This is a genomic window from Pseudomonas sp. RP-B7, from assembly GCF_059803535.1.
The window spans coordinates 1-56,479 of the sequence record NZ_JAPFHC010000008.1 but is presented as its reverse complement, the minus strand read 5'-3'; the positions used below and the strand labels follow the sequence as shown (position 1 = coordinate 56,479).

At 60.8% G+C, this 56,479-nt stretch carries 51 protein-coding genes and 1 tRNA gene (1 of these 52 cut by a window edge); 24 read left to right on the top strand and 28 right to left on the bottom strand.

The window, feature by feature from the left end; genetic code table 11:
* The 6 genes from OPU96_RS10010 to rpsU all read right to left on the bottom strand — a co-directional run.
* A protein-coding gene (locus tag OPU96_RS10010) for an Lrp/AsnC family transcriptional regulator (protein ID WP_192299815.1) crosses the window boundary here: on the bottom strand, positions 1–270 show its 5' portion. Its footprint begins 177 nt before the window's first position; only the first 270 of its 447 coding nucleotides appear in the window; its start codon is at positions 268–270; the stop codon falls past the left edge of the window.
* Between the two features lie 131 nt (positions 271–401).
* Positions 402–478: transfer RNA gene (locus tag OPU96_RS10005), tRNA-Ile, on the bottom strand.
* A 15-nt stretch (positions 479–493) separates the two neighbouring features.
* The gene (locus OPU96_RS10000; RefSeq protein WP_498559026.1) at positions 494–4,237 is read right to left on the bottom strand and encodes an EAL domain-containing protein; all 3,744 of its coding nucleotides are present in this window, start codon (positions 4,235–4,237) and stop codon (positions 494–496) included.
* A gap of 122 nt (positions 4,238–4,359) precedes the next feature.
* A complete protein-coding gene (gene rpoD, locus OPU96_RS09995; protein WP_226454465.1) occupies positions 4,360–6,210 on the bottom strand; it encodes an RNA polymerase sigma factor RpoD in 1,851 nt (616 codons plus the stop codon).
* Positions 6,211–6,277: 67 nt separating this feature from the next.
* A complete protein-coding gene (gene dnaG, locus OPU96_RS09990) occupies positions 6,278–8,251 on the bottom strand; it encodes a DNA primase (RefSeq protein ID WP_226454464.1) in 1,974 nt (657 codons plus the stop codon).
* A 445-nt stretch (positions 8,252–8,696) separates the two neighbouring features.
* On the bottom strand, positions 8,697–8,912 hold the full coding sequence (gene rpsU, locus OPU96_RS09985) for a 30S ribosomal protein S21 (RefSeq protein WP_002551877.1): 216 nt from the start codon (positions 8,910–8,912) through the stop codon (positions 8,697–8,699).
* A gap of 202 nt (positions 8,913–9,114) precedes the next feature.
* On the opposite strand from rpsU, the gene tsaD reads away from it, so the two are divergent.
* Positions 9,115–10,140 carry a tRNA (adenosine(37)-N6)-threonylcarbamoyltransferase complex transferase subunit TsaD gene (gene tsaD, locus OPU96_RS09980; RefSeq protein WP_192299811.1) on the top strand — a complete coding sequence of 342 codons (1,026 nt, stop codon included), beginning with the start codon at positions 9,115–9,117 and terminating at the stop codon, positions 10,138–10,140.
* A 30-nt stretch (positions 10,141–10,170) separates the two neighbouring features.
* Here the strand turns inward: tsaD and plsY are convergent, their stop codons facing one another.
* Positions 10,171–10,740, bottom strand: coding sequence for a glycerol-3-phosphate 1-O-acyltransferase PlsY (gene plsY / locus OPU96_RS09975; protein WP_105524764.1), 570 nt, complete (start codon positions 10,738–10,740; stop codon positions 10,171–10,173).
* A 74-nt stretch (positions 10,741–10,814) separates the two neighbouring features.
* Here plsY and folB point away from each other — a divergent pair, with 74 nt between their 5' ends.
* Both folB and folK read left to right on the top strand, forming a co-directional pair.
* Positions 10,815–11,168: a dihydroneopterin aldolase gene (gene folB, locus OPU96_RS09970; protein WP_053131128.1), complete on the top strand. Its 354-nt coding sequence runs from the start codon at positions 10,815–10,817 to the stop codon at positions 11,166–11,168.
* Positions 11,159–11,677: a 2-amino-4-hydroxy-6-hydroxymethyldihydropteridine diphosphokinase gene (gene folK / locus OPU96_RS09965; RefSeq protein ID WP_226454463.1), complete on the top strand. Its 519-nt coding sequence runs from the start codon at positions 11,159–11,161 to the stop codon at positions 11,675–11,677. Before folB ends, folK begins: the two co-directional genes overlap by 10 nt.
* Before the next feature lie 54 nt (positions 11,678–11,731).
* On the opposite strand, the gene OPU96_RS09960 is transcribed toward folK, so the two are convergent.
* The 11 genes from OPU96_RS09960 to OPU96_RS09910 form a co-directional block, all read right to left on the bottom strand.
* Positions 11,732–12,961 (bottom strand): multifunctional CCA addition/repair protein, encoded by a 1,230-nt coding sequence (locus OPU96_RS09960; RefSeq protein WP_498559025.1) that lies wholly within the window; start codon positions 12,959–12,961, stop codon positions 11,732–11,734.
* Positions 12,962–13,024: 63 nt separating this feature from the next.
* Positions 13,025–14,590 (bottom strand): SpoVR family protein, encoded by a 1,566-nt coding sequence (locus tag OPU96_RS09955; RefSeq protein WP_192299808.1) that lies wholly within the window; start codon positions 14,588–14,590, stop codon positions 13,025–13,027.
* The gene (locus tag OPU96_RS09950; RefSeq protein WP_016977872.1) at positions 14,587–15,858 is read right to left on the bottom strand and encodes a YeaH/YhbH family protein; all 1,272 of its coding nucleotides are present in this window, start codon (positions 15,856–15,858) and stop codon (positions 14,587–14,589) included. The genes OPU96_RS09955 and OPU96_RS09950 overlap by 4 nt, the downstream gene beginning before the upstream one ends.
* 113 nt (positions 15,859–15,971) lie before the next feature.
* Positions 15,972–17,894, bottom strand: a complete 1,923-nt coding sequence (locus OPU96_RS09945; protein WP_192299807.1) for a PrkA family serine protein kinase — start codon at positions 17,892–17,894, stop codon at positions 15,972–15,974.
* A gap of 285 nt (positions 17,895–18,179) precedes the next feature.
* Positions 18,180–18,509 carry a thiosulfate sulfurtransferase GlpE gene (gene glpE / locus OPU96_RS09940; protein WP_192299806.1) on the bottom strand — a complete coding sequence of 110 codons (330 nt, stop codon included), beginning with the start codon at positions 18,507–18,509 and terminating at the stop codon, positions 18,180–18,182.
* Positions 18,510–18,518: 9 nt separating this feature from the next.
* Complete coding sequence (locus tag OPU96_RS09935) at positions 18,519–19,367, bottom strand: symmetrical bis(5'-nucleosyl)-tetraphosphatase (protein ID WP_498559024.1); 849 nt, start codon at positions 19,365–19,367, stop codon at positions 18,519–18,521.
* On the bottom strand, positions 19,367–19,747 hold the full coding sequence (apaG, locus tag OPU96_RS09930; protein ID WP_192299804.1) for a Co2+/Mg2+ efflux facilitator ApaG/CorD: 381 nt from the start codon (positions 19,745–19,747) through the stop codon (positions 19,367–19,369). Before apaG ends, OPU96_RS09935 begins: the two co-directional genes overlap by 1 nt.
* Positions 19,748–19,853: 106 nt before the next feature.
* Complete coding sequence (rsmA, locus tag OPU96_RS09925; protein WP_226454461.1) at positions 19,854–20,666, bottom strand: 16S rRNA (adenine(1518)-N(6)/adenine(1519)-N(6))-dimethyltransferase RsmA; 813 nt, start codon at positions 20,664–20,666, stop codon at positions 19,854–19,856.
* Entirely contained in the window at positions 20,663–21,652 is a 990-nt protein-coding gene (gene pdxA, locus OPU96_RS09920; RefSeq protein ID WP_192299802.1) for a 4-hydroxythreonine-4-phosphate dehydrogenase PdxA, read from the bottom strand. The genes rsmA and pdxA overlap by 4 nt, the downstream gene beginning before the upstream one ends.
* Entirely contained in the window at positions 21,649–22,989 is a 1,341-nt protein-coding gene (locus tag OPU96_RS09915) for a peptidylprolyl isomerase (protein WP_498559023.1), read from the bottom strand. The genes pdxA and OPU96_RS09915 overlap by 4 nt, the downstream gene beginning before the upstream one ends.
* A complete protein-coding gene (locus OPU96_RS09910; protein ID WP_498559022.1) occupies positions 22,964–25,744 on the bottom strand; it encodes an LPS-assembly protein LptD in 2,781 nt (926 codons plus the stop codon). Before OPU96_RS09910 ends, OPU96_RS09915 begins: the two co-directional genes overlap by 26 nt.
* 130 nt (positions 25,745–25,874) lie before the next feature.
* Between OPU96_RS09910 and OPU96_RS09905 the strand changes: the two genes are divergently transcribed.
* From OPU96_RS09905 to OPU96_RS09895, 3 genes are read left to right on the top strand one after another with little or no spacing between them, the layout of a single operon-like run.
* Entirely contained in the window at positions 25,875–26,900 is a 1,026-nt protein-coding gene (locus OPU96_RS09905) for an aminoglycoside phosphotransferase family protein (protein WP_498559021.1), read from the top strand.
* Positions 26,897–27,571 carry an N-acetylmuramate alpha-1-phosphate uridylyltransferase MurU gene (gene murU / locus OPU96_RS09900; protein ID WP_498559020.1) on the top strand — a complete coding sequence of 225 codons (675 nt, stop codon included), beginning with the start codon at positions 26,897–26,899 and terminating at the stop codon, positions 27,569–27,571. Before OPU96_RS09905 ends, murU begins: the two co-directional genes overlap by 4 nt.
* Before the next feature lies 1 nt (position 27,572).
* The gene (locus OPU96_RS09895) at positions 27,573–28,340 is read left to right on the top strand and encodes a TerB family tellurite resistance protein (RefSeq protein WP_192299797.1); all 768 of its coding nucleotides are present in this window, start codon (positions 27,573–27,575) and stop codon (positions 28,338–28,340) included.
* A 163-nt stretch (positions 28,341–28,503) separates the two neighbouring features.
* On the opposite strand, the gene OPU96_RS09890 is transcribed toward OPU96_RS09895, so the two are convergent.
* Positions 28,504–29,478, bottom strand: coding sequence for an alpha/beta hydrolase family protein (locus tag OPU96_RS09890; protein WP_498559019.1), 975 nt, complete (start codon positions 29,476–29,478; stop codon positions 28,504–28,506).
* 77 nt (positions 29,479–29,555) lie between these two features.
* Between OPU96_RS09890 and OPU96_RS09885 the strand changes: the two genes are divergently transcribed.
* From OPU96_RS09885 to OPU96_RS09820, 14 genes are all read left to right on the top strand, one after another.
* Positions 29,556–31,550 (top strand): sensor histidine kinase, encoded by a 1,995-nt coding sequence (locus OPU96_RS09885; RefSeq protein WP_192299795.1) that lies wholly within the window; start codon positions 29,556–29,558, stop codon positions 31,548–31,550.
* Between the two features lie 18 nt (positions 31,551–31,568).
* A complete protein-coding gene (locus tag OPU96_RS09880; RefSeq protein WP_038842984.1) occupies positions 31,569–32,198 on the top strand; it encodes a response regulator in 630 nt (209 codons plus the stop codon).
* A 225-nt stretch (positions 32,199–32,423) separates the two neighbouring features.
* Positions 32,424–33,536 carry an ABC transporter ATP-binding protein gene (locus OPU96_RS09875; protein ID WP_226454456.1) on the top strand — a complete coding sequence of 371 codons (1,113 nt, stop codon included), beginning with the start codon at positions 32,424–32,426 and terminating at the stop codon, positions 33,534–33,536.
* Positions 33,537–33,580: 44 nt separating this feature from the next.
* Entirely contained in the window at positions 33,581–34,621 is a 1,041-nt protein-coding gene (locus tag OPU96_RS09870; protein ID WP_226454455.1) for an ABC transporter substrate-binding protein, read from the top strand.
* Between the two features lie 214 nt (positions 34,622–34,835).
* Positions 34,836–36,083 carry an ABC transporter permease gene (locus OPU96_RS09865; RefSeq protein WP_226454454.1) on the top strand — a complete coding sequence of 416 codons (1,248 nt, stop codon included), beginning with the start codon at positions 34,836–34,838 and terminating at the stop codon, positions 36,081–36,083.
* A gap of 12 nt (positions 36,084–36,095) precedes the next feature.
* The gene (locus tag OPU96_RS09860; RefSeq protein ID WP_192299791.1) at positions 36,096–36,920 is read left to right on the top strand and encodes an ABC transporter permease; all 825 of its coding nucleotides are present in this window, start codon (positions 36,096–36,098) and stop codon (positions 36,918–36,920) included.
* A 219-nt stretch (positions 36,921–37,139) separates the two neighbouring features.
* Positions 37,140–38,288 (top strand): iron-containing alcohol dehydrogenase, encoded by a 1,149-nt coding sequence (locus tag OPU96_RS09855; protein ID WP_226454453.1) that lies wholly within the window; start codon positions 37,140–37,142, stop codon positions 38,286–38,288.
* A gap of 84 nt (positions 38,289–38,372) precedes the next feature.
* Positions 38,373–39,047, top strand: coding sequence for a ribulose-phosphate 3-epimerase (rpe, locus tag OPU96_RS09850; protein WP_192299789.1), 675 nt, complete (start codon positions 38,373–38,375; stop codon positions 39,045–39,047).
* Entirely contained in the window at positions 39,044–39,862 is an 819-nt protein-coding gene (locus tag OPU96_RS09845; protein ID WP_192299788.1) for a phosphoglycolate phosphatase, read from the top strand. Before rpe ends, OPU96_RS09845 begins: the two co-directional genes overlap by 4 nt.
* A gap of 69 nt (positions 39,863–39,931) precedes the next feature.
* Positions 39,932–41,413 carry an anthranilate synthase component I gene (trpE, locus tag OPU96_RS09840; protein ID WP_498559018.1) on the top strand — a complete coding sequence of 494 codons (1,482 nt, stop codon included), beginning with the start codon at positions 39,932–39,934 and terminating at the stop codon, positions 41,411–41,413.
* Positions 41,414–41,423: 10 nt separating this feature from the next.
* The gene (locus tag OPU96_RS09835) at positions 41,424–42,017 is read left to right on the top strand and encodes an aminodeoxychorismate/anthranilate synthase component II (protein ID WP_192299786.1); all 594 of its coding nucleotides are present in this window, start codon (positions 41,424–41,426) and stop codon (positions 42,015–42,017) included.
* A 9-nt stretch (positions 42,018–42,026) separates the two neighbouring features.
* Positions 42,027–43,076, top strand: a complete 1,050-nt coding sequence (trpD, locus tag OPU96_RS09830; protein WP_192299785.1) for an anthranilate phosphoribosyltransferase — start codon at positions 42,027–42,029, stop codon at positions 43,074–43,076.
* On the top strand, positions 43,073–43,909 hold the full coding sequence (gene trpC, locus OPU96_RS09825) for an indole-3-glycerol phosphate synthase TrpC (protein WP_226454451.1): 837 nt from the start codon (positions 43,073–43,075) through the stop codon (positions 43,907–43,909). Before trpD ends, trpC begins: the two co-directional genes overlap by 4 nt.
* Before the next feature lie 159 nt (positions 43,910–44,068).
* A complete protein-coding gene (locus OPU96_RS09820; protein ID WP_192299783.1) occupies positions 44,069–44,764 on the top strand; it encodes a lipoate--protein ligase family protein in 696 nt (231 codons plus the stop codon).
* Here OPU96_RS09820 and crp read toward each other — a convergent pair.
* On the bottom strand, positions 44,761–45,405 hold the full coding sequence (gene crp / locus OPU96_RS09815) for a cAMP-activated global transcriptional regulator CRP (protein WP_192299782.1): 645 nt from the start codon (positions 45,403–45,405) through the stop codon (positions 44,761–44,763). The two genes, OPU96_RS09820 and crp, sit on opposite strands and share 4 nt — an antisense overlap.
* Positions 45,406–45,652: 247 nt before the next feature.
* Here crp and OPU96_RS09810 point away from each other — a divergent pair, with 247 nt between their 5' ends.
* Positions 45,653–46,075 carry an OsmC family protein gene (locus tag OPU96_RS09810; RefSeq protein WP_005792019.1) on the top strand — a complete coding sequence of 141 codons (423 nt, stop codon included), beginning with the start codon at positions 45,653–45,655 and terminating at the stop codon, positions 46,073–46,075.
* A gap of 72 nt (positions 46,076–46,147) precedes the next feature.
* Here OPU96_RS09810 and coq7 read toward each other — a convergent pair whose 3' ends face one another.
* The 6 genes from coq7 to hemJ form a co-directional block, all read right to left on the bottom strand.
* Positions 46,148–46,795: a 2-polyprenyl-3-methyl-6-methoxy-1,4-benzoquinone monooxygenase gene (gene coq7 / locus OPU96_RS09805; protein ID WP_017739622.1), complete on the bottom strand. Its 648-nt coding sequence runs from the start codon at positions 46,793–46,795 to the stop codon at positions 46,148–46,150.
* A gap of 118 nt (positions 46,796–46,913) precedes the next feature.
* Positions 46,914–47,252 (bottom strand): histidine triad nucleotide-binding protein, encoded by a 339-nt coding sequence (locus tag OPU96_RS09800; protein ID WP_192299781.1) that lies wholly within the window; start codon positions 47,250–47,252, stop codon positions 46,914–46,916.
* Positions 47,253–47,298: 46 nt separating this feature from the next.
* Positions 47,299–48,087: an SDR family NAD(P)-dependent oxidoreductase gene (locus OPU96_RS09795; protein ID WP_192299780.1), complete on the bottom strand. Its 789-nt coding sequence runs from the start codon at positions 48,085–48,087 to the stop codon at positions 47,299–47,301.
* A 63-nt stretch (positions 48,088–48,150) separates the two neighbouring features.
* Complete coding sequence (locus OPU96_RS09790; RefSeq protein ID WP_226454450.1) at positions 48,151–49,101, bottom strand: DUF805 domain-containing protein; 951 nt, start codon at positions 49,099–49,101, stop codon at positions 48,151–48,153.
* Positions 49,102–49,170: 69 nt separating this feature from the next.
* On the bottom strand, positions 49,171–50,133 hold the full coding sequence (locus OPU96_RS09785) for an NAD(P)H-dependent flavin oxidoreductase (RefSeq protein ID WP_226454449.1): 963 nt from the start codon (positions 50,131–50,133) through the stop codon (positions 49,171–49,173).
* 24 nt (positions 50,134–50,157) lie between these two features.
* Complete coding sequence (hemJ, locus tag OPU96_RS09780; RefSeq protein WP_192299777.1) at positions 50,158–50,586, bottom strand: protoporphyrinogen oxidase HemJ; 429 nt, start codon at positions 50,584–50,586, stop codon at positions 50,158–50,160.
* Positions 50,587–50,721: 135 nt separating this feature from the next.
* Between hemJ and argC the strand changes: the two genes are divergently transcribed.
* Together argC and erpA are read left to right on the top strand one after the other, a co-directional pair.
* Positions 50,722–51,756 carry an N-acetyl-gamma-glutamyl-phosphate reductase gene (gene argC / locus OPU96_RS09775; protein ID WP_024077689.1) on the top strand — a complete coding sequence of 345 codons (1,035 nt, stop codon included), beginning with the start codon at positions 50,722–50,724 and terminating at the stop codon, positions 51,754–51,756.
* Positions 51,757–51,921: 165 nt separating this feature from the next.
* Positions 51,922–52,272: an iron-sulfur cluster insertion protein ErpA gene (gene erpA / locus OPU96_RS09770; RefSeq protein WP_003176443.1), complete on the top strand. Its 351-nt coding sequence runs from the start codon at positions 51,922–51,924 to the stop codon at positions 52,270–52,272.
* 65 nt (positions 52,273–52,337) lie between these two features.
* Here the strand turns inward: erpA and OPU96_RS09765 are convergent, their stop codons facing one another.
* Together OPU96_RS09765 and OPU96_RS09760 are read right to left on the bottom strand one after the other, a co-directional pair.
* Positions 52,338–53,429, bottom strand: a complete 1,092-nt coding sequence (locus OPU96_RS09765; RefSeq protein WP_305391616.1) for an anhydro-N-acetylmuramic acid kinase — start codon at positions 53,427–53,429, stop codon at positions 52,338–52,340.
* A 3-nt stretch (positions 53,430–53,432) separates the two neighbouring features.
* Entirely contained in the window at positions 53,433–54,851 is a 1,419-nt protein-coding gene (locus tag OPU96_RS09760) for a peptidoglycan DD-metalloendopeptidase family protein (protein ID WP_226454447.1), read from the bottom strand.
* Positions 54,852–55,060: 209 nt separating this feature from the next.
* Between OPU96_RS09760 and tyrS the strand changes: the two genes are divergently transcribed.
* A complete protein-coding gene (gene tyrS, locus OPU96_RS09755) occupies positions 55,061–56,260 on the top strand; it encodes a tyrosine--tRNA ligase (RefSeq protein WP_226454446.1) in 1,200 nt (399 codons plus the stop codon).
* The last annotated feature ends 219 nt before the right edge of the window (positions 56,261–56,479 follow it).

Below are 56,479 nucleotides of genomic sequence, written 5' to 3'. Positions count from 1 at the left end.
GGCCATCGCACTCAGTCGGCGCAGCACTTCCTTGCCGGAGCGCGGCTGGACGGTGATCCCCACATAAGCCTGCAAACCACCGCCCGCCACCCGTTGGCCGAGGCGTACGCCGTAACCTGTGATCACCTGGGTCTTTTCCAGGCGCGCCAGGCGCGACGTCACCGTGGTGCGCGCGATCCCCAACTGGCGGGCCAGCATGGCCACGCTTTCGCGCGCGTTGATTTGCAGGGCGGCGATCAGTTGGCGGTCGATTTCGTCTAGGGCAGGCAAGGGGAGGCTCCAGTAGGTGAGCGATGGAGTGTGGACGCTTTTTACACACTTTCGTCGATTTATTCGCCTGGGCTGGCTGGCAAACCACTCGGCCAGACACACAAAAGCCGCGCAATGCGCGGCTTTGGAGTTGGTGGGCCCACACGGACTTGAACCGTGGACCAAAGGATTATGAGTCCTCTGCTCTGACCAACTGAGCTATAGGCCCTAAACAGGTCGCGGATTATAACGACGGTTTCTCCACTGTGCTATCCGAAAAATCCTCAGCCCTCATACGAAGGAATGTAGCTGCGAACAGTTCGGGCGGCAGGGGCAGACTGACGATGTAGCCTTGCATCTGTTCGCAGCCCTCGGCGGCAAGGAATGCCTGTTGCGCGGAGTTTTCCACGCCCTCGGCGATGATGGTGAATTGCATGCTGTGGCCCAGGGCGATGATGGCGCGCACGATTGCAGCGTCGTGGGGGTCGTCGGGCAGGCCGCGGACGAAGGATTGGTCGATTTTCAGGAAGTCCAGCGGCAGCCGCTTGAGGTAGCTGAGGGATGAATAACCTGTGCCGAAGTCGTCGATCGCCAGCTGCACGCCCAGGTGCTTGAGTTGGTGCAGGACCTCCAGCGCTTCTTCAGCCTGGCTCATGATGAAGTTTTCGGTGATCTCCAGTTGCAGGCAGCCGGGTGTGAGGTGGTAGTCGTGCAACAGTTGTTCGATGCGTGACAGCAGGTTGGGGTGACGCAGTTGCGCGCCGGCGAGGTTGACCGAGAGTGTGCCGAAGTCATCGAAGGTGCCCTGCCAGGCGTGCATTTGCCGGCAGGCCTGTTCGAGTACCCAGTCACCGATCTGCAGGATCATGCCGTTCTCTTCGGCGAGGGCGATGAAGTGTTCGGGCGGCACTTCGCCGAAGGTCGGGTGACGCCAGCGGATCAGTGCTTCGGCGCCGATCAGTTCTTGTGTCGCCAGGCTGCGCTTGGGTTGGTAGCACAGGCTCAGTTCGTCGCGTTCGATGGCGCGGCGCAGTTCGTGTTCCAGGGCCACGCGCTCGTTGGCCTGTGCGGTGAGGTCGCGGGTGTAGCTCTCTACCCGGTTGCGGCCCTTGGCCTTGGAGCGGTACATCGCGGCGTCGGCGTTCTTGACCAGGGTGGCGACGTCGGTGCCGTCCTGGGGATACAGGCTGGTGCCGATGCTGGCGCTGATGAAGAACTCATGTTCGCCGGCCTGGAACGGTAGGGTGAAGCACGCCAGCAGCTTGTTTGCGAGGTGTTCGGCGTCGCTGGCATGTTGCAGGCCCGGCAGCAGGATGATGAATTCATCACCACCGAGGCGGGCGACGGTGTCGATGTCACGCAGTTGTTCCTTGAGGCGTACGGCAATGTCCTTGAGCAGCAGGTCGCCGACGGGGTGGCCGAGGCTGTCGTTGATGTGCTTGAAACGGTCCAGGTCGAGAAACAGCACGGCGCCCTGTTTGCCGGTTTCCTGATGGCCGTTGAGGGCGGCCTGCAGTCGGTTTTCAAACAGCGTGCGGTTTGGCAGGCCGGTCAGCGGGTCGTGGTGCGCCTGGTAGTCGAGGCGGGCCTGGGCCAGTTTTAGGCTGGAAATGTCGGCAAACACGGCGACGAAGTGCGTGATCAACTGGTCGCGGTTGCGTACGGCGCTGATGGTCAGCCAGCTGGGGTACGGCTCGCCATTCTTGCGGCGGTTGGAGATCTCGCCTTGCCAATGCCCATGGGCGGTCAACTGATGCCACATCGCGGCATAGAAGGCGCTGTCGTGCAGGCCCGAGGCGAGCAGACGTGGTGTCTGGCCCAAGGCTTCGGCTTCGCTGTAACCGGTGATCTCGCTGAAGGCGCGGTTGACGGCGCTGATGTTCTGCTGCGTGTCGGTGATCAGCACGCCCTCGGCGGTGCTTTCGAAGACCGTTGCGGCTTGTTGCAGTTTTTCCTGCATCAGCTGGCGTTCGGTAATGTCGCGGGCGATGGTGAGCATGCAGTCGTCGTCGCCGATTGGCAGTGGGCGGCTGGACAATTCACAGAGGCGGACTTGCCCGTCACTGCGGCGGATATGGCAGATGAAATCGCGGACAAAGCCGTCGCGCTGCATCATCTCCAACATGTTTTTGCGTTCGTTGAGGTCGACCCAGATGCCCAGGTCCAAGGCGGACTTATCGATGGAGGTGGCGCTGGCGAAGCCGGTAATGCGGCTGAAACCATCGTTCACTTCGATCAGCAGGCCATCGCGTTGACGGCTCAGCAGCAAACCGTCGGGGGAGGCATGGAATGCCTTGGCGAACTTCTCTTCCGAGGTTTGCAACTGCTGCTGGGTTTCCTTGAGCTGGGAAATATCGCGCACGACCACGACGATGGCTTCGATGGTGTCGAGCTGGAATGGCTCGGCGGAAATCAGGCCGGTGAAGACTTGGCCGTTGCTGCGCCGAAAGGGCATCTCCAGGTTGCGGATGCTGGAGGTCTGCACCCGTTTCAGCAGATCCGGGCCGGCGCCCTCGTAGCCCCAGATGTTCAACGCCGTGCCGGTTTTACCCACTACTTCCTCGGCGCTCAGGCCGACCTGATCCTCGAAGGCCTTGTTCACCTCCAGCAGGCAGCCGTCGGACAGACGGGCGATCACGAGTATGTCCGGGCATTGCTGGAACACCGAGGCAAACTTTTGTTCGGACAGTTGCAGCGCTTCTTCAGTGCGTTTGGCTTCGCTGATGTCGATCATCAGGCCGCGCAACACGGGCTCGTGGCCATGCTCTATGAGGCTGACGATGTCGCGCACCCACAGGCAGCGGCCGTCGGCGGTGATGACGCGGTAATCGATGCTGTGGTCGCGGTTGGCGCGGGTTTCGCGATGGCAATAGGTTTCGGCGCGTGTCAGGTCGGCAGGGTGGATGATGTTGCGCCAGAAGCCCGGGATCAGCCAATGGGCACGCGGGTACCCCAGCAGTTCTTCGGCGTGGGGGGAGACGTAGCTGTAGGTGAAATCGATGATGCTGGCTTCCCAGGCGATAGCCGACAGGCTCTCTACCAGGCCGCGGTAGTGGTATTCGCTGCTGCGCAGTTCTTGTTCGAGCGCCACGCGGCGGGAAATTTCCGAACTGAGCCGGCGATTGATCCGAATCACGATGGCCAAAACGGTGCTCAGCAGCAGCACTGCGGGCAGGCCGTAGGTCAGCAGGTCAGTCCAGAATGCGCGGTGATCGGTAATGCTGCCGACCCAGTGTTGCTGGATGGCATTGGTTTCGTCCGGGCTGAGGTCGGCCAGGACTTTATCGAGGATGCCGACCAGCATCTTGTTGTCACGCGGCACGCCCATCGCCAGTTGGTAGCGGTAGGGCGTTTCGCCGCTGACGTACAGACCGTCGAGTTTCAGCTGGCGCAGGCTCCAGACGCTGGATGCGAGGTCGCCGACCACGGCATCCACTTCGTCGGTGGCCAGCGCTTGTAGCGTCGAGCTGACGTTGGGCATGGCCACCAGATTCAGGTCGGGGTGGTGGGTGCGGAGCAGTTCGTGGGGGGCGTAATTTTCCACCACGGCAATCTTCAGCCCGTAGAGACCCTTGAGGTTGCGCGGCTGGGCGCCACCCTCATGGGCCAGGATCACGATGGGGAAGTCCAGGTACGGGCGCGTGAAGGCCATGTAGCTCTGGCGTTCAGGCGTGGACATGACACCGGGCAGCAGGTCGAGCTGGTTGTTTCGGGCCTGCTCGAGCACCGCGCTCCAGCTTGCGGGTTCGATCAATTTGATCCTGACGCCCAGGCGGTCCTGGATCAGGCGCACATAGTCGGCGGCCAGGCCCTGGTAGTGGCTATTTTCATCACGGTATTCGAAGGGTGGCCATGACGCATCCACCCCCAGCCGCAGTTCCTGATGGTCCGCTAGCCAGCCACGCTCATCATCGCTAAGAGTCAACGCGCCAGCCGTTGCGGTCCAGGTCAGCAGCGACAGCAGTAACACGGTCGGCAATCTGGGCATAACGGTCTCGTTATGGCACGGGGAATGGTTCGAGTGTAGACGGGCATTGCGGGGGAGGGGTGTTGCGCGGAATTTTTTGCTGTAGAAAACAAAACCCCCGGCCTGGGCCGGGGGTTCTGGTATCACTCGTCGAGGAAGGAGCGCAGGTGCTCGCTTCGCGTCGGGTGGCGCAACTTGCGCAACGCCTTGGCTTCGATCTGACGGATCCGCTCGCGGGTCACGTCAAACTGCTTACCGACTTCCTCAAGGGTGTGGTCGGTATTCATGTCGATGCCGAAACGCATGCGCAGTACCTTGGCTTCACGGGCAGTGAGGCCGGACAGTACGTCGCGAGTCGCTTCCTTGAGGCTCTCAACGGTGGCGACATCGATTGGCGACTGCATGGTCGAGTCTTCGATGAAGTCACCCAGATGGGAGTCTTCGTCATCACCGATCGGGGTTTCCATGGAGATCGGCTCTTTAGCGATCTTCAATACCTTGCGGATTTTATCCTCAGGCATTTCCATGCGTTCGCCCAACTCTTCCGGGGTCGGTTCGCGACCCATTTCCTGCAACATCTGCCGGGAAATGCGGTTGAGCTTGTTGATGGTCTCGATCATGTGCACCGGAATACGGATGGTGCGGGCCTGGTCGGCGATCGAGCGAGTGATCGCCTGACGGATCCACCAGGTGGCATAAGTCGAGAACTTGTAGCCGCGACGGTATTCGAACTTGTCCACAGCCTTCATCAAGCCGATGTTGCCTTCCTGGATCAGGTCGAGGAATTGCAAGCCACGGTTGGTGTACTTCTTGGCGATGGAGATCACCAGACGCAAGTTCGCTTCAACCATCTCTTTCTTCGCGCGGCGGGCCTTGGCCTCACCGATCGACATGCGACGGTTGATGTCCTTGATCTCGGCAATTGTCAGGCCGGTCTCGGTTTCAAGCGCGGTCAGCTTCTGCTGGCAGCGGATGATGTCCGGTTGCAGGCGACCAATGGCTTCAGCGTACTTCGCCTTGCCTTTGGCCAGTGCGTCGGACCAGCTTTCGTCAACTTCGTTGCCCGGGAACTGGCGCAGGAAATCGGTACGCGGCATGCGCGCATCACGGACACAGAGCTGCATGATCGCACGCTCTTGTGCACGCAGACGCTCAAGGGCGCTACGAACGCGTTCAACCAGGCCTTCGAATTGCTTCGGCACCAGCTTGATCGGCATGAACAGCTCGGCCAGGGCCAACAGCTCGGCAATGGCCTGCTTGTTGGAGCGACCGTGCTTCTTCAATGCCTTGCGGGTGATTTCCATTTGATCGGAAACCGCCCCGAAACGCTGGGCAGCGATGATCGGGTCCGGGCCGCTTTCGACTTCTTCTTCGTCGTCGCTGCTGGCTTCAGCATCGTCGTCTTCGGAATCGTCGTCAGCTTTCGCCGCTTTTGCATCGACAGGCGGCGGTATTTCGGCGGCAGGCGGCGCAATGCCGTCGTCCGGGTCGATGTAACCGCTCAAGACGTCGGACAGGCGACCACCTTCGGTGGTGACGCGAGTGTACTCGGAGAGAATGTGGTCAACCGTGCCAGGGAAGTGCGCGATTGCGCCCATCACTTCACGGATACCCTCTTCAATACGCTTGGCGATTTCGATTTCGCCTTCGCGTGTCAGCAACTCGACGGTACCCATTTCACGCATATACATGCGCACAGGGTCAGTCGTGCGACCGATGTCGGTCTCCACCGCAGCCAGCGCGGCAGCGGCTTCTTCAGCGGCTGCCTCGTCGGTATCGGCGTCGGCCAACATAAGGGCGTCCGCATCCGGAGCACTCTCGTGTACGGGGATCCCCATGTCGTTAATCATGCGGATGATGTCTTCCACCTGCTCAGGATCTGAAATATCCTCAGGCAGGTGGTCGTTGACCTCTGCGTAAGTCAGATACTTCTGCTCACGACCAAGGGTGATCAACTCTTTGATACGAGACTGCTGTTGCGCTTTTCCGGACATAACACCCTATCCACTGAAGGTCTTGGCGGGCAAAAAACAAGCCGAGGATTATACCCGAGCTATGACCTCACACGCCAGCTGAGGTCGGGTTTGATGCGGAAACATTCTGTTTTAAGAGGTCGCGCATCTGTTTTGCTATCTGAATTTGCTCTTCAGCCGACAATCCCGGCTGTCTTGCTCTCTTGATCAGTTCATCGAGGGTCTGCGTGTGCTGGCCCGCGGATAACCTAGTAATGGTGTCTAAAAACTGTTGTTCAAGGTTATCGCCGTCAATTAGCCACTCCTTTTCCGCGAGCGCCTTGAGTAATCGGCCTTGTTCGGTGCCATGCCAGCGAGCCATCAGCTGAATAGAGTTTAGCTTAGGATTTTTCTGCACGGCTTCGATCAGGGCAATCAGCACCTGGGCGTAAGTGTTGCTCGCGTTGGCAAAATGATCGGCACTTTCAACCTTGCCCGCCAGTTGCGGGTGGTGGATGAGCGTGCGCAGGGCAATCAGCGTCGGCGCTTCTACGGCAACCGGGGTGCGCGGGGCATAGGCTTCATCGCGGTCACCGCGCTTGCCGTTCTTGCTCCAAGGCTTCTTGTCCCATTTCTTGCCGCCGGCGCCGGGCTTTTTCGGTGTCCACTCCTGCTGGGGCGCGTAGGCCTCCTGCGGCTGGTGGAAGTCGGCGTAATCCGGCATGGCGTCGTAGTCCATGCCAGGGTCGTAGGCCGGTGGCGGTGCATCCTGCGGCGCGCTGTGCGCCAGCTGGCTGACGGCTTCGCCGCTCAGGCCGGTGATCTCTTGCAGGCGTTGGCGCATAAGCGTGCGCAGGTTGGCGCCCGGCACCTTATCGATCAGCGGCGCCGCGAGGGTGGCCATGTGGGCCTTGCCTTCGAGTGAGCGCGGGTCGGCTTCTTCGGTCAGTTGCTGGAAGAAGTAATCTGCCAGCGGTTGCGCGTGTTGGTTGATGCGGGCGCGGAATGCGTCGGTGCCTTCGGAGCGGACCAGGGTGTCTGGGTCTTCGCCTTCAGGCAGGAACAAAAAGCGCGCGCGGCGCCCATCCTGCAGGCTTGATAGCGTGGCTTCGAGGGCGCGCCAGGCGGCATTGCGGCCGGCCTGGTCGCCGTCGAAGCAGAAAAGCACACTGGGCACTACGCGAAACAGGCGCTTCAAATGTTCTTCGCTGGTCGCCGTGCCCAGGGTCGCCACGGCATTGCGCAGGCCTTGCTGGGCGAGGGCGATCACGTCCATATAGCCTTCGACCACGATGATTTCATCGAGGTTGCGGTTGTTCTTGCGCGCTTCAAACAGGCCGTAGAGTTCCTGGCCCTTGTGGAATACCGGGGTTTCCGGGGAGTTCAGGTACTTGGGCTTGTCGTCCCCCAGCACGCGGCCACCGAAGGCGATGATGCGGCCGCGGCTGTCGCGGATCGGAAACATCACGCGGTCGCGGAAGCGGTCGTAACGTTTGCCGGTCTCGGCGTTTTCCACCAGTAGGCCGGCGTCGATCATGGCTTTTTGCTGCAGGGTGTCGCTGCTCAGGTGCTTGTACAGGTTGTCCCAGCCAGGCGGTGCGAAACCCAGGCCGAAGTCACGGGCGATTTCGCCGGTGAGGCCACGACCCTTCAGGTAGTCGACGGCGGCCTTGCGCTGCGGGTGGCTTTTAAGCGCCTGACGATAAAAGTCGGCAGCGGCCGTCAGCAGTGGGTACAGCGGCGAGTCGGTGGGCTGGCGCGGTTTGTGTGGGCGACCACTTTCTTCGCGAGGGACTTCCATGCCGGCGGCTTTCGCCAGGTCCTCGATGGCCTGGGGGAAGTCCAGGTTGTCGTGGTCCATGAGGAAACCGAGGGCATTGCCGCCAGCGCCGCAGCCGAAACAGTAGTAGAACTGCTTGTCGGGGCTGACGCTGAATGACGGGGTTTTCTCTTTGTGGAACGGGCAGCAGGCGGTGTAGTTCTTGCCGGCTTTTTTCAGTTGCACGCGCGAGCTGACGACATCGACGATGTCGGTGCGGTTCAGAAGGTCGTCAATAAAGCTCTGGGGAATTAGCCCGGCCATGGCGTTCTCGTCATCACTGCGTGTAAATGAGGGCCCATGATGTGCTCAAGCGCACGTAAGGCGTGGCTCGTTCATCGATTGTGTGCTGGGGCTGCATGGAAGTGTATCTGCCGAACATTCACTGACGTTAATTTCTGATCAGTCTTTGGCGTGGAAATGTTGCCCGGGCGTCCGGTCTTGGCCGTTAGTGGGCCTCGGAATCGCTTTGTTGGGCACAGCCGACCTGTTGATCGTCTGTTTACAGAATAAGTGTGCTCGTCAGTAGCCTTGTTAGACTCGTCAGAAGAGACGTGCACCGCTGGCAGAAGAGCCAGTCCTGACGTGTGAAGCAGTTGTTTCAGTCGCATGTGCGGCGTCAACAGTGAAGCATCAAGCGTTGTCCGCAAATGCCATTAGCCCGGCTGAGGGCCGGGCTTGGCAGAAGCTTGCTACGAACGTCTGTGTATTAGTACAGACGAACGGCGCGGCGCTGTTCGCGCTGAACTTTCTTGGCGTGACGCTTAACAGCGGCTGCTGCTTTGCGCTTACGCTCAGAAGTTGGCTTCTCGTAAAATTCGCGGCTACGAACTTCAGCCAGTACACCGGCTTTTTCGCAGGAGCGCTTGAAACGACGCAGAGCTACGTCGAAGGGTTCGTTCTCTTTAACTTTGACGGCTGGCATCCAGAGCTACCTTCTTTCATTACCGGGATCAACGTTCTCGTCGCAAACAATTCGCGGCTGAGGTCGTCGGTTTTTAAGGGTTGCGGATGTTAACCCCTCATTGGCCGGAATGCAAAGCCTCTGATCGAAAACCGCTAGTCGGGAGGGGGAGTGGCGACTATTATGCGCGCCTTCGAATTCAGCCTCTACAAGGCGCAAACCCATGCTAGTACTGGGACTTGAAACCTCCTGCGACGAAACCGGTGTCGCACTTTACGACAGTGAACGCGGGCTTTTGGCCGATGCACTGTTCAGTCAGATCGACCTGCACCGCGCCTATGGCGGCGTGGTGCCGGAGCTTGCCAGCCGAGATCACGTCAAACGCATGCTGCCGTTGATTCGCCAGGTGCTGGACGAGGCCGGTTGCGTGCCGACCGAGATCGATGCGATTGCCTACACGGCTGGCCCAGGATTGGTCGGAGCCCTGCTGGTTGGGGCCTCTTGCGCCCAGGCACTGGCCTTCGCCTGGGGCATTCCGGCCCTTGGCGTGCACCATATGGAAGGCCATTTATTGGCTCCAATGCTGGAAAAAACACCGCCAGAGTTCCCGTTCGTCGCTTTGTTGGTTTCCGGCGGCCATACGCAGCTGGTTCAGGTGGATGGCATCGGCCAATACACGCTGCTGGGTGAATCCCTGGACGACGCCGCCGGCGAAGCCTTCGACAAAACCGCGAAGATGATGGGCCTCAACTATCCAGGCGGTCCGGAAATCGCACGGCTTGCCGAAAAAGGCGTCGCCGGTCGCTACACCTTCCCGCGTCCGATGTGCGATCGCCCGGGTTTGATGTTCAGCTTCAGCGGCTTGAAGACCTCCGCGTTGAATACCTGGCAGCACAGCGTCAGCGCCGGAGACGACAGCCAGCAAGCCCGTTGCGACATCGCGCTGGCGTTCCAGCAGGCCGTGGTGGAGACTTTGACCATCAAGTGCAAGCGTGCGCTGAAACAGGCGGGCATGAAGCGCCTGGTGATTGCCGGTGGCGTCAGCGCCAACAAGGCCTTGCGCACGTCGTTGGAAAAAATGCTCGGCGACATGAAGGGCGACGTGTTCTACGCGCGCCCCGAGTTCTGCACCGACAATGGCGCGATGATCGCCTACGCCGGCTGCCAGCGCCTGCAGGCCGGGCAGCATGAGAGTCTGGCGATCAGCGTGCAGGCGCGCTGGCCGATGGAGCAGTTGTCTGCGTTGTAAGCCTTTGCATGGGGCAACGTGAGCGGGTATTTAAAAATGCCGTTCGCGCCCGGCAAACAGGTCGCGTAAATTGCCGCGGTGGCGCCAGACGATCAGCAATGTCAGCACGCTCATCGGCAACAGTGCCGCCGGCTCCTGCCAGGCCAGCAGCGGCAGGGTCAGCGGGGTGGCGATCAGTGCGGCGAGTGAGCTGGTGCGGGTCAGGTAGAACGTCAGCAGCCAGGCGATAACGGCCAGCAACGCTGCTGGCGGGTAGATCCCCAGCAACATGCCGGCCGCCGTGGCGACACCTTTGCCACCGCGAAAGCGGAAGTACAGTGGGAACAGATGGCCGAGGACGGCACACACGCCGACCCAGGCCTGCTGTTGCAGGGTAAGGCCGGCGAGGCTGGCGATCAGCACGGGCAACAGGCCCTTGCACAGATCGCCCAGCAGCGTCAGCACGGCGAGCTTCTTGCCCGCCAGGCGCAACATATTGGTGGCGCCGGCATTGCCTGAACCACTCATTCGCGGATCGGGATTTCCCGTCAGGCGGCTGAGCAAAATGGCGAAGGACAGCGAGCCGAGCAGGTAGGCGAAAATCGCCAGTGACCAAAACATGCTAACTATTCCGGGCGAGGACGCCCTGATTCTAACGGGGCATCGCGCCCTTGTCGTGCTGCGGAGAAGAGTGCTTGGACAGAGTGTTTATCGAAGGCCTGGAAGTCGACACCGTGATCGGGGCCTACGACTGGGAGCGCGGAATCCGCCAATGCCTGCGCCTGGACCTGAGCTTCGCCTGGGACAACCGCCCGGCTGCGGCCGGTGACGACCTGACCCTGGCCCTGGATTACGCCAGCGTTAGCACGCGCATCCAGGCGTTTGCCGAGCAATCCCAATACCAGCTTGTGGAAACCTTCGCCGAGCGTCTGGCCGAAGTGTTGATGAGCGAGTTCCAGATTCCCTGGCTGCACCTCAAGTTGACCAAGCCTGGGGCTGTGCCGGCCGCCAAGGGCGTGGGCGTGGAGATCGAGCGCGGATGTCGCTAACTCAGATTTACCTTGGCCTTGGCAGCAATATTGATCGCGAGACCCACCTGCGCGCCGGTCTTGATGCATTGGCGAGCTTTCTGACGGAAATACGTTGCTCGGCTGTGTTCGAAAGCCAGCCGGTGGGCATCAAGAGCGGTCCGTTCTTTAATCTGGTGGTGTCGGCCTATACCGACCTGTCATTGATGGAGTTGGATCGTCGCTTGAAATCCATCGAGGCCGATAACGGTCGCTATGCGCCGGACCGCAAAGGCTTGCCGCTGGACATCGACGTACTGCTGTATGGTGACCTGGTGGGCGATTTCGATGGTTTGATCCTGCCGCGAGCAGAGATCCTCAAGAACGCCTTCGTGCTGTGGCCGCTGTCACTGATGGCGCCGCAGCGTGTGCATCCTGAGGTGGGCAGGACCCTTGGCGACCTGTGGCGCGATGCACAGATCGACCAGGTGCTGGCGCCTGTCGGGTTTGAATGGCAAGGCCAGCAACTCACGCCCGATGAGCTTCTGTAGGCCTGTGGCGAGCGCTGGGGGGCGCGGCGCCCCCGCGCCACGGTGGATTGGCGTTTACAGGTTGTGTTGCTCTTTGTAGGTTTTCAGCGCCTTGAGCCGTTCGCGTTTGAGCGCCTCGCCCAGTTCCGGGCCTTTGAAGCCCTTCTCCAGCAATGGCGCCACCGCCACCTCCCGCGCGGCCTTGGCAGCGCCGCGTAGATAATCCGCCTGTGGATAACTACGCTGCTCGAAACCCTTGCGGCCCCGGGCATCCATTTCGCAGGCGACCACAAACTCTTCAAAGCGCTGTGGTCGACGGTACACGTCAAAACTCTGCAGTAATTCCAGTAAAGTCGAGGCCTTCAGCTCCAGTGCCCGGTGGCCGTGGGTGTGATATTGGCCCACCAACAGTGCCAGTTCCTGGCAATCTCGCGGCACCTTGAAGCGTTCGTTGACCGCCTTGATCAGTTTGAGGCCGGTGTATTCGTGCGCAATGTGCTGTGGCAACTTATCCACAGGCGTCAGGCCCTTGCCCAGGTCATGCAGCAGGCAGGCCCAGCGCACAGTCAGCGGCTGTGTGTGTAGGGCGGCCTGTTCCAGCACGCTCAAGGTATGCACGCCCGTGTCGATCTCGGGGTGGTGCGCGGCGGGTTGCGGCACGCCGAAGAGGGCATCCACTTCCGGCATCAAGGTTTTCAGGGCGGCGCAGTCGCGCAGCACTTGGATAAATACCTGTGGCTGATCCTCCATCAGTGCGCGGGAGATTTCCTTCCAACTGCGCTCCGGAGTCAGGGCTTCCAGTTCGCCGGATTCACTGAGTCGACGCATCAGCTCCAGGGTTTCTGGTGCGACGCGAAAACCCAAGGGCGCGTAGCGCGCGGCGAAGCGGGCAACACGCAGGACTCGAAGGGGATCTTCGGCAAATGCGGGGGAAACGTGACGTAAAATGCGCGCTTTGAGATCGCGCTGCCCGTTATAAGGATCGGTCAGGTTGCCGTCATCATCCTCTGCCATGGCATTGATGGTCAGGTCGCGGCGGATCAGGTCTTCTTCCAGCGTGACGTCAGGGCTGGCGTGGAACACAAAGCCACCGTAACCCCGGCCGCTCTTGCGCTCGGTGCGGGCGAGGGCGTATTCGTCACCGTTTTTCGGGTCGAGGAACACTGGGAAGTCCGAGCCCACCGGCTTGTAGCCCTTGGCGAGCATCTCTTCTGCCGTGGCACCCACGACAACGCGGTCGATGTCGGTGACCGGGATGCCCAGCAGGCGATCCCGTACCGCACCGCCGACTTTGTAGATTTTCATGAAAAAGCCTCCATTAGCCGCACAGGATACCGCCTGTGCCCTGCCAATGGAGGCTTTGCCGTTTCAGAGGTGGACGACGGCAAGGTCCAGGCGGCCGTAGTCGTTGTCGTTGTGATCGGTGCGCGGGGGCACGTGGTGGGTTTTCATCACCTGATCGCCCTGCAGGGTTTCCAGGTGGATGTCGAAGCCCCAGAGCCGATGCAGGTGCTTGAGCACTTCCTCGGTGGACTCGCCCAGGGGTTTGCGGTCGTGTTGCTGGTGGCGCAGGGTCAGCGAACGGTCACCGCGCACGTCGATGCTGTAGATCTGCACGTTGGGTTCGCGGTTGCCCAGGTTGTACTGCGCCGCCAGGGTTTCACGGATGATGCGGTAGCCGGGTTCGTCGTGGATGGCCGGTACCACCAGGTCGTCCTTGAGATCGTCGTCGAGGATGCTGAATAGCTTGAGGTCGCGAATCACCTGGGGGGACAGGTATTGCAGGATGAAACTCTCATCCTTGAAGCTGCTCATGGCGAACTTGATGGTCGACAACCAATCGCTGCCGGCGATTTCCGGGAACCAGCGGCGGTCCTCCTCGGTGGGGTGTTCGCACATGCGCCGGATGTCGCGGTACATGGCAAAGCCCAGCGCATAGGGGTTGATGCCGCTGTAATACGGGCTGTCGAAGCCGGGCTGGAATACTACGCTGGTGTGGGATGTGAGGAACTCCATCATGAAACCGTCGGTGACCAGGCCTTCGTCGTACAGGTCGTTCATCAGCGTGTAGTGCCAGAACGTCGCCCAGCCTTCGTTCATCACCTGGGTCTGGCGTTGTGGATAAAAGTATTGGGCGATCTTGCGCACGATGCGCACGATTTCCCGTTGCCACGGCTCCAGCAGCGGCGCGTGTTTTTCCAGGAAGTACAGGATGTTTTCCTGGGGTTCGGCGGGGAAGCGCGCATTGTCCTTGTCGCTGTTTTTACCGGTCTTTTTCGGAATGGTGCGCCATAGGTCGTTGATCTGTTTCTGCAGATGCTCCTCGCGCTCCTTTTGGCGCAGGCGTTCTTCCTCGGCGGAAATCGGGTACGGGCGTTTGTAGCGATCGACGCCGTAGTTCATCAGCGCATGGCAGGAGTCGAGCAGATCTTCCACCGCATCGATGCCGTGGCGCTCCTCGCACTGCATGATGTACTGCTTGGCGAATACCAGATAGTCGATGATCGAGCTGGCGTCGGTCCAGGTACGGAACAGGTAATTGCCCTTGAAGAAGCTGTTGTGCCCGTAGCAGGCATGCGCCACTACCAATGCCTGCATGCAGATGGTGTTTTCTTCCATCAAATAGGCGATGCACGGGTCGGAGTTGATCACGATCTCGTAGGCCAGGCCCATCTGGCCGCGGCTGTAGGACTTCTCGGTGCTGAGGAAGTGCTTGCCGTAGGACCAATGGTGATAACCCAAGGGCATGCCCACGGAGGCATAGGCGTCCATCATCTGTTCGGCAGTGATCACTTCGATCTGGTTGGGGTAGGTGTCCAGGGCATAACCCGCCGCAATACGGCTGATTTCCCGGTCATAGGCCTGGATCAGTTCAAAGGTCCACTCGGACCCCGTGGAAATGGGTTGGCGCTTTTGCTCTTTTTTGGCGGTCATGTCACTAACCTGCGCTGGAAGAGTTCACGGAAGACCGGGTAGATGTCGCCGGCCGAGACCAGTTGCTGCTGGGCGAACGTGTCGGCAAAGGCTTCGCCGATGCGCTCGTATTCGAACCACAGGGCCTGGTGCTCACGGGGGGTAATCTCAACATAAGTGTAGTACTGCACGAACGGCATGATCTGGTTGATCAGGATGTCGCGGCAGATGGGCGAATCGTCGTTCCAGTTGTCGCCGTCCGAGGCTTGGGCGGCGTAGATGTTCCATTCGTTGGCCGGGTAACGTTCGGCCATGATCTCCTGCATCAGCTTCAGTGCGCTGGAGACGATGGTGCCGCCGGTTTCCCGTGAGTAGAAGAACTCTTCTTCGTCCACTTCCCGGGCGCTGGTGTGATGGCGGATAAACACCACGTCGATCTTGTCGTAGTTCCGTTTCAGGAACAGGTACAGCAGGATGAAGAAGCGCTTGGCGATGTCCTTGGTGGCTTGGGTCATGGAGCCGGACACGTCCATCAGGCAGAACATCACGGCCTTCGAACTGGGGTTGGGCTGCTTGACCAGCAGGTTGTACTTCAGGTCGAAGGTGTCGAGGAACGGCACGCGGTGAATGCGCGCACTGAGTTTCTCGATTTCTGCCTCGATTTCCTGAATATCGCCGAAGTTGTCCGGCTCTTCGCGTTTTAGACGCGCCAATTCTTCCTTGGCTTCCTTGAGCTTGGCGCGGCTGCTGCCGGACAGTGCAATACGCCGCGCATGGGCCGAGCGCAGGGTGCGGATGATATTGATGCGAGACGGATTGCCCTCGTTGCTGATCCCGGCACGCACAGTCTTGAAGGTATCGGTGCCGGTCAGGTTGCGCTTGACCAGATTGGGCAGTTCCAGGTCTTCGAACATGAATTCGAGGAACTCTTCCTGGGTGATCTGGAACACGAACTCGTCCATGCCCTCGCCGGAGTTGCCGGCCTTGCCCGGGCCTTTGCCACCGCCACCGCCTTGGGGGCGTTGGATATGTTCGCCGGTGGTGAACTCCTTGTTGCCGGGGTGCACGACAGTCTGTTTGCCGCCCCGGCCGTGGTGCAGCACCGGTTCGTCGATGTCCCGGCCGGGAATGCTGATTTGTTCGCCATGCTCCATGTCGGTGATGGAGCGGCGGCTCACGGCCTCTTCAACGGCCTTTTTGATGTGGTCACGGTAACGCCGCAGGAAACGCTGGCGGTTTACCGTGCTCTTGTTCTTGCCATTGAGGCGTCGGTCGATCACATAGCTCATGGGGAGCCCTCCGGGCAGCTTCACGTTACAAGCTTCAAACTGCGAGCTGGAAGCTTAAAGACAGGCGGTCAGTAGCCAGGCCCGAGGCCTGGCACTGCACGCTTGTCGCTGCCTTACTGCGATTTGCGCACCCGCAGATACCACTCGGAGAGCAGCCGTACCTGTTTGTCGGTGTAGCCACGTTCGACCATGCGTGTGACGAAGTCGTTGTGTTTTTGCTGATCCTCCTTGCTGGCCTTGGCATTGAAGCTGATGACCGGCAGCAGGTCCTCGGTGTTGGAGAACATTTTCTTCTCGATGACCACCCGCAGCTTCTCGTAGCTGAGCCAGGTGGGGTTCTTGCCGTTGTTGTTGGCCCGGGCACGCAGCACGAAGTTGACGATTTCGTTGCGGAAATCTTTCGGGTTGCTGATGCCGGCCGGTTTTTCGATCTTTTCCAGTTCCTCATTGAGGGCTACGCGGTTGAGGATCTCGCCGGTTTCCGGGTCGCGGTATTCCTGGTCCTGGATCCAGAAATCGGCGTACAGCACGTAGCGGTCGAAGATGTTCTGGCCGTACTCGCTGTAGGACTCCAGGTACGCGGTCTGGATTTCCTTGCCGATGAACTCGATGTAGCGCGGTGCCAGGTATTCCTTGAGGAACCGCAGGTAGCGCTCGCGGGTCTCGGCCTGGAATTGTTCCTGTTCGATCTGCTGTTCCAGCACGTAGAGCAGGTGCACCGGGTTGGCGGCGATCTCGTGGGGGTCGAAGTTGAAGACCTTGGACAGGATCTTGAACGCAAAGCGTGTCGACAGGCCGTTCATGCCCTCGTCCACACCAGCGGTGTCGCGGTATTCCTGGATCGACTTGGCCTTTGGATCGGTGTCCTTGAGGTTCTCGCCGTCGTACACGCGCATCTTCGAGTAGATATTCGAGTTCTCCGGCTCCTTGAGGCGCGACAGCACGGTGAACTGGGCGAGCATCTTCAGGGTGTCGGGCGCGCAATGGGCCTTGGCCAGGGAGCTGTTGAACAGCAGTTTGTCGTAGATCTTGATCTCATCGCTGACCCGCAGGCAGTACGGCACCTTGACGATATAGATCCGGTCGATGAAGGCTTCGTTGTTCTTGTTGTTGCGGAAGGTGTGCCACTCCGATTCGTTGGAGTGGGCCAGCAGGATGCCGGTGAACGGAATCGCGCCGAGGCCTTCGGTACTGTTGTAGTTGCCTTCCTGGGTGGCGGTGAGCAGTGGGTGCAGCACCTTGATCGGTGCCTTGAACATCTCCACGAACTCCATCAGGCCCTGGTTCGCCCGGCACAGCGCGCCCGAGTAGCTGTAGGCGTCGGCGTCGTTCTGTGGGAACTCTTCCAGTTTGCGAATATCGACTTTGCCCACCAGCGCCGAGATGTCCTGGTTGTTCTCGTCGCCCGGTTCGGTCTTGGCCACGCCGATCTGGTTAAGGATCGAGGGGTAGAGCTTGACCACGCGGAACTGGCTGATGTCACCACCGAATTCGGCCAGGCGCTTGGTGGCCCAGGGCGACATGATGGTGTTGAGGTAGCGCCGGGGAATGCCGAAATCTTCTTCGAGGATCGCGCCATCTTCGGTGGCGTTGAACAGGCCCAGGGGCGACTCGAACACCGGCGAGCCCTTGATGGCGTAGAAGGGCACTTTTTCGATCAGTTGTTTGAGTTTTTCGGCCAGGGACGATTTACCGCCACCGACGGGGCCGAGCAGGTAGAGGATCTGTTTCTTCTCTTCCAGGCCCTGGGCCGCATGGCGGAAGTAGGAGACGATCTGGTCGATGCATTCTTCCATGCCATGGAAGTCTTCAAAGGCCGGATAGCGACGGATCACCTTGTTGGAGAATATTCGCGACAGCCGCGAATTGTTCGAGGTGTCTATCAATTGCGGCTCGCCTATCGCCAGCAGCAGACGTTCGGCGGCAGACGCGTAGGTGCTGCGATCCTGTTTGCACAGCTCGAGGTACTCTTGCAGCGTGAGTTCCTCCTGCTGTGTGGATTCGAAGCGGTTTTTGAAGTGGCTAAAAATACTCATGACGTCGTCACCTCGCTCGATACGTGGAGCCGACGCCGGATCAATCAGTCGATGCTGGCAGTCATTGGCAGACGCCAATGGCCGTTTTCCCCCCAGAACACCCTGAAACGCTACCGATGACCCGCACGCCGGTGTACCGGCTCTCCCCTGATTCGGATGGCCTGCGCTTAAGGATAGTTCGGAATCAGGGAGGTCAAGGCACGATGCGTAATTAGTTTGGCTGCGCCGTTCGTCAGAAACGGCGCGAGCCCAAGCGTCACGCGGGGTAGCGGGGTGTGAAAAAAATTATTGCGAGTCGCCTGAGGAAATTTCCGCAGGAAAGGTCGTACGCCACAGCTCAAAGCCACCGTCCAGGCTGTAGACGTCGGAGAAGCCCTGGCTGATCAGGTAGGCCGCTGCGCTCTGGCTGGAATTGCCGTGGTAGCAACCCACGATCACCGGTGCGTCGAGGTCGGCGGCGCGGATGAAGTCGGCGATGTTGTGGTTGTCCAGGTGCTGGGCGCCGCTGATGTGTGCAGCGGCAAAAGTCGGTTGGTCGCGGATGTCGACAACCACTGCGCCTTTCTCGCGCAGGGCCTGGGCTTGTTCGGGAGAGATGCGTTTGAATTCGCTCATGGGGGGCTCCTAGGGCTTGGCGGCCGGCAGGGTAACGGAAAGAGGCGATTCGCACTGGCAGCTGTGTCGCTCGCCGGTGTCGATGTTCATCAGGGTCATGGCACCGCCCCACACGCAGCCGGTGTCGAGGGCAAATATACCGGGCTCGGTGCACTTGCCTTCGAGGGCTGCCCAGTGGCCAAAGATGATCTTTGTGCCGGCGGCCTTGCGGTCCTTGTGGGCGAACCAGGGTTTGTAGCCGGGCAGCGCGGTGTCGGCGCCTTCCTTGCTCTTGAGATCCAGCTTGCCTTCGGCGGTGCAGAAGCGCATGCGCGTGAAGTAGTTGGTGATCACCCGCAGGCGGGCGACGCCGGTCAGGTCGTTGTCCCATTTCACCGGATCGTTGCCGTACATGCCGTCGAGGTAGGCGGTGTACAGGTTGTCATCGGCCAGAGCCGCCTCGACTTCGGCAGCGCACTTGAGGGCTTTCTTCAGCGTCCATTGCGGCGGGATGCCGGCATGCACGAGGGCCATGTTGCGGGCCTCGTCATAGTGCATGAGCTTTTGTCGGCGCAGCCAATCGAGCAAATCGGCCCGGTCCGGTGCGTCGAGGATCTCCCGCAGGGTGTCGCTTTTTTTCAGGCGTTCGACGTTTCTATCCGCCGCCAGCAAGTGCAGGTCGTGGTTGCCCAGCACGCAGACCAGGGAATCGCGCAGGCTATATAAGTAGCGCAGGGTCTCCAGGGATTCGGGGCCGCGGTTGACCAGATCACCGACCAGCCACAGGCGGTCGCTTTTCGGGTCGAAGGCCACGCGCTCAAGTAAGCATTTGAGGGGCTCCAGGCAGCCTTGCAGGTCGCCGACCGCGTACGTCGCCATCAGTGCAGGGCTCCTGGCACGGCGAGGCGGAAGGGTGCGATGACGGCGTCGAACAGCTGGCCGTCCGTTGCTTTCATCTGATAGGAACCTTGCATGGTACCGACCTTGGAGGTCATCACCGTGCCGCTGCTGTAGGTGTGGCTGGCGCCGCAGTCGATCAACGGTTGCTGGCCGACGACGCCGGCACCGCGTACTTCCTCGACCTGACCGTCACCATCGGTGATCACCCAGTGGCGTGATAGCAACTTGGCCGGCACCAGCCCGTTGTTTTTCACCGTGATGGTGTAGGCAAAGGCGAAGCGGTTCTGTTCAGGTTGCGATTGGTCCGCGAGGAAGCGGGTGACGACGCTGACGTCGATCTGATAGCGAGGATCGGACATGCGAAAGGCCTTAAAAGCAAAAGCGGAGGACAGCAGATGCGGATCAGTCTAGGCCAAGAGGCGGGCACTAGGCCAGACATGCCGTCTGGCCTGTGCTCGGCAGGCTTCAGTCCGCGGCGGGCGCTGGCTGGATGGCAAGCTGGTCGGCCAGGCGCACGAATGCAGCCAGGTCCAGCTGCTCGGGGCGCAAGCCGCCGTCGACGCCGGCGGCTTCGATTTCAGCATTGCTCAGCAAAGCCTTGAGCGTGTTGCGCAGGGTCTTGCGACGCTGGTTGAAGGCCTCGCGTACCACGCGTTCCAGCAGCTTGTGATCCTTGGCCGGATGCGGCAGTACAGCGTGTGGCACCAGGCGCACGATGGCCGAATCGACCTTCGGCGGCGGGTTGAATGCGCCAGGGCCGACATTGAACAGGTGTTCGACGCGGCAGTGGTACTGGACCATGATCGACAAGCGGCCCCAATCACCGCCGCCAGGCCCTGCGGCCAGGCGCTCGACCACTTCCTTTTGCAGCATGAAGTGCATGTCGCGGATGATCCCTGCGTTATTCAGCAGGTGGAAAATCAGCGGCGTAGAGATGTTGTACGGCAGGTTGCCCACCACGCGCAGGCTGTTCGGCGCGGCGTTGAGGCTGTTGAAGTCGAACTTCAGCGCATCGCCCTGGTGCAGGTTGAAGTTGGGCTTGTTGGCGAACTGCTGGTTGAGGATCGGGATCAAGTCCTTGTCCAGTTCCACTACGTCCAGTTGCCCACCGCTGGCCAGCAGGCCTTGGGTCAGTGCGCCCTGGCCCGGGCCGATTTCCAGCAGACGGTCTTCGGGTTTGGCATGGATGGAGCGCAGGATGCGGTCGATCACGCCAGCGTCGTGCAGGAAGTTTTGCCCGAAGCGCTTGCGCGCCCGGTGTTGGTAATGCTCGGTCATATACGGGTCTCGGCCATCTGATAGGCGGTTTCCAGGGCCACGTGCAGGCTGCCGGTATCGATCTTGCCGCTGCCCGCCAGGTCCAGGGCAGTGCCATGGTCGACGGAGGTGCGGATGATCGGCAGGCCCAGTGTCACGTTGACGGCGGCGCCGAAGCCTTTGTATTTAAGCACCGGCAGCCCCTGGTCATGGTACATCGCCAGCACTGCGTCGCAGTGCTCCAGATATTTGGGGGTAAACAGAGTGTCTGCAGGCAATGGGCCGCGCAGGTCCATGCCTTCTTGGCGCAGACGCTCCAGGGTGGGTTCGATGATGTCGATTTCTTCATGGCCCAAGTGGCCGCCTTCACCGGCGTGGGGGTTGAGCCCACAGACCAGGATACGCGGTTGGGCGATGCCGAATTTCTGTTGCAGGTCGGCGTGCAGGATGCGCGTGACGCGCTCCACCCGCTCGACGGTGATGGCGTCGGCAATTTCACGCAGCGGCAGGTGCGTGGTCACCAGGGCGACGCGCAGGCCGCGGGTGGCCAGCATCATCACGACTTGTTCGGTGTGGGTCAGTTCGGCGAGGAATTCGGTATGCCCGGAAAAGGCGATCCCGGATTCGTTGATCACGCCCTTGTGCACCGGTGCGGTGATCATCCCGGCGAAGTCGCCGTCGATGCAGCCTTGGCCGGCACGGGTCAGGGTTTGCAGCACAAACGCGGCGTTGGCTTTGTCCAGTTGGCCGGCAATTACCTTGGCCTGCAGTGGGGTGTCCCACACATACAGGCTGCCGGCGGGGGCGGGCAGGTCGGGCCAGTTGCCTGGCGCCACGTCCAGCAAACTGACAACCACACCCAGCTGCGCGGCCCGCTCAAGGAGCAGGTCACGGCTGGTAATGGCAATCAGGGGGTGTGGCTGGGGGTGCGAGGCGAGCAGCAGGCACAGGTCTGGACCAATGCCGGCCGGCTCGCCGGGTGTTACCGCGAAACGCTGGGGTTTCACTGGGTTGCCTGGTCGGTGCCTGTTTGCTCGGCGCCTGGCAGCTTGTTTTCTACGTAGGCTTCGTCACGGATCTGACGCAGCCAGGTTTGCAGCTCTTCGTCGTATTTGCGGTTACGCAGTACGGACAGGGCTTGTTGCTCGCGGGCCTGGCTGGTGTTGTCGGTGGCGCGACGGCCAAGGACTTCCAGCACGTGCCAGCCATATTGGGTCTTGAACGGCTTGGACAATACACCCTGCGGGGTATCGGCCATCACCTGTTGGAACTCCGGCACCAGGGCTTTCGGGTCGATCCAGTTCAGGTCGCCGCCGTTGAGGGCGGAACCCGGGTCTTCCGAGAAGCTCTTGGCCAGGGTGGCGAAGTCTTCACCGCTTTGGATGCGGTCGTAGATCTTCTGGGCCAGTTCCTTGGTCTGGGCTTCGGTGCGGATTTCGCTAGGTTTGACCAGGATATGACGAACGTGCACTTCGTCTTTCAGCGAGGTCTCGCCGCCGCGTTTCTCCAGCAACTTCAGGATGATGAAGCCGCCCGGCGTACGTGCTGGCTGAGTGATTTCACCCGGCTGCATGGCGCTCAGCTCACGATCGAACGGAGGTGGCAATTGAGCGGCTTTACGCCAGCCCATGTCACCGCCGTCCAGGGCGTTGTCGCTGCCTGACTTGGCGATAGCCATCTGAGCAAAGTCGGCACCTTGCTTGAGCTGGTTGTAGATTTCCTGGGTTTTCGCCGCTGCTGCATTGAGCTGTTCGGAGTTGGCGCTGTCCGGGGTAGGGATCAGGATGTTGGCCAGGTGCAGTTCTTCGGAAAGCTGCATCTTGCCCAGGTCCGAGGCCAGGAAGTTCTTCACTTCCTGCTCGGAGACCTGCACCCGCTCAGCTACGCGACGCTGACGTACACGGCTGATGATCATTTCGCGACGGATCTGGTCACGGGCGTCCTCATAGGACAGGCCATCGCGGGCCAGGGCAGCGCGGAACTGGTCAATGCTCATATTGTTGCGTTGAGCGATGGTGCCAACCGCCTGGTTCAGTTCTTCGTCCGAAATACGGATGCCCGAACGCTCGCCGATCTGCAGTTGCAGGTTCTCGACGATCAGGCGTTCCAGCACCTGTTGGTCCAGCACGCTGGTCGGTGGCACGCCACCGCCACGCTTGGCGATGGTTTGCTGAACTTCCTTGACGCGTTGGTCCAGCTGGCTCTGCATGATCACGTCGTTATCGACGATGGCCACCACTTTATCCAGCTGTTGAACCGCAGCGTGTGCCGATGCGGTACCCAGGAACAGCGCGCCCAGTACGAGCGGGCGCAGACAATCAGAAAGCTTGGTCTTCACGTTCACGATAACCTTCAATGCCTTTGTCGAGGAAGCTCTCTACCTTGGCGCCGGTCAGGCCGCCGAGTCCTTTGAGGACGATCTGCAGGAAGAGCCCGTGGTCACCCTTTTCGTTAAGCGGGGCGATCTGGCTGTATTCGTCGTTGGCAACCCAGTAACGGTTGATGACACGCAGTTTCCAGCAGCAGTTGTCGTACTCGAAACCACCGAAGGCTTCCAGGGTACGGTTGCGGGCATAGTCATACTGCCAGCGGGTGATCAGGTTCCACTGTGGAACGATCGGCCACATCATCGAGAAGTCGTGTTGCTGGATTTTGTAGTAATCCTTCACGAAGTTCGGATCGCCTTCCTTACCGTAGTCACCACCGAACTGCCATTTGCCGGTCAGCTGGTTGTACACCACCTGATCGTTGCGATAGCGGTAGCCGAGGTTGACGACCTTGTTCGGGTTGTCTTCCGGCTGGTAGTGGAACATCGCGCTGCCGGAACGAGGACTGTGGTTCTCGGTGTCCCAGTTGTAGTCGGCAGTGGCGCGCCAGTCGCGGTTGAAGCGGAACTCGTAGTCCAGGGCGATTGGCGATACGTCGGACTGTGCGTCGGCACGGTCGGCGGCGAGTACACCTGGCAGTTGGACTTCGCGATCCTTGAAATACACCGCCTGGCCGACGGCGACGCGCTGACGTTCGAAGCCGTTTTCTTCGATCCAGCGGCTGGTCACACCCAGGGAGAGCTTGTTCTCGTCGCCGATCCGGTCGGAGCCGCTGAAGCGGTTGTCACGGAACAGCGAGGCGTAGTTGAACGAGTACTCACTGGTGTCGAATACCGGGATGTCGCTCTGGTCCTTGTTCGGTACGTACAAGTAGAAGGCGCGCGGTTCAAGAGTCTGGCGATAATCTTTGCCGAACCAGTTGGTGTCGCGGTCGAAGTACAGGCCGCTGTCGACACTGGCGACTGGCACGGCACGGTCTTGTGAACTCTTGAACTTCTGGCCATTTGTGGCCATGTAGGTCTTGCCTACATTGTCCAGGTCCAGATCGTACTTGGTGTAGACGTACTTGAGCTTCGGCGTAATGAAACCGTAGGTCGACTCCATCGGGTATGAGACAGCCGGGGCAGCGTTCAGGCGAGTACCGTTTGCACGGGTCAGGCCTCTGACATTGGTGTCCAGGCGAGGGGTGACTGTTACCCCATCCTGAGAAACAAAGTCGCCACTTAGAAGATTTCGCTCAAACCGAACTGCTTCGGTCTCGTAAGTGAAATCCAGGCCGCCCGGATGGTAAGGCAGTGCACCGTTAAAGGTGATCTGCGGCAAACGGTCATACGGCGTGATCTGGGAAATCGTCGCCAGCTGGTAAGCCTGCACATTCAGGCGCGCCTGATAGGAGTCGCCACGGTAGGCCACCGAACCTTGCTGGTTCAGGAAGTCGCGACTTTCCACACCTTCCTGATAGGCCTTGAGGTCCTGGAAGTAGTACGGATCGCTGATCTTGGTGTAGTCGACCTGAGTCGTCAGGCGTGAATCCAGCCCACCCCTGTGCTGCCAATTGAGCATATAGCGGGTTTTTTCGTAATCGGTCTGCTTCTTGCGCTCGTCGCTATCGTCATTCAGGTACGCGCCGCCGAACTGACCTTCGCTGGACTTGGTGAGGTAGCGGAATTCGCCTTCCATCAACATGCCGCGCTTGGTCATGTATTGCGGGTACAACGTGGCATCGTAGTTGGGCGCCAGGTTGAAGTAGTACGGCGTGACCAGGGTAAAGCCGGTTTCGCTGCCGGTGCTGAAGCTCGGCGGCAAGAAGCCGGACTGACGACGGTCGTCGATCGGGAAATAGATGTAAGGGGTGTACAGGATCGGAATGTTCTTGATCCGCAACGTCGCGTTGGTGGCCGTACCGAAACCGGTCGCCGGGTTCAACGTGATGTTGTTGCCCTTGAGCTGCCAGGCGTTGCTGTCCGGCTCGCAGGTGGTGTACGTACCGTCCTTGAGACGGATGATCGCGTTTTCGGCACGCTTGGCGTACAGCGCGCTGCCGCGGATACGCGACTTGTGCATCACGTATTCGGCGTTGTCGATCTGTGCCGCACCGGTATCCAGCTGGACTTCGGCATGGTCGCCGACGATCAGCGCGCCGTTGTCGCGCAGACGGACCTTGCCGTTCAGCTCGCCACGGTTCTCGGCCTGATACAGGCTGGCCTCATCGGATTCCATCTGCATGCTGCCCTGACGCATGACGACGTCACCGGCCAGGGTCGCGACCTGTTGTTCCTGCTCGTAACGAGAGGCCTTGGCACCGATGAAGGTCGGCGCATCGCTCTGTTTCGTCTTGTCGTTCATGCCAGGACGAGTCGGCTCGATATACGCACCGCCGCAATACGGGCCGGTTTCGGCCAGTTGGGCAGCGGTCAGCTTCTCGCGGGGTACCCAGTCCAGGTGGCTGTAGTCGGCGCTGCGCGAACGCAGGCCACGGCCCTTGGATTCGGTGACCAGTGCGGTCTGCGGCGCGGCGTCGGCGCTGCCGCCGGTTTCGCCTTGCGACGCAACGGCGGTCGAGCCAGCGGCGGCACCGTCGTGCACCGGACGCGGTGGCAATGGGGCTGCGGCGGTTTTCGGCGCGCAATCCCAGGCACCCGAAGCAGAGACTGAGCAGTCATACTGTTCCGCGGCGACCACGAATGAGGTGGCGAAGGGTTGCAAGGCCAGCAGACTGCCGGTTACCAGCAACGGAAATTTTCTACGAAACGCGGGGGATTTCAATGCCATCTTATTAGTCCGGGCTTCCTGCGTGCCATCTGCCCGCGGTTTGGGCCGCACGCCTCTCGATGGTCTGAAAAAGATGCGTGATAATAAAGCATGCCCCGCTTGACGGCTAGCGCCGTCGGAGACCCTTGTAATGCCCGAGCAAGATCTACGTTTACAACAGCTGGAAGTCTGGCTGGATGAGCAGTTACCGATCCTTTTCAACGCTCAAGGCTGGGGTGCCGTACCCCCGGCAACATTGACCGCAGCCAGCAGCGACGCGAGTTTCAGGCGTTACTTCCGCTGGGAAGGCGGTGGTCGCACGTTCGTCGTGATGGACGCCCCACCCCCCCAGGAAAACTGCAAACCTTTCGTCGATATCGCGCATTTGCTGGCGAAATCGGGAATAAATGTGCCAAAAATTTATGCAGAAGATTTGCCGCGCGGCTTTCTTTTGCTCAATGACCTGGGCACAAAAACCTATCTGGACGTGATCGACGAGCAAAACGCCGACCCATTGTTCGCCGATGCCATCAACGCCCTGCTGGCCTTCCAGCAATTGCCGATGGACGCGCCACTGCCCAGCTATGACGTGGCTTTGCTGCGCCGCGAGCTGGAATTGTTTCCCGAGTGGTACGTGCGTCGCCACCTGGGTCGTGAACTGGATACCCACCAGCAAGCGCTTTGGCAACGCGCCAGCGACCTGCTGATCGACAGCGCCCTGGCCCAGCCGAAAGTGCTGGTGCACCGCGACTACATGCCGCGCAACCTGATGATCAGCACGCCCAACCCCGGCGTACTGGACTTCCAGGACGCGGTCTACGGCCCGGTGACCTACGACATCACCTGCCTGTTCAAGGATGCGTTCCTCAGCTGGCCCCAGGCTCGTGTGCGTGAATGGCAGCGCGGCTACTGGGAGCGCGCTGTGCAGGCCGGAATTGCGGTACAGGCGCAATTTGATGACTTTCTGCGCGCCAGCGACCTGATGGGCGTGCAGCGTCACCTCAAGGTCATCGGCATTTTTGCGCGGATCTGCCATCGCGACGGCAAACCCCGCTACCTGGCCGATGTACCGCGCTTCTTTGCTTATATAGAAGCGGTGCTGGCGGATCGCCCTGAGCTGGGCGAATTGGCCGAACTGCTGACCAGCCTGCGCCAGCCCGCCGAGGCGACTGTATGAAGGCCATGATCCTGGCCGCCGGCAAAGGTGAGCGGATGCGTCCGCTCACCCTGCACACGCCCAAGCCGTTGGTGCAGGCCGGCGGCAAGCGCCTTATCGAGTATCACCTGGAGGCGCTGGCCAAGGCCGGTTTCACTGAAATCGTGATCAACCATGCCTGGCTCGGCCAGCAGATCGAAAGTTACCTGGGCGACGGCGCGCAGTTCGGCTTGCGTATCCAGTACTCGCCGGAGGGCGAACCGCTGGAGACTGGTGGCGGGATTTTCCAGGCCTTGCCGTTGCTGGGGGATGAGCCATTTCTGGTGGTCAACGGCGACATCTGGACCGACTACGATTTCAGCCGACTGCGCCAGCCGCTCCAGGGCCTGGCCCATCTGGTGATGGTCGATAACCCGGCACATCACCCCTCGGGCGGTGATTTCTACCTCGATCAAGGTTTGCTTCATGATGCTGCGCCCGGTGCCGATAACCTGACCTTCAGTGGCATTTCTGTGCTCGACCCGCAGCTGTTCACGGATTGCAGCGCCGGTGCCTTTAAGCTGGCGCCGCTGTTGCGGGCGGCGATGGCCAAGGATTTGGTAACGGGGGAGCACATGGCGGGACGCTGGATTGATGTCGGTACGCTGGAGCGCCTGGCGCAAGTCGAAACCCTGCTGACAGCGGGGCAGTAACATGCTGTGGCCAGGGACGCTGATCGGCGCCGGGGCTGGCTTTGCCATTGCCAGTATTCCGGGGGCCATGTTGGGTGCGCTGTTGGGGCAGGCGCTGGATCGGCGGTTGCACCTGCAAAACTGGGCGCAGCTGCGCGAGCGCCTCGGTGGGCGGCCAGCGTTGCGCAACGACGAGTTGTTGTTTGTGCTGCTGGGTCGCCTGGCCAAAAGCAATGGCCGGATCGTCGACGGGCATATCCAGCAGGCGCGCCAGGAAATGCGCGCGCTGGATATGTCCGAGCCTGCCCAGCGCCGGGCGATTGCCGCGTTCAACCGCGGCAAGTCCGGCACCGACCGCGTGCGCAGCTACTTGCGCGTGCTCAAGGCCCAGCCCCATGCCGCGGAAGGTGTATTGCGTGCCTGTTGGCGCATGGTCTGGGCGGACGGCAAGGCGGATGACGCCGAGCGCGATCTGATCGAGCAATGGGGTAAATGGCTGGGCTGGACGCCGCAACAGTTGCAGGCATTGGCGACTGACTACAAGCCGGAACGCAAACCGCTGGTGAGCCGGGGGATGTCCTATCAGGACGCGTTGCGCCTGCTCGCCGTGACGGCCACCACTGAACCTGCGGTGATCAAACGTGCCTATCGGCGCCTGCTCAGCCGCCACCATCCGGACAAGATTGCTGGCACTGGCGCAAGTCCCGCGCAAGTGCTTGAGGCCACCGAACGTACCCGCGAGCTGCACAGCGCGTTTGCATTGATTCGCGAGCGCCGGGATTTCCGCTAGTCGTCGCCAGTCTTGATTTGATAACCCATTCCAATGTGGGAGTAGGCTTGCTCGCGAATGCGGTGGTTCAGTCAAAACATCTGTGACTGATACTCCGCCTTCGCGAGCAAGCCCGCTCCCACAAGGGGATCAGCGGTGTTCTCGGTGTTCTTTGAGTCTGCGATCAGTTGGCGGTTGCCTGCGGGCTCAGCCAGCCACGAATCCGTCGATACAGCTGCTCCTGCTCCGCCGCGCTGTTGCCCGGCACGGTTTTAAGTGACACCTGCTTATAACCGTCATTTTTCGATCGCTTGGCGGCCTGGACGCGCTCCAGAGCTGCCTTGCGATCCTGGGCGGCGTCTTGATAGAACACATCCGCCGTGGGCACCTTCAGCTCCGGAGCCAGTTGTTGCAAATTCGGCTGGCGACCTGCGGGCGTTTTGCCGGCGACCATCACCAGTTTCTGCACCTGGGCCGGTTGTTTCTCGCTGAGATAACGCGCTGCCCACCAGGCGCCGGTGCCGTGGCCGAGCAGCACCACACTGCGCGCACCCTGGGTCTGGGCGAAGGCGACGGCGGCGTCGATGCGGTCGAAGATGCGCTTGGCGTCGGTTTTGTCGCTCTCGTCCGCACCTGGCACCACCGCCGGATCGGTGCCTTCGGCTTCGGCGCTGGCCGCTTGTTCGATGGGCTTGGCGGCGGTGCTGCCGTCTTTGCTGCTGGTGTCGACCGCTGCCTTCGGCGCTTCGATCACCCGAGGTGGCAAGGTGTCGATGTTGATGTCGGGCAGCGAGAGGCTGAGGGTGCCCCAATTGGCATTGGGCAGTTTGCGCCGCAGCGGTGCAATTGCTTGCGGCCAGTCAGCACTTTCGCCGGCGCCCGGTACGATAATCACCACGCCTTCGGGTTCGGCGCTGTTGGCCGGTTTCCACAAGGCCAGGAAGGTATCGCTGGCGGCCTGCAGTTGTTGCTGTTCCTCGCGCGGAACCTGGCGTTCCAGGGCGCTGGCATCTTCCTGGCTACGCTCCGGCAGGGGTTGGCGCACGGCAGGTGTTTCGGCGGCGGGGGCAGGCGCATCGGCGGCCTGCGCAGAAAAGCCGCTGGTAAAGAGCAGCGACAGGCACAATGCTGGCAGTGCCGAGCGGTTTCGAGGTGGCATCGTTGGTTTCCGGCCGTAAGTGATTCCAGCAGCCTAATGGGTTGGTCAGTATTTGTCAGTGATGTGAGACGTGGATCATGGGTTTTCGCTGTCTGCTGGTTATCGGCTGTTTGTGGTTTCCCTTGATGGCGGGAGCCACGCCTGTCTCTGCGGCGCCGCAAGCGCAGCTGGATGCCGGGCAACGGGAATGGTTGGCCGCGCACCCGCAGCTGCGCGTCGGCCTGGTGCTGCAGGCGCCCTACGCGCAGTACGACCGGCGCTTGCAGCGCTTGTCGGGGGCCAATGTCGAGTTGATGCAGTGGCTGGCCAAGGCGTTGAACATCGAACTGAGCTGGCGCAACTTTCCCACCCAGGAGCAACTGGAAGAGGCGTTGCGCGACGGTGAGGTCGACATCGCCCCCGGCTTGCAGCAAACCCCGGCCGGTTTGCGCCTGTGGTTGTTCACCGATCCGTATATGCGGGTGCCCCAACATATCGTCGGGACCCGTGAAGGTGGCGGCGCCGTCGAGTTGGAAAAACTCGACGAACTCTCACGCATCGCCGTGCGTATGCCCAGTGCCGTGGCCGACTACCTGCGCAGTACCTATCCCAAACTGAACCTGCAAGGCGTGCCCATGGAGCGCCAGGCCTTGCAATTGCTGCTCAGCCAGCAAGCGCGCTACGCCGTGGTGGATGAGGCGCAATTGAGCCGGCTGTCGGGTGAGGCGGAATTCGCCGGGCTGGCGGTGGTGGGGGACATCGGCCTGCCGCAATTGCTGCGGGTGGCCACGCGTCGCGAATGGCCGGAACTGGCCGGGATCATGCAAAGTGCGCTGCGCGCGATCCCCGCCCGGGATCTGGACCAACTGCACACCCGCTGGCTGCAACCCAAATACCCGCGGTTGTCGGAGTCGCCAGGGCTGTGGCAAAACCTCAGCCTGCTGCTCGGCCTGTTGCTGCTGGCCGGCCTGGCGGCGCTGTTCTGGCAGCGGCGCCAGTTGCGCGGCCTGGAGCACAGCTTGCTCGGCGCGCGGGAAGAAAGCGCCGCGCGTGCGGCGGGCGCCGAGGCGTTGCGGTTGACGCAGTTTTCCATCGATCAAAGCACCGTCGGCATTCTGTGGGTCAACTGGGACAGCCATGTGCGCTACGCCAACCGTGCGGCGGAAAGCATGCTTGGCTACGCGCCCGGAGCCTTGATCGAGCGACCGCTGATCGATTTTGATCCGACCCTGGACATGGACCGTTGGCTCAACCTGTGGAAGCGCGCCCGCGCCAGCGACGACGCCCCGCAGAACTTTGCCACCGACTGCCTGCGCGCCGATGGCAGCATCCTGCCGGCCGATGTGTCGTTGAGCTTCCTGCGCTTTGCCGACGGCGAATACCTGGTGGTCTACCTCAATGACGTCACCGAACGCCGTCGCTACGTGGCCGCGTTGCTGCAGAGCGAGGCGCAACTGCGCGAACTGTCCGCGCACCTGGAAACCGTGCGTGAAGAAGAAAAAGCGCGCATCGCCCGCGAAGTGCACGACGAACTGGGACAGATGCTCACCGTGCTCAAGCTGGAAACCTCCATGTGCGAGTTGGCCTACGCCCAACTCGACCCCGGCCTGCAGGAGCGCCTGAACAGCATGAAGCGCCTGATCGCCCAACTGTTCCAATTGGTGCGCGATGTGGCCACCGCGTTGCGCCCGCCGATTCTCGACGCCGGGATCGCCTCGGCCATCGAATGGCAGGCGCGGCGCTTCGAAGCGCGTACGCAGATTCCCTGCCTGGTGCAGGTTCCGGATAATCTGCCCGCCTTGAGCGATGCCAAGGCCATCGGCCTGTTCCGCATCCTGCAGGAGGCGCTGACCAATGTGATGCGCCATGCCCAGGCGCATACTGTCGAACTGACCCTGGCTGTGGAGGATTCGGACTTGCGGCTGACCATCAGCGATGACGGCGTCGGTTTTGTCCAGGCCCAGGGCCGCCCGGTATCGTTTGGCCTGGTCGGCATGCGTGAGCGCGTGTTGATCATGGGCGGGCAGTTGAGCCTGGACAGCGAGTTGGGGGAGGGCACCACCCTGAGTGTCACGGTGCCGTTGGATGCATAACACCAAGAGGAAGTCCCTGTGATCCGCGTACTGGTAGCCGAAGACCACACCATCGTTCGAGAAGGCATCAAGCAATTGATCGGCCTGGCCAAAGACCTGCTGGTGGTCGGCGAGGCGAGCAATGGCGAGCAGTTGCTGGAGACCTTGCGCCATGTGGCGTGCGAGGTGGTGCTGTTGGACATCTCGATGCCCGGCGTCAACGGCCTGGAGGCGATTGCGCGGATCCGTGCATTGAACAACCCGCCGGCGATCCTGGTGTTGTCGATGCACGATGAGGCGCAAATGGCCGCTCGTGCGTTGAAGGTCGGTGCCGCCGGTTACGCCACCAAGGACAGCGATCCGGCGCTGTTGCTCACGGCAATTCGCAAGGTCGCGGCAGGCGGGCGTTATATCGACCCGGACCTGGCCGACCGCATGGTCTTCGAGGTCGGCCTGACCGATGCGCGGCCGCTGCATTCGTTGCTGTCGGAGCGCGAGTTCTCGGTGTTCGAACGCCTGGCCCAGGGCGCCAACGTCAACGACATCGCCCAGCAACTGGCGTTGAGCAGCAAGACCATCAGCACCCACAAGGCGCGCTTGATGCAAAAACTCAATATCACCTCCCTGGCCGAACTGGTGAAGTACGCCATGGAACACAAGCTCCTCTGACGACATACCCAATAACGACACCCCGAAAATCTCGGCGCACCTATTCTTGCCGCTTGCGGCTCACCCCTTGCGCCGGCACTGTCCCGTGCGCGCCATCCGTGTAGGGCAATCCCTACCCCCAACCTTCCATCCGGCTGATGCAATTCTCTCCCGGCCCCCGATTTCCGGGGCCTCGCGCCTGGACTACGCTTGTGCCACAGCAGTCCAAAATACAAAGGTGCGGGTATGAGCGAGGTGGATTCAAATGAGGTCCTGGTCAGCTTTCGTGGCGTGCAGAAGAGCTACGACGGCGAGAACCTGATCGTCAAAGACCTCAACCTGGAGATTCGCAAGGGCGAGTTCCTCACCCTGCTCGGGCCTTCCGGTTCGGGCAAGACCACCAGCCTGATGATGCTTGCCGGCTTTGAAACGCCGACCGCCGGCGAAATCCAGCTGGCCGGGCGCGCCATCAACAATGTGCCGCCGCACAAGCGCGACATCGGCATGGTGTTCCAGAACTACGCGCTGTTCCCGCACATGACCGTCGCCGAGAACCTGGCGTTCCCGCTGTCGGTGCGCGGCCTGAGCAAGACCGACATCAGCGAGCGGGTCAAACGTGTGCTGAGCATGGTCCAGCTCGACGCTTTCGCCCAGCGCTACCCGGCGCAATTGTCCGGCGGCCAGCAGCAGCGTGTGGCCCTGGCCCGCGCCTTGGTGTTCGAGCCGCAATTGGTGCTGATGGATGAACCCCTCGGCGCCCTCGACAAGCAACTGCGTGAACACATGCAGATGGAGATCAAGCACCTGCACCAGCGCCTCGGCGTGACCGTGGTGTACGTGACCCATGACCAGGGCGAAGCCTTGACCATGTCCGACCGTGTGGCGGTGTTCCACCAGGGCGAGATCCAGCAGATCGCCCCACCGCGCACACTTTATGAAGAGCCGAAGAACACCTTCGTCGCCAACTTCATCGGCGAAAACAACCGCCTCAATGGCCGCCTGCACAGCCACTCCGGCGAGCGCTGCGTGGTCGAGCTGGCGCGCGGTGAGAAGGTCGAGGCACTGGCGGTCAACGTCGGCCAGATCGGTGGCCCGGTGACCCTGTCGGTGCGCCCGGAGCGCGTCAGCCTCAATGGTTCCAGCGAAAGTTGCGTCAACCGCTTCTCGGGGCGGGTGGCGGAATTCATCTACCTGGGCGACCACGTGCGTGTGCGCCTGGAAGTCTGCGGCAAGGCCGATTTTTTTGTGAAACAACCGATTGCCGAGCTGGACCCGGCCCTGGCAGTCGGCGACGTGGTTCCGATTGGCTGGCAAGTCGAGCACGTTCGCGCACTCGACCCACTTCTAGAGGCGAATTAATCGCCCCCATGGCTTCACCAACCCTGCACGTGGAGAGAACAACAATGTTGAGAACCCTGAAATTTTCCGCCCTGGCCCTGGGCCTGATCGGTGCGACCCAGGCCATGGCCGGCCCGGACCTGACTGTCGTGTCCTTCGGTGGCGCGAACAAGGCCGCCCAGGTCAAGGCCTTCTATGCCCCGTGGGAAAGCGCGGGCAACGGCAAGATCGTCGCTGGCGAGTACAACGGTGAAATGGCCAAGGTCAAGGCCATGGTCGACACCAAGAGCGTGTCCTGGGACCTGGTGGAAGTGGAGTCGCCGGAGCTGTCCCGTGGCTGTGACGAAGACATGTTCGAGCCGTTGGACCCGAAACTGTTCGGCAACACCGCCGATTACGTTAAAGGCGCGATCCAGCCGTGCGGCGTGGGCTTCTTCGTGTGGTCCACGGTGTTGGCCTACAACGCCGACAAACTGGCCAGCGCGCCTACCAGCTGGGCGGATTTCTGGGACGTGAAGAAATTCCCGGGCAAGCGCGGCCTGCGCAAGGGCGCCAAGTACACCCTGGAATTCGCGCTGATGGCCGACGGCGTTGCGCCGAAGGACGTCTACAAAGTACTGGCCGGCAAAGATGGCCAGGACCGCGCGTTCAAGAAACTCGACGAACTCAAGCCGTCGATCCAGTGGTGGGAAGCTGGCGCGCAACCGCCGCAGTACCTCGCCTCGGGTGACGTGGTGATGAGCTCGGCCTACAACGGCCGCATCGCCGCCGTGCAGAAAGAAAGCAACCTGAAAGTGGTGTGGAACGGCGGTATCTACGATTTCGACGCATGGGCCATTCCTAAAGGCCTGGCCAAGGACCGTGCCGAAGCGGCGAAGAAATTCATCGCCTTCTCGGTACAGCCGCAGCAGCAGAAGACCTACTCGGAAAACATCGCCTACGGCCCCGCCAACACCCAAGCCGTACCGTTGCTGGCCAAGGACATCCTCAAGGACATGCCGACCACCCCGGAAAACATCGCCAACCAAGTGCAGATCGATGTGAGCTTCTGGGCGGATAACGGCGAGCAGTTGGAGCAGCGTTTCAACTCGTGGGCTGCCAAGTAATCAGCAACACCGCTAAATCCATGTGTAGTGGGCTTGTGTGGGAGCGGGCTTGCTCGCGAAGGCGGTAGATCAGCCGCCACATGTGCAAGCTGATCCACCGCCCCCCCCCCCCCCCCCCCCCCCCCCCCCCCCCCCCCCCCCCCCCCCCCCCACCCACATGGGATCTGCTGTGTTCAGTAGATTGCATTCATTTTCAGATTTCCCGGAGTTAGCCATGGCCATCGCCGTTCCCTCTAACGAGGTCAACAGCCCCACCCTCAAGCAGCGTCTGGCGCATGCCGAGCGGGTCAATCGCTGGAAGGCCCAGGCCTTGATTGCGCCGCTGGTGCTGTTTTTGCTGCTGGTGTTCCTGGTGCCAATCGTTGCGCTGCTGTTCAAGAGCGTCGGCAACCCGGAAGTGGTGGGCGGCTTGCCGCGTACCGTGGTGGCGGTGACGGCCTGGGACGGGCGTGGCCTGCCGGGCGAGCCGGTGTATCAGGCCCTCAGTGAGGACCTGGGCGAAGCCCGCAAAAACCAGACCTTGGGCGACCTGTCCAAGCGCTTGAACATGGAACTGGCCGGCTATCGCAGCCTGCTGACCAAAACCGCCCGTGCGCTGCCGTTTACCGAAGCGCCGGCCTCTTATAAGCAAGCGCTGGAAAGCCTCGATGAACGCTGGGGCGACCCGGCGTACTGGCAGGCGATCCGGCGCAACACCAGCAGCCTGACGCCGTTCTACCTGCTGGCGGCCGTCGATCACCGCATCGACGACCTCGGTGAAGTCGCCCCGGCCACGCCGGACCAGGCGATCTACCTGGACATCTTCGCCCGTACCTTCTGGATGGGCCTGGTGATCACCGCCATCTGCCTGCTGCTGGCCTATCCCCTGGCCTACCTGCTGGCGAACCTGCCGGCGCGTAAAAGCAACCTGTTGATGATCCTGGTGCTGCTGCCGTTCTGGACCTCGATCCTGGTGCGGGTGGCGGCGTGGATCGTGTTGCTGCAATCCGGTGGCCTGATCAACAGCGCACTGATGAGCATGGGCCTGATCGATAAACCGCTGGAGCTGGTGTTCAATCGCACCGGGGTCTACATCTCCATGGTGCACATCCTGCTGCCGTTCATGATCCTGCCGATCTACAGCGTGATGAAGGGCATCTCGCCCACCTACATGCGTGCGGCGATCTCCCTGGGCTGCCACCCATTCACCAGCTTCTGGCGCGTGTACTTCCCGCAGACCTACGCCGGTGTGGGCGCCGGTTGCCTGTTGGTGTTCATCCTGGCGATTGGTTACTACATCACCCCGGCACTGCTGGGCAGCCCGAACGACCAGATGGTCAGCTACTTCGTGGCCTTCTACACCAACACCAGCATCAACTGGGGCATGGCCACGGCTCTGGGCGGCTTGCTGCTGCTGGCCACCGTGTTGCTGTACCTGATCTATAACCGGCTGGTGGGCGCCAGCCGCCTGCGCCTGAGCTAAGGAGACCTTGCGATGCTGAGCCCTTATATGTCGCCCGTTGAGCGGGTTTGGTTCTACAGCTTGCGGATCCTCTGCGGCTTGATCCTGTTGTTCCTGATATTGCCGGTATTGGTGATCATCCCGCTGTCGTTCAACAGCGGCAGTTTCCTGGTGTATCCGTTGCAGGGGTTTTCGTTGCATTGGTATCAGGACTTCTTCGGCTCGGCCGAATGGATGCGTGCGCTGAAAAACAGCATCATCGTCGCCCCGGCGGCCACGGTGTTGGCGATGGTGTTCGGTACCCTGGCGGCGATTGGCCTGACCCGTGGCAATTTCCCCGGCAAGGCGCTGGTGATGGCCCTGGTGATTTCGCCGATGGTGGTGCCAGTGGTGATCATCGGCGTGGCCAGTTACCTGTTCTTTGCGCCGCTGGGCCTGGGTAACAGCTTTTTCTCGCTGATCGTGGTGCATGCGGTACTGGGCGTGCCGTTTGTGATCATCACTGTGTCGGCGACGTTGCAGGGCTTCAACCATAACCTGGTGCGGGCGGCGGCGAGCCTGGGTGCTTCGCCTTTGACCGCGTTCCGTCGGGTGACTTTGCCGCTGATTGCACCGGGGGTGATTTCCGGGGCGTTGTTTGCCTTTGCGACGTCGTTTGATGAGGTGGTGGTGACGCTGTTTCTGGCCGGGCCTGAGCAAGCGACGTTGCCGCGCCAGATGTTCAGCGGTATCCGCGAGAACCTCAGCCCGACGATTGCTGCAGCGGCGACGTTGTTGATTGCCTTCTCGGTACTGCTGTTGCTGACATTGGAATGGCTGCGCGGCCGCAGCGAAAAACTGCGTACTGCACAGGTCTAACTTACCGAAACCGGATCAACTGTGGGAGCTGGCTTGCCTGCGATAGCTGTGGGCCAGCTTGCTTATCTGCTGCTGACACACCGCTAGCGCAGGCAAGCCAGCTCCCACATCGACCGTGCCCACTTTGAATTACCTCTGCATTCAGTTGCTGAATGGCTGACAACCTATTTCCCTCAGCTACGCTTGTGCCAGCCCATTTCCGAATAAGAGGCCGCGCACATGAGTACTTCCTCATTCAAGATCGCCCACAAACTGCTCACCGGCGCTGGCGCCATCGAACAACTGGCGTTTGAACTCACGCGCCTGGATGTGGATAACCCGCTGATTGTCACCGACGCTGCGTTGGTCAAGTCCGGCACCGTGGCGCTGGCGCTCGAACACTTGGGCGAGCGCAGTTACGAAATATTCGACCGCGTACTGCCCGACCCGGAAATCGCCATCGTCGAAGACTGCATGCGCGCCTACCGCGAAGGAGGGCATGACGGGCTGATCGGCCTGGGCGGCGGCAGTGCCATCGACATTGCCAAAAGCGTAGCCGCCTATGCCGGTTACCACGGCGCGCTGGCGGATTTGTTCGGTGTCGACCAGGTGCCGCGCAAGGGGCCGCCGCTGATCGCGATCCCGACCACGGCCGGCACTGGTTCGGAAGTGACCAACGTGGCGATCCTTTCCGACAAGGTCGCGCAACTGAAAAAAGGTATCGTCAGCGACTATCTGTTGCCGGATGTCGCGCTGATCAGCCCGCAAATGACCCTCACCTGCCCGCGTAGCGTGACTGCCGCCAGTGGCGTGGATGCGCTGGTGCATGCCATCGAGTCGTACCTGTCGCTGAATGCCTCGCCGATCACCGATGCGCTGGCGATTGGCGCAATCAAGCTGATCGCCAACGCGTTGCCCAAGGCTTACGCCAACCCGGCCAACTTGCAGGCCCGGGATGACATGGCCACCGCCAGCCTGATGGCCGGCATGGCCTTTGGTAATGCCGGCGTGGGCGCAGTGCATGCGCTGGCGTACCCGTTGGGCGGGCGGTTCAATATTGCCCATGGGGTGAGCAATGCGCTGTTGCTGCCGTATGTGATGCACTGGAACAAGCTGGCATGCGTGGAGCGCATGCAGGAGATTGCCCAGGCCATGGGCGTGAATGTCACGGGGATGAGCGCCGTCGATGCGGCCGATAGCGCTGTCGAGGCGATGACGCGACTGTGTGCCGCAGTCGAGATCCCGGCGGGCCTGCGCAGCTTCGGGGTGCCCGAGGACGCCATCCCGGCCATGGCCACCGAAGCGGCGGGCATTGAGCGGCTGATGCGCAACAATCCGCGCAAGCTCAGCGCGGCCGACATCGAGAAAATCTACCGGGCTGCCTACTAGCCGTTGAGACAGGTCACGGTGCGCGTGGCAAAGCATGCGGTATACAATGCGCGCCATCGTGATTTAGCTCAGAAAAGGTGCGTCATGCAGCCCTTCGTAATTGCTCCATCGATTCTCTCCGCCGATTTCGCCCGCCTGGGTGAGGAAGTGGACAACGTGTTGGCCGCCGGTGCCGACTTCGTGCACTTCGATGTCATGGACAACCACTACGTGCCCAACCTGACCATCGGTCCGATGGTCTGCGCGGCGCTGCGCAAGTACGGCGTCACTGCGCCGATCGACGCGCACCTGATGGTCAGCCCGGTGGACCGTATCGTCGGCGACTTCATCGAAGCCGGTGCGACCTACATCACCTTCCACCCGGAAGCCACGCAACACGTCGACCGCAGCCTGCAACTGATCCGCGAGGGCGGCTGCAAGGCGGGCCTGGTGTTCAACCCGGCGACGCCGCTGGACGTGCTCAAGTACGTGATGGACAAGGTCGACATGGTCTTGCTGATGAGCGTCAACCCAGGCTTCGGCGGGCAGAAGTTCATCCCCGGCACCCTCGACAAGCTGCGCGAAGCCCGCGCGCTGATCGACGCGTCCGGCCGTGACATCCGCCTGGAAATCGACGGTGGGGTCAACGTCAACAACATCCGCGAAATCGCCGCCGCCGGCGCCGACACCTTTGTGGCCGGCTCGGCGATCTTCAACGCGCCGAACTATCAGGACGTCATCGACAAGATGCGCGCCGAACTGGCGCTGGCGCGTCCATGAGCGGCTTTGAGCAGCTGTTTCCCGGCAAACTGCCCCGGCTGGTGATGTTTGATCTGGACGGCACCCTGATCGACTCGGTGCCAGACCTGGCGGCGGCGGTGGACAACATGCTGCTCAAACTGGGGCGCAAGCCGGCGGGGATCGAGGCGGTACGCATGTGGGTCGGTAACGGCGTGCAAATGCTGGTACGCCGGGCCTTGGCCAATAACATCGATGCCGAGGGGGTCGATGAGGTCGAGGCCGAGCACGCGCTGGAACTGTTCAACACCGCCTATGAAGACGGCCACGAACTGACCGTGGTTTACCCCGGCGTACGAGACACCCTCAAGTGGTTGAGCAAGCAGGGCGTGGAAATGGCCCTGATCACCAACAAACCGGAGCGGTTCGTCGCGCCGCTGTTGGACCAGATGAAAATCGGCCGCTATTTCCGCTGGATCATCGGCGGCGATACCTTGCCGCAGAAGAAACCCGACCCGGCGGCGCTGTTTTTCGTGATGAAAATGGCCAATATTCCTGCCTCGCAGTCGCTGTTTGTCGGTGACTCGCGCAGTGACGTGCTGGCCGCAAAGGCCGCTGGCGTGCAGTGCGTGGCCTTGAGCTACGGCTATAACCACGGCCGCCCCATTGCCGAAGAGTCGCCGTCGCTGGTGATTGATGACCTGCGACTGCTAATCCCCGGTTGCTTGGGAGCGGGCGCTGAGATAACGTTGCCCGACACCGATCCGTCCCCTTCTGGAAATCCCATCGTGGTGGTCACTCGCAAACTCTGGATGAAAGTCATCAAGGCCCTGGCCCGCTGGCGTTGGCGCGCCTGACTGATCCCGGCCGCGCTACGCGGCACGTTTGCATACCTGACCGTTAGACCCTCACGCCACGAGGCACACATGATCCGCGAAGAATTCCTGCGTTTGGCCGCTGCCGGCTATAACCGTATCCCCCTGGCCTGCGAAACCCTGGCCGACTTCGACACACCGCTGTCGATCTACCTGAAACTGGCCGACGAGCCCAATTCCTATCTGCTGGAATCGGTGCAGGGCGGCGAGAAATGGGGCCGTTATTCGATCATTGGCCTGCCGTGCCGCACCGTTATGCGCGTTCACGATCACCACGTGAGCATCACCCATGATGGCGTCGAGGTCGAAAGCCACGACGTAGAAGACCCGTTGGCCTTCGTCGAAACCTTCAAGGCGCGCTACAACGTGCCGACCATCCCGGGGCTGCCGCGTTTCAACGGCGGCCTGGTGGGTTACTTCGGTTATGACTGCGTGCGTTATGTGGAAAAGCGCTTGGGCAAATGCCCGAACCCGGACCCGCTGGGCGTGCCGGACATTCTGCTGATGGTTTCCGACGCGGTCGTCGTGTTCGACAACCTCGCCGGCAAGATGCACGCAATCGTGCTCGCCGACCCGTCCCAGGCGGACGCATTCGAACAAGGCCAGGCCAGCCTCGAAGCCTTGCTGGAAAAACTGCGCCAGCCGATCACCCCGCGTCGCGGCCTGGACCTCAGCCGTCCGCCGGCGGCCGACCCGGTGTTCCGCTCCAGCTTTACCCAGGATGACTACGAGCGCGCAGTAGACACCATCAAGGAATACATCCTCGCCGGTGACTGCATGCAAGTGGTGCCGTCGCAGCGCATGTCCATCGACTTCAAGGCCGCGCCGATCGATCTGTACCGCGCCCTGCGTTGCTTCAACCCGACGCCGTACATGTACTTCTTCAACTTTGGCGACTTCCACGTGGTGGGCAGCTCGCCAGAAGTGCTGGTGCGCGTCGAAGACAACCTGATCACCGTGCGCCCGATTGCCGGCACCCGCCCACGTGGCGCGACCGAAGAAGAGGATGTGGCGCTGGAACAAGACCTGCTCAGCGACGACAAGGAAATCGCCGAGCACCTGATGCTGATCGACCTGGGCCGCAACGATACCGGGCGCGTCTCGGAAATCGGTTCGGTGAAGCTCACCGAGAAGATGGTCATCGAGCGGTATTCCAACGTGATGCACATTGTGTCCAACGTCACGGGTGAGCTGAAGGCCGGCCTGACCGCGATGGACGCACTGCGTGCGATTCTGCCGGCGGGCACCTTGTCGGGCGCGCCGAAGATCCGTGCGATGGAAATCATCGACGAGCTGGAGCCGGTCAAGCGTGGTGTCTACGGCGGTGCCGTGGGTTATTTCGCCTGGAACGGTAACATGGACACTGCGATTGCAATCCGCACTGCGGTGATCAAGGACGGGGAACTGCACGTGCAGGCCGGTGGCGGGATTGTCGCTGACTCGGTGCCGGCCCTCGAATGGGAAGAAACCCTGAACAAGCGCCGCGCGATGTTCCGCGCCGTTGCGCTGGCTGAACAGACCCCCAATTCCTGAGGTTTCCCCCATGTTGCTGATGATTGATAACTACGACTCCTTTACCTACAACGTTGTGCAGTACCTGGGCGAACTCGGTGCCGAGGTCAAGGTGGTGCGCAACGATGAAATGACTGTGGCCGAAATCGCCGCGCTGAACCCAGAGCGCATTGTGGTCTCGCCAGGGCCGTGCACGCCGACCGAAGCGGGCATCTCCCTCGAAGCGATCAAGTACTTCGCCGGTAAATTGCCGATCCTGGGCGTGTGCCTGGGCCACCAGTCCATCGGCCAAGCCTTTGGCGGTGACGTGGTGCGCGCGCGCCAGGTCATGCACGGCAAGACCAGCCCGGTGTTCCACAACAATGTGGGCGTGTTCCACGGCCTGAATCTGCCGGTGACGGTGACCCGTTACCACTCCCTGGTGGTCAAGCGCGAAACCTTGCCCGAATGCCTGGAACTGACCGCCTGGACCCAGTTGGAAGACGGCTCGGTCGACGAGATCATGGGCCTGCGTCACAAGACACTGAATGTCGAAGGGGTGCAATTTCACCCTGAATCGATCCTGACCGAGCAGGGCTACGAGCTGTTCGCCAATTTTCTCAAGCAGAGCGGCGGCACGCGCTAAGGACTTTCCATGGATATCAAGACTGCCCTGAGCCGTATCGTCGGCCATTTGGACCTGAGCACCGCTGAAATGAGCGATGTGATGCGCGAGATCATGACAGGTCAATGCACCGACGCGCAGATCGGCGCGTTCATGATGGCGATGCGCATGAAGAGCGAGAGCATCGACGAGATCGTCGGCGCCGTGTCGGTGATGCGCGAGCTGGCGGACAAGGTTGAGCTCAAGACCCTGGACGGCGTGGTCGATGTGGTCGGCACTGGCGGTGACGGTGCGAACATCTTCAACGTGTCGACGGCATCTTCTTTTGTGGTCGCGGCGGCGGGTTGCACAGTGGCCAAGCACGGTAACCGTGCGGTGTCCGGCAAGAGCGGCAGCGCCGATCTGCTGGAAGCGGCCGGGATCTACCTGAACCTGACGCCGGTTCAAGTGGCGCGTTGCATCGATAACGTCGGCATCGGCTTCATGTTTGCCCAGACCCACCACAGCGCAATGAAACACGCCGCCGGCCCGCGCAAAGACCTCGGCCTGCGTACCCTGTTCAACATGCTCGGCCCGCTTACGAATCCGGCCGGTGTGAAACACCAGGTGGTTGGCGTGTTCAGCCAGGCGCTGTGCCGGCCTTTGGCCGAAGTGTTGCAGCGCCTGGGCAGCAAACATGTGCTGGTGGTGCACTCCAAGGATGGCCTGGACGAATTCAGCCTGGCGGCACCGACCTTTGTCGCGGAGCTGAAGAACGACCAGATCACGGAGTATTGGGTCGAACCTGAAGACCTGGGCATGAAGAGCCAGAGCCTGCACGGCCTGGCGGTGGAAAGCCCGGCGGCGTCCCTGGAATTGATTCGTGATGCCCTGGGGCGGCGCAAGACCGAGAACGGGCAAAAAGCTGCGGAGATGATTGTTCTGAATGCTGGCGCGGCACTTTATGCAGCCGACCACGCCTATAGTCTTAAGGAAGGTGTCGCCTTGGCCCACGATGCGCTGCACACCGGTCTGGCTCGCGAAAAGCTCGAAGAGCTGGGAGCATTCACCGCGGTATTCAAGATGGAGAATGAAGGATGAGTGTGCCAACCGTTCTGGAAAAGATCCTCGCCCGCAAAGCTGAAGAAGTCGCCGAGCGCCGAGCCCGCGTCAGCCTTGCCGAGCTGGAAAGCCAGGCCAAGCTTGCCGATGCCCCGCGTGGTTTCGCCAACGCCTTGATCGCCCAGGCCAAGCTCAAGCAGCCGGCGGTGATCGCCGAGGTCAAGAAAGCCTCGCCAAGCAAAGGCGTGATCCGCGAGAACTTTGTGCCGTCGGAAATTGCCGTCAGTTATGAGAAGGGCGGCGCGACGTGCCTGTCCGTCCTGACTGATATCGACTATTTCCAGGGTTCCGACCTGTTCTTGCAACAAGCCCGCGCCGCGTGCAAGTTGCCGGTGATCCGCAAGGATTTCATGGTCGACCCGTACCAGATCGTTGAAGCCCGTGCCCTGGGCGCCGACTGTGTGCTGCTGATCGTCTCAGCCCTGGATGACGTGAAGATGGCCGAGCTGGCGGCCGTGGCCAAAAGTGTCGGCCTGGATGTGCTGGTGGAAGTGCACGACGGCGATGAGCTGGAGCGCGCACTGAAAACCCTGGATACACCGCTGGTTGGCGTCAACAACCGCAACCTGCACACTTTCGAAGTGAGCCTGGAAAACACCCTCGACCTGTTGCCGCGGATCCCGCGTGACCGCCTGGTGATTACCGAGAGTGGCATCGTCAACCGTGCCGATGTGGAACTGATGGAAATCAGTGGGGTGTATTCGTTCCTGGTCGGCGAGACGTTCATGCGTGCCGAGAATCCGGGCGCGGAGTTGCAGCGCCTGTTCTTCCCGGAGCGTGGCGTGGCGGTCAGCGGTTCGACCCTCGACTGATTTGAAATGCGATCAAACTGTGGCAGCGGGCTTGTGTGGGAGCGGGCTTGCCTGCGATAGCGATCGGTCAGTCGATGGATAGGTGACTGACACACCGTCTTCGCGGGCAAGCCCGCTCCCACATTGGGTTTTGTGTTTGTTCAGAAAGATAGGTGTTTGATGGTTAAGCCAGTTTCGATGACTGTTGAGGCTGGCCTTGCCGCCGAGCAGGACCTTTTGGCGGCTGTTTGCGCAGGCGACCAGGAATACGGCCTGCTGTTCTGGCAGCCCAGCGATCAAGCCTTGGTAATGCCGCGTCGGCTGAGTCGTTTGCCTGCATTCGAAACCGCCAGCCAGGTCTCGGCCGCCGCCGATTGGCCGGTGTTGCTGCGCGAAACCGGTGGCGAGCCGGTGCCGCAGTCGAGCGCCACGGTCAACATCGCCCTGGTCTATGCGCCACCGCGCAGTGAAGGCGATCAGAATCGCATCGAAACCGGCTATTTGCGGTTGTGCCAGCCAATCTGCGATTTGCTGATCGAGCTGGGTGGCGATGCGTCCGTCGGCGAAATCGATGGCGCGTTCTGCGACGGTCGCTACAACGTCAATCTCAACGGCCGCAAAATGGTCGGCACGGCCCAACGCTGGCGCCAAAGCGGTGGGCGCCCGGTGGGGTTGGTGCACGGTGCGTTGTTGCTGGACGGCGATCGCGAAGAGCTGATCGCGGCGGTCAACCGCTTCAATGCGGCATGCGGGCTGGAACAGCGGGTTCGCGCCGAGAGTCATATCGCCTTGCACGAAGCTTTCCCTGCGCCGGATGCAATCAGCCGCCTGGACACGTTGTATCGTCAGATGCTGGCAGGCTTCCTGGCGCTTTAACGTGTACCGAACACCACCATCGTCTTGCCTTTGACGTGCACCAGGTTGCGTTCTTCGAGATCCTTGAGCACGCGGCCGACCATCTCCCGTGAACAACCGACAATGCGCCCGATTTCCTGGCGTGTGATCTTGATCTGCATGCCATCGGGGTGGGTCATGGCGTCGGGCTGCTTGCACAACTCCAGCAGGCAGCGGGCTACGCGGCCGGTCACATCAAAGAAGGCGAGGTCGCCGACCTTGCGCGTCGTGTCCCGCAGGCGCTGGGCGATCTGGCCACTCAGGGCGTAGAGAATGTCCGGGTCTTGCTGGGCCAACTCGCGAAACTTGGCGTAGCTGATCTCGGCCACTTCGCACTCGACCTTGGCGCGCACCCACGCACTGCGTTCCTGTTCCTTGCCTGCTTGCTCGAACAGCCCCAGCTCACCAAAGAAATCGCCGGTGTTGAGGTAGGCGATGATCATCTCGCGGCCGTCTTCGTCCTCGATCAGGATGGTGACCGAGCCCTTGATGATGAAGAACAGTGTCTCGGAACGTTCGCCAGCGCAGATAATGTTGTGTTTGGCCGGATAACGCCGACGTTGGCAGTGCATCAGCAGCTTGTCGAGATTCTTGATCTTGGGTATGGGCGTAAGAGCAACCATGTTTGTATCCCGAAAAGACAGTGCAAAGGGTCGGAGTTTTTGTATTTGTGTGGGTATCGGCATTGATACACGTTGTATAAATACTAGCAATACGCCATCGATTTGGCGCCAGCTTACCAGACACATTCTGACTCGATTAACCAATTTTCTCGGCAAACCCTGCTATTGATCGCTTTGATGCGAAACGCAGTCGGCGGCGGGCCCTGTGCTAAGCTGGCGACCCTTTTTTAGCAGTGGAGTCTGGGCGATGAAGGCACGCATCCAATGGGCGGGCGAAGCCATGTTCCTCGGTGAGTCGGGCAGTGGCCATGTCGTGGTCATGGACGGCCCGCCGGAAGCCGGTGGCCGTAACCTGGGCGTACGCCCGATGGAAATGCTCCTGCTTGGTGTAGGCGGTTGCAGTAATTTCGACGTGGTCAGCATCCTGAAGAAGTCCCGCCAGGCCGTGGAAAGCTGTGAAGCCTTCCTGGAAGCCGAGCGCGCCACTGAAGATCCCAAGGTGTTTACCAAGATCCACATGCATTTTGTGGTGAAGGGGCGGGCGTTGAAGGAAGCCCAGGTCAAGCGTGCCATCGAGCTGTCGGCCGAGAAGTACTGCTCGGCGTCGATCATGCTCGGCGCGGCCGGTGTGGCCATCACCCATGACTACGAGATTATCGAGCTGGGTTGATCACCGGTTCCGTCGGCAAAAAGAAAGGGCGCTTAGAAAGCGCCCTTTTTTGTGGCTTTGGATTTGATGTATTCAGATTCTGTACGTGCTTTTGGTCATGACCTTGGCCAGTAGGCTCATGCCAAACCGTACCGGCGCCGGGAAGCGGAAACCGCCGGCGTCCAGTGCGCTTTCTGCGTGGTGTTCCTCGTCGATGCGCATTTGCTCGAGAATCGCCCGGGACTTTTCGTCCTCGGCCGGCAATTGCTCAAGGTGCTCGTCCAGGTGTTTGCACACTTGATGTTCGGTGGCGGCGACAAAACCCAGGCTGACCTTGTCGCTGATCAGGCCGGCGGCGGCGCCGATGCCGAATGACAAACCGTAGAACAGCGGGTTGAGCACGCTCGGGTGGCTGCCCAACTGCCGAATGCGCTGCTCGCACCAGGCCAGGTGGTCGATTTCTTCCTCGGCCGCATGTTCCATGGCCGCGCGTACTTGCGGCAGCTTGGCGGTCAGCGCCTGGCCCTGGTACAGCGCTTGGGCACAGACTTCGCCGGTATGATTGATGCGCATCAGGCCCGCAACGTGGCGGGTGTCGGTCTCGCTCATCTGTGCGTCGGGCTGCACGATGGCAGGCGAGGGGCGATACGGCTGGCCGCTGAACGGCAACAGCGTGCGCATGGCCATGTCGGCTTGCAACAACAGACGGTCAATCGGCGAGTAGTGACGTTGGGTAGTCATGCTGACCTCCGGGAAGAATCTCGGCGGCCAGTTTACCGCAAGAGAGGGGGAAGCGTTTGCGCTGCGTCAAGCCCATGGGGTCGCGGCCTGGGGCGCACGACCGTTGCTGAGGGGCTGATCAGCCCGGCGGCCAGTTCATCTGGCGTTGACCGAGCACATGCATATGGATGTGATAAACGGTCTGCCCGCCTTTCGGGTTGCAGTTCATCACCACGCGGAAACCTTCCTCGCAGCCCTGCTCCAGTGCCAGGCGCTGGGCGGTGAACAAGATATGGCCGGCCAAGGCCTTGTCTTCTTCGGTCAGGTCGTTGAGGGTCGCGATGTGCTTCTTCGGGATGACCAGGAAGTGCACGGGCGCTGCCGGGTGAATGTCCTTGAAGGCCAGGACCTGGTCATCTTCGTAGATGATGTCGGCCGGTATTTCTCTGTTGATGATCTTGGTGAACAGAGTATCCACAGCTGTTTCTCCATTATGAGTAGGCAGGGTGAGTGTACTCAGGCAATCAACGCGGGCAATAGGCCTTGTTGATCGCGCCGGCAATCTTGCGAGTCAGCCAGCGTGGGCTGAAACGCGGGCTGAAGGCGAGCCAGCGGTTGCGTCGGCCGGGAATGATGATGGCTTTGTTCTTGTCGAGGGCGCGTACGGTGAAGAGCGCCACTTCTTCCGGGCTCATCAGTTTTTCGCTGCGGTCGAGCTTGGCGGTATCCATTTGCGCAGTGCCGAAGAACGCGGTGCGCGTCGGGCCGGGGCAGAGTACCGAGACCTTGATGCCGCAGGTCTTCAACTCTTCACGCAAACCTTCTGAGAAGTGCAGCACGTAGGCCTTGCTGGCGTAGTAGCTGCTCATCCATGGGCCGGGCTGAAACGCGGCCACCGAGGCAACGTTGAGAATCTGCCCGCCGCCGTGCAGCGCCATGGCGTTGCCAAGGGCGTGACACATACGGGTGAGGGCGAGGATGTTGACTTCGATCAGGTCCTGTTCGGTCATCCAGTCCTGGGCCAGGAATGGGCCGCTGGTACCGATGCCGGCGCAGTTGACCAGCAGGTCGATCTGCCGTTCGCCTTCTTCCAGCTCCAGCAGGAACCCGGACAAACGCAGTGGTTCGCCCAGGTCGCAGGCTCGAAACAGCACCTCCACGCCGAAACGTTGGGTCAATTCCAGTGCAATGCTTTCCAACTGATCACGCTGGCGGGCCACCAGAATCAAGCTGCGGCCGCGACGGGCCAAGGCTTCGGCCAAAGCCAGGCCGATGCCGCTGGAGGCACCGGTGATCAGAGCGTAACGGGTCATGCCTTTCTCCATCGCAACGCCGCCGAGCCTGTGACAGAGGCATCACAGGCGGCGGGCGTTTCTTCACTGTTCTGGAGAGTCTACAGGTTCGGCCGCTTCGTCAGCACTTTGCGCTTCGTCTTCATCAACGATCACGCTCTGGTCGGTGTCGGCATCGGAGGTGATGGAGCTGTTTTCGTAGCTGCTGTCGACGTTGGCTTCAAGTTGGTTCAGGTAACCGTTCATACCCAGGGTCACCACAATCGCCAGCATCACCGGGATAAACGCCAGCCATAGGGTGGCCAGGACCTTTACCGCGGTGGAGTTGCGCGGTGGTGGCGCGCCGTATTGGTTGGCGCCTGCATTGCCTGGCAATACCAGCAGCAGGATCGGGAAGACGCTGTTCACCAGCGGCACCAGGTTGAGGAACCACAACCAACCGGACCAGCCCAGGTCATGCAGGCGCTGCACGGCGATTTGCACGCTGACCCACAGCAGTGCGACGAACAACGCAAAACCCAGCAGGATGCCGAGAATCATGCCTGCCGTCGGCGAGGCGGTTGCCACGGCGAAGCCGGCAGTGGCGATGATGCCCGAGGCGACCAGCATCGCGACGGTCAACACCAGCGTCCAGGCGAGGTAGCGCAGGCGGCCGATGCGCCCGTGGATGGTGAACACCTTCAGGGTGGAGAATTCCGGCAAGTCGTCACCCACAGCGGCGCGCGGTGGCGCGTAAGGGGATGCGGCGGCGGAGGGGCCGGAACCGGTCTCGTGTGTTTCGGCAAGATTGAACGCTACGGGTTGCTCGGTTTCGATGCGTGCGTCGACCCCGGCGTTTTTCAGCGCATTGAGGTAGGTTTCGGCATCGGGGCGGGACAGGTCGCGTTTCAGCGCGACCGGGCGGCCGGTGAAGAGTTTTTCGATGGCGTCGACTTCACTCTTGAACAGCTCGGCCAGGTTGAGTTTGGCAGTGGCGCTTTCGACCCCCGGGAGCAAGGCTCCATCAAACACAATCTTGAAACGGTTGTCGCTCATGCGGGCTTCCTTGTCACTCTATCTGTGAGGTAATGCAGGCCTGCCCAAGCGGCAGGCCTTGCGGTTGGTTCAGCGTGGCCAGCGCAATTGTACCGCCTGTTCGTGCGCCTTGCGGTATTCGGCATCCAGGCGCGCAACCAGTTCATCGACGCTGGGTAAATCTTTGATCTCACCAACGCCTTGGCCGGCCGACCAGACGGTCTTCCAGGCCTTGGCTTCGTCGCTCAACGGCTTGAGCTTGGAGCCGAAGTTGACTTCACCCTTGCCTTGCAGCGCAGCGAGGTCGAAACCGGCGTTTTCCAGGCTCTGGCGCATAAAGCTGGCGGGCACGCCGGAGACTGCAGGAGTGTGCACGATGTCGGCGGCGCGCGATGTGAGCAGCATCTCTTTATAGGCATCCGGGGCGTGGCTTTCGGTGGTGCCGATAAAGCGGGTGCCGAAATACGCCAGGTCAGCCCCCAGCAACTGGGCCGCGAGGATCTCGTGCCCGTGGTTGAGGCAGCCGGCCAGCAGCAGGGTCTTGTCGAAGAACTGACGAATCTCGGCGATCAGCGCGAACGGGCTCCAGGTGCCGGCATGGCCGCCAGCGCCTGCGGCCACGGCGATCAGGCCATCCACACCGGCTTCAGCGGCTTTCTCGGCATGGCGCCGGGTGGTGACGTCGTGGAACACCAGGCCGCCATAGCTGTGCACGGCGTCGACCACTTCCTTCACCGCGCCAAGGCTGGTGATGACGATTGGCACCTTGTGCTCGACGCAGATCGCCAGGTCTGCCTCCAGTCGCGGGTTGCTGTTGTGCACGATCAGGTTCACGGCATATGGCGCGGGGTTGTCCAACTGCGCCAGGCCCGCTTCGATTTCTTCCAGCCAGGCTTTGAAACCACTGCTTTCGCGCTGGTTGAGTGCCGGGAAACTCCCGACGACACCATTACGGCAGCAGGCGAGCACCAGTTGTGGGTTGGAAATCAGAAACATCGGCGCGACCACCACCGGCAGGCGCAGATGTTGTTCAAGCAGAGCAGGCAGCGACATTGGATTGATCCCGTGTGATTGAAGTTAGAACGGTTTGACCACGACCAAAATTACGATAGCCAGCAATAGCAGAACCGGGACTTCATTGAACCAGCGATAAAAGACATGGCTGCGGGTGTTTTCGCCACGGGCAAAGCGTTTCACCTGCGCGCCGCACATGTGGTGGTAGCCGATGAGCAGCACGACAAGGGTCAGCTTGGCGTGGATCCAGCCGCCCGAGTGAAAGATGCTCGGGTTCAGGTAGATCAGCCAGCCGCCGAAAATCAGCGCGGCAAGCATCGCCGGGCCCATGATGCCGCGATACAGCTTGCGCTCCATGAGGCTGAAGCGTTCCTGGCTGACGGTGTCTTCGCTTTGGGCGTGGTACACGAACAGGCGTGGCAGGTAGAACAGCCCGGCAAACCAGCAGACGATGCTGATGATGTGGAAGGCTTTGACCCATAGATAGAGCATTTTTAGTTATTCCCAGGTTCACGGTAGCGAAGATAGTAGTGGCTGATGCGCCCGTACGTCACGTTGGCGGTTGTCGCAGGACGATACGGCCCCTATTATCGTCGGCTTTCCAGTGGGTTCGTTGAGGGCAGGTTTATGGTCAAGGTCGGTATCGTCGGCGGCACGGGTTACACCGGTGTCGAATTGCTGCGTCTGTTGGCTCAGCATCCGCAAGCAGAGGTGGTGGTCATCACTTCCCGATCCGAGGCTGGGCTGGCCGTGGCCGATATGTACCCGAACCTGCGAGGCCACTACGATGGCCTGGCGTTCAGCGTGCCGGACATCAAGACCCTGGGCGCCTGCGACGTGGTGTTCTTCGCGACCCCGCACGGTGTTGCCCATGCGCTGGCCGGTGAGCTGCTGGCGGCCGGCACCAAGGTGATCGACCTGTCTGCGGACTTCCGCCTGCAAGATGCCGATGAGTGGGCCAAGTGGTACGGCCAGCCGCACGGTGCGCCGGAGTTGCTTGAGGAGGCTGTCTACGGTCTGCCGGAAGTCAATCGTGAGCAGATCAAGCAAGCCCGCCTGATTGCCGTGCCGGGTTGCTATCCGACCGCGACACAACTGGGTTTCCTGCCATTGCTGGAAGCCGGGCTGGCGGATGCATCGCGTTTGATCGCGGACTGCAAGTCGGGCGTCAGCGGTGCTGGTCGTGGTGCTGCCGTAGGCTCGCTGTACTCCGAGACCTCGGAAAGCATGAAGGCCTATGCAGTAAAAGGGCATCGTCACTTGCCGGAAATCCGCCAGGGGCTGCGTCGCGCCGCCGGCAAGGAGGTGGGCCTGACGTTTGTGCCGCACCTGACGCCGATGATCCGTGGCATTCACTCCACGTTGTACGCGACCGTGGTCGATCGTTCGGTAGACCTGCAGGCACTGTTTGAAAAACGTTATGCCAACGAACCGTTCGTCGATGTGATGCCTGCCGGCAGCCACCCGGAAACCCGCAGTGTGCGTGGCGCCAACGTGTGCCGTATCGCGGTGCATCGTCCACAGGATGGCGACCTGGTCGTGGTGCTGTCGGTGATCGATAACCTGGTCAAGGGCGCGTCGGGCCAGGCGGTGCAGAACATGAACATCCTGTTCGGCCTGGATGAGAAGTTGGGTTTGTCCCACGCAGGCATGCTGCCTTAAGGCCGCTGACTGGATGTGCAAAAGGCCCGTTGATCGGGCCTTTTGTGTTTTTAATGGCGCCAGCGCAGATTGATATACCGTAACAATAGTTGACCGCTTTTCTAGGAGAAGCGGATAATGCCCGCCATTACGCATATGGCGGCGGTACGCCGGGAGATTATCAGCATGAGCGTTGAATCCTTCACCCCCACGGCTTTGCAATTCACCCACGGTGCTGCGCACAAGGTGAAGAGCCTGGTCGATGAAGAGGGTAATGATCGCTTGAAGCTGCGCGTATTTGTTACGGGCGGCGGTTGTTCAGGGTTTCAGTACGGTTTTACCTTCGATGAAGATGTAGCCGATGACGACACCATCGTCGAACGCGAGGGCGTGAGCCTGGTTGTGGACCCGATGAGCTTCCAGTACCTGGCAGGCGCCGAGGTGGATTATCAGGAAGGTCTGGAGGGTTCGCGTTTTGTGATCAAGAACCCTAATGCCACGACTACCTGTGGTTGCGGGTCTTCGTTCTCGATCTGATCGATAGCGGATACAAAAACGCCGCTTGGCTTTAATCGGCCAAGCGGCGTTTTGCTGTGTGGGGTTCAGGCTGGGTAGATTGCGCCCAATACGCGAAGCCCGCGTGCTCCAGTAACGCTGGGGCGGTTGGCGGCGATTCCTTCCAGGCAGCAGTGGGCCAGCCAGGCGAAGGCCATCGCTTCTACCCAGTCAGGGTCTACGCCGTGGGTGGCTGTACTGCTGACCTGAGTGGAGGGCAGTAGCGTCGCCAGACGATTCATCAATGTCGAGTTATGTGCGCCACCACCACAGACCAGCAGGGTTTCGGTCTGGGCTTGGGCGGTTTGCAGAGACTCCACGATGGTCAGGGCGGTCAGTTCCAGCAGGGTAGCCTGAACGTCCTGCTGCTCGAATACAGGCAAGCGGGAGAGGTGTTGTTGCAACCATCCCAGGTTGAACACTTCGCGGCCGGTGCTTTTAGGGCCCTTGGTCAAGAAGAAGGGGTCGCTGAGCAAGGCGTTGAGGAGCTGGGGCACGATACTGCCGCTGGCTGCCCATTGGCCATCAAGGTCGAAGTGTTCGCCGCGTTGTTGATGAATCCACGCATCAAGCAGCACATTGCCTGGGCCGCAGTCGAATCCGGCTACCGGCTTGCCGGTCTCGATCAGGCTGAGGTTGCTGAAACCTCCCACATTCAACACCGCGTTATTGCCGGTGCGTTCACCAAACAGTGCTTCGTGAAAGGCTGGAACCAGCGGTGCGCCTTGGCCGCCAGCGGCGACGTCGCGGCTACGGAAGTCGCTGACCACGGTAATACCTGTCAGCTCGGTGAGCAGGGCAGGGTTGCCGATCTGCACCGTAAAGCCCCGTGCAGGCTCGTGGCGGATGGTCTGGCCGTGGCTGCCAATCGCGCGAATATCCTGGGGCTTGAGGTTTTGCTGGTCGAGCAAGGCGTGAATGCCTTGGGCGGCGAGCGTTACCCAGTGTTGCTGGGCAATGGCCGAGCGCGCGATCTCGTCCGGGCCGCTGGCGCACAGGCCGAGCAGCTCGGTGCGCAGGGCGTCGGGCATGGGGATGTAGTGGCTGGCGACCAGTGCGATCGCCGAGTCTTGTCTGATGAGGGCTATGTCCAGGCCGTCGAGGCTGGTTCCGGACATCACACCTATATAGAGCGACATACCTTAGCGCTTCGCCGAAGCCAGCAGCGTGGAGCGCTCCTGGTCCATGCGCGCCATCAGCGGTTGGCTTTGCTGCATGAAGCGCGCGCGCTCAGCCTTGGCGATCGGATCGGCCATCGGCAGCTTCTGGCCCAGCGGGTCGACGTGTACGCCGTTGACCTGGAATTCATAGTGCAAGTGCGGGCCGGTAGACAGGCCGGTGGTGCCGATGTAGCCAATGACCTGGCCTTGTTTCACGGTGCCGCCGGTCTGCACGCCTTTGGCAAAGCCCTGCATGTGGCCGTAGAGCGTACGGTAGGTGTTGCCGTGCTGAATGATCACGGTGTTGCCATAACCGCCACGACGCCCGGCCAGCAGCACTTTGCCGTCACCCGCTGCCTTGATCGGTGTGCCGCGAGGGGCGGCGTAGTCGACGCCTTTGTGGGCGCGGATTTTGTTCAGAATTGGATGCTTGCGGCCCATGGAGAAACGCGAGCTAATGCGAGCGAAGTCCACGGGGGTGCGGATGAAGGCCTTGCGCATGCTGTTGCCGTCGGCGGTGTAGTAGCTGCTGTTGCCTTGTTTGTTGGTGTAGCGCACCGCGGTGTAAGTCTTGCCGCGGTTGGTGAAGCGTGCGGAGAGGATGCTGCCGGTGCCTACCACTTTGCCGTTGGCGACCTTTTGTTCGTAAATGACGTCGAATTCGTCGCCTTGGCGGATGTCCTGTGCGAAGTCAATGTCATAGCCAAACACGCTGGCCATGTCCATGGTCATGCTGTGGGACAGACCGGCGCGGGCGGCCGATTGCGACAAGGAACTGTTGATCACGCCGTGTGCGTAGGCGGAACGCATTACCGGTTTGGTCGTGATGCGGTTGAAGGCGAAGCCTTTGGCGCCCTTGGTCAGGGTAATGCTTTCGAGGTCGCTGACGCTGCTGTGCAGGTTGTTCAACTGGCCGTCGGGCGTGAGTTCGAACTCCAGCTTTTGTCCGTGTTTGAGCTGGGTGAACTGCTTGGCTTGCTTATCGCTGGCGAGCACGTCATTTACCGTGGCAGCAGGCAGGCCGACCTTTTCGAACAGCGTAGATAGCGTGTCGCCCTTGGCCACGATCACTTCGCGGTGCTGAGGGTTCTTGGCGGTGGCTGCAGCAGGCGTGGGTTGACCCTGGGCGGCTTGCTGGGTGTCTTCTGGAGCGCTTTCTATCTGGGCGAACGGCGATTCGCTTGGCGCATTTGTGGCTTGTTGTGAGTCGGAAGCGTCTTGATCTTGTGTCAGTTGTTCAACTGGGCTTTCCAGGTCAAGGCTCAGGGATGTTCGTTTGGCTTCTACGTCACTGGAAGGGAATACCAGGAGTGCCAGGCTGAGAAGGGCGGCGATACCACTTGCTGCGAGCAGGTGGGTCTTCGGGTAAAGCGGAGGCGCTTTAGACGGTTCAGTGGTCATAAGTAATTTTGACTTTGAAGATGAAATGGAAAAGATGAATGACATGATGAAGATGAAATAACTGTATAAAATATAACCAAATCATCTGTGGCGCAAGCTCGCGAACGCTGGGCTTGCTGAACGGTGTCCGTGCGCAGGGCAAAACTTGTAATTAGTCCCTGATCTTGTATGGTTGGTTCCCTTTTGAATCTGAGCCTTGCGGGTCTGTTATGAAGTCGGTTGAAGAGCAGCTAGCGCTGATAAAACGTGGTGCGGAAGAACTGTTGGTTGAGGCTGAGCTGATTGAAAAGCTCAAGCGTGGCCAGCCCCTGCGTATTAAAGCCGGCTTTGATCCGACTGCGCCGGATCTGCACCTGGGTCACACCGTGCTTATTAATAAGCTGCGCCAGTTCCAGGAGCTGGGGCACCAGGTGATCTTCCTTATAGGTGACTTCACCGGGATGATCGGTGATCCGAGCGGCAAGAGCGCGACGCGTCCACCGTTGACTCGCGAGCAAGTGCTCGACAATGCCGAGACCTACAAGACTCAGGTGTTCAAGATTCTTGATCCGGCCAAGACCGAAGTGGCGTTCAACTCCACGTGGATGGATCAAATGGGGCCGGCGGATTTTATTCGTCTGACTTCCCAGTACACCGTGGCACGCATGCTTGAGCGTGACGACTTCGATAAGCGCTATTCAACCAATCAGCCAATCGCGATTCATGAGTTCCTCTATCCGCTGGTTCAGGGCTATGACTCGGTGGCGTTGCGTGCGGACGTTGAGTTGGGCGGCACGGATCAGAAGTTCAACCTGCTGATGGGGCGTGAGCTGCAGCGTGCCTATGGGCAGGAAGCTCAGTGCATTCTGACCATGCCGTTGCTGGAAGGCTTGGATGGCGTCAAGAAGATGTCCAAGTCGCTGGGTAACTATGTCGGTATCCAGGAAGCGCCGGGCGTGATGTACGGCAAGCTTGTTTCGATTCCGGATGCCCTGATGTGGCGTTACTTCGAGCTGTTGAGCTTCCGTTCGATGGATGAGATCAATGCGTTGCGTGCTGATGTCGAGGCAGGTGCCAACCCGCGTGATGTGAAGATCAAGCTGGCGGAAGAGATTGTTGCGCGCTTCCATGGTGAGGAGGCTGCGGCCAGCGCTCATCGTGGCGCTGGCAACCGCATGAAGGATGGCGAGCTGCCGGATGATCTGCCGGAAGTTGAGCTGTCTGCTGCGGAGGCCATGCCGATTGCAGCTGTGCTTAATAAAGCGGGCTTGGTGAAGAACTCGGCGGTTGCGCGTGATCTGCTGGGTTCGGGCGGCGTGCGTATAGATGGTGAAGTTGTTGATCGCACCTTTATATACGAGCTGGGTGCTACCCATGTCTGCCAGGCTGGGAAGAAGGCATTTGCGCGCATTACGCTCAAATCCGAATAAACCTGTAATTAAGTGTTGACGGCGAATTGTAACTGTCTATAATTCGCCCCACTTCCGGCGCAGTCGAAACGGAAAACTCCTTGGTGAACAATGAGTTACGCAGTTTTCGGCAGCAGGCTGCTTCAGTTCATCGAAGCGCTAGGGAAGTTGAAAAAGAGGTGTTGACAGCAGCGTGTAACGCTGTAGAATTCGCCTCCCGCTAACGAGAGATCGTAAGCG

Excerpts from the sequence above, each read along its gene's own strand:
- OPU96_RS10000 (WP_498559026.1), bottom strand. The coding sequence starts at position 4,237 with ATGCCCAGATTGCCGACCGTGTTACTGCTGTCGCTGCTGACCTGGACC.
- rpoD (WP_226454465.1), bottom strand. The coding sequence starts at position 6,210 with ATGTCCGGAAAAGCGCAACAGCAGTCTCGTATCAAAGAGTTGATCACC.
- dnaG (WP_226454464.1), bottom strand. The coding sequence starts at position 8,251 with ATGGCCGGGCTAATTCCCCAGAGCTTTATTGACGACCTTCTGAACCGC.
- rpsU (WP_002551877.1), bottom strand. The coding sequence starts at position 8,912 with ATGCCAGCCGTCAAAGTTAAAGAGAACGAACCCTTCGACGTAGCTCTG.
- tsaD (WP_192299811.1), top strand. The coding sequence starts at position 9,115 with ATGCTAGTACTGGGACTTGAAACCTCCTGCGACGAAACCGGTGTCGCA.
- plsY (WP_105524764.1), bottom strand. The coding sequence starts at position 10,740 with ATGTTTTGGTCACTGGCGATTTTCGCCTACCTGCTCGGCTCGCTGTCC.
- folK (WP_226454463.1), top strand. The coding sequence starts at position 11,159 with ATGTCGCTAACTCAGATTTACCTTGGCCTTGGCAGCAATATTGATCGC.
- OPU96_RS09960 (WP_498559025.1), bottom strand. The coding sequence starts at position 12,961 with ATGAAAATCTACAAAGTCGGCGGTGCGGTACGGGATCGCCTGCTGGGC.
- OPU96_RS09955 (WP_192299808.1), bottom strand. The coding sequence starts at position 14,590 with ATGACCGCCAAAAAAGAGCAAAAGCGCCAACCCATTTCCACGGGGTCC.
- OPU96_RS09950 (WP_016977872.1), bottom strand. The coding sequence starts at position 15,858 with ATGAGCTATGTGATCGACCGACGCCTCAATGGCAAGAACAAGAGCACG.
- OPU96_RS09945 (WP_192299807.1), bottom strand. The coding sequence starts at position 17,894 with ATGAGTATTTTTAGCCACTTCAAAAACCGCTTCGAATCCACACAGCAG.
- glpE (WP_192299806.1), bottom strand. The coding sequence starts at position 18,509 with ATGAGCGAATTCAAACGCATCTCTCCCGAACAAGCCCAGGCCCTGCGC.
- OPU96_RS09935 (WP_498559024.1), bottom strand. The coding sequence starts at position 19,367 with ATGGCGACGTACGCGGTCGGCGACCTGCAAGGCTGCCTGGAGCCCCTC.
- apaG (WP_192299804.1), bottom strand. The coding sequence starts at position 19,747 with ATGTCCGATCCTCGCTATCAGATCGACGTCAGCGTCGTCACCCGCTTC.
- rsmA (WP_226454461.1), bottom strand. The coding sequence starts at position 20,666 with ATGACCGAGCATTACCAACACCGGGCGCGCAAGCGCTTCGGGCAAAAC.
- OPU96_RS09910 (WP_498559022.1), bottom strand. The coding sequence starts at position 25,744 with ATGGCATTGAAATCCCCCGCGTTTCGTAGAAAATTTCCGTTGCTGGTA.
- OPU96_RS09905 (WP_498559021.1), top strand. The coding sequence starts at position 25,875 with ATGCCCGAGCAAGATCTACGTTTACAACAGCTGGAAGTCTGGCTGGAT.
- murU (WP_498559020.1), top strand. The coding sequence starts at position 26,897 with ATGAAGGCCATGATCCTGGCCGCCGGCAAAGGTGAGCGGATGCGTCCG.
- OPU96_RS09895 (WP_192299797.1), top strand. The coding sequence starts at position 27,573 with ATGCTGTGGCCAGGGACGCTGATCGGCGCCGGGGCTGGCTTTGCCATT.
- OPU96_RS09890 (WP_498559019.1), bottom strand. The coding sequence starts at position 29,478 with ATGCCACCTCGAAACCGCTCGGCACTGCCAGCATTGTGCCTGTCGCTG.
- OPU96_RS09885 (WP_192299795.1), top strand. The coding sequence starts at position 29,556 with ATGGGTTTTCGCTGTCTGCTGGTTATCGGCTGTTTGTGGTTTCCCTTG.
- OPU96_RS09875 (WP_226454456.1), top strand. The coding sequence starts at position 32,424 with ATGAGCGAGGTGGATTCAAATGAGGTCCTGGTCAGCTTTCGTGGCGTG.
- OPU96_RS09870 (WP_226454455.1), top strand. The coding sequence starts at position 33,581 with ATGTTGAGAACCCTGAAATTTTCCGCCCTGGCCCTGGGCCTGATCGGT.
- OPU96_RS09865 (WP_226454454.1), top strand. The coding sequence starts at position 34,836 with ATGGCCATCGCCGTTCCCTCTAACGAGGTCAACAGCCCCACCCTCAAG.
- OPU96_RS09860 (WP_192299791.1), top strand. The coding sequence starts at position 36,096 with ATGCTGAGCCCTTATATGTCGCCCGTTGAGCGGGTTTGGTTCTACAGC.
- OPU96_RS09855 (WP_226454453.1), top strand. The coding sequence starts at position 37,140 with ATGAGTACTTCCTCATTCAAGATCGCCCACAAACTGCTCACCGGCGCT.
- rpe (WP_192299789.1), top strand. The coding sequence starts at position 38,373 with ATGCAGCCCTTCGTAATTGCTCCATCGATTCTCTCCGCCGATTTCGCC.
- OPU96_RS09845 (WP_192299788.1), top strand. The coding sequence starts at position 39,044 with ATGAGCGGCTTTGAGCAGCTGTTTCCCGGCAAACTGCCCCGGCTGGTG.
- trpE (WP_498559018.1), top strand. The coding sequence starts at position 39,932 with ATGATCCGCGAAGAATTCCTGCGTTTGGCCGCTGCCGGCTATAACCGT.
- OPU96_RS09835 (WP_192299786.1), top strand. The coding sequence starts at position 41,424 with ATGTTGCTGATGATTGATAACTACGACTCCTTTACCTACAACGTTGTG.
- trpD (WP_192299785.1), top strand. The coding sequence starts at position 42,027 with ATGGATATCAAGACTGCCCTGAGCCGTATCGTCGGCCATTTGGACCTG.
- trpC (WP_226454451.1), top strand. The coding sequence starts at position 43,073 with ATGAGTGTGCCAACCGTTCTGGAAAAGATCCTCGCCCGCAAAGCTGAA.
- OPU96_RS09820 (WP_192299783.1), top strand. The coding sequence starts at position 44,069 with ATGGTTAAGCCAGTTTCGATGACTGTTGAGGCTGGCCTTGCCGCCGAG.
- crp (WP_192299782.1), bottom strand. The coding sequence starts at position 45,405 with ATGGTTGCTCTTACGCCCATACCCAAGATCAAGAATCTCGACAAGCTG.
- OPU96_RS09810 (WP_005792019.1), top strand. The coding sequence starts at position 45,653 with ATGAAGGCACGCATCCAATGGGCGGGCGAAGCCATGTTCCTCGGTGAG.
- coq7 (WP_017739622.1), bottom strand. The coding sequence starts at position 46,795 with ATGACTACCCAACGTCACTACTCGCCGATTGACCGTCTGTTGTTGCAA.
- OPU96_RS09795 (WP_192299780.1), bottom strand. The coding sequence starts at position 48,087 with ATGACCCGTTACGCTCTGATCACCGGTGCCTCCAGCGGCATCGGCCTG.
- OPU96_RS09790 (WP_226454450.1), bottom strand. The coding sequence starts at position 49,101 with ATGAGCGACAACCGTTTCAAGATTGTGTTTGATGGAGCCTTGCTCCCG.
- OPU96_RS09785 (WP_226454449.1), bottom strand. The coding sequence starts at position 50,133 with ATGTCGCTGCCTGCTCTGCTTGAACAACATCTGCGCCTGCCGGTGGTG.
- hemJ (WP_192299777.1), bottom strand. The coding sequence starts at position 50,586 with ATGCTCTATCTATGGGTCAAAGCCTTCCACATCATCAGCATCGTCTGC.
- argC (WP_024077689.1), top strand. The coding sequence starts at position 50,722 with ATGGTCAAGGTCGGTATCGTCGGCGGCACGGGTTACACCGGTGTCGAA.
- erpA (WP_003176443.1), top strand. The coding sequence starts at position 51,922 with ATGAGCGTTGAATCCTTCACCCCCACGGCTTTGCAATTCACCCACGGT.
- OPU96_RS09765 (WP_305391616.1), bottom strand. The coding sequence starts at position 53,429 with ATGTCGCTCTATATAGGTGTGATGTCCGGAACCAGCCTCGACGGCCTG.
- OPU96_RS09760 (WP_226454447.1), bottom strand. The coding sequence starts at position 54,851 with ATGACCACTGAACCGTCTAAAGCGCCTCCGCTTTACCCGAAGACCCAC.
- tyrS (WP_226454446.1), top strand. The coding sequence starts at position 55,061 with ATGAAGTCGGTTGAAGAGCAGCTAGCGCTGATAAAACGTGGTGCGGAA.